This is a genomic window from Bradyrhizobium sp. LTSP857, from assembly GCF_000938285.1.
Taxonomy (GTDB): Bacteria; Pseudomonadota; Alphaproteobacteria; order Rhizobiales; family Xanthobacteraceae; genus Bradyrhizobium.
In genome coordinates this window covers 1-55631 of the sequence record NZ_JYMS01000019.1, presented here as the reverse complement: position 1 = coordinate 55631, position 55631 = coordinate 1, and the positions used below count along the sequence as shown (strand labels likewise).

Annotated in this window: 55 protein-coding genes and 2 tRNA genes (1 of these 57 running past the window's edge); 23 read left to right on the top strand and 34 right to left on the bottom strand. The window is 63.4% G+C overall.

From position 1 onward, the window contains the following. From UP06_RS10025 to UP06_RS10000, 6 genes are all read left to right on the top strand, one after another. Nucleotides 1-342 carry the 3' portion of a PaaI family thioesterase gene (locus tag UP06_RS10025; RefSeq protein WP_045002604.1) on the top strand. The gene continues 84 nt to the left of window position 1, outside the view, so the window shows 342 of its 426 coding nt (coding positions 85-426); its start codon lies off the left edge, out of view; its stop codon occupies nt 340-342. Nucleotides 343-647: 305 nt separating this feature from the next. Beyond that, a complete protein-coding gene (locus UP06_RS10020; protein ID WP_045002603.1) occupies nt 648-1670 on the top strand; it encodes an aldo/keto reductase in 1023 nt (340 codons plus the stop codon). Nucleotides 1671-1685: 15 nt separating this feature from the next. Then, entirely contained in the window at nt 1686-2999 is a 1314-nt protein-coding gene (locus UP06_RS10015) for a tetratricopeptide repeat protein (protein WP_045002386.1), read from the top strand. 201 nt (nt 3000-3200) lie between these two features. Further along, complete coding sequence (locus UP06_RS10010; protein ID WP_045002385.1) at nt 3201-3776, top strand: hypothetical protein; 576 nt, start codon at nt 3201-3203, stop codon at nt 3774-3776. 196 nt (nt 3777-3972) lie between these two features. Then, nucleotides 3973-4548: a cysteine hydrolase family protein gene (locus tag UP06_RS10005; protein ID WP_045002384.1), complete on the top strand. Its 576-nt coding sequence runs from the start codon at nt 3973-3975 to the stop codon at nt 4546-4548. A 110-nt stretch (nt 4549-4658) separates the two neighbouring features. Beyond that, the gene (locus UP06_RS10000) at nt 4659-4940 is read left to right on the top strand and encodes a hypothetical protein (RefSeq protein ID WP_045002383.1); all 282 of its coding nucleotides are present in this window, start codon (nt 4659-4661) and stop codon (nt 4938-4940) included. A gap of 48 nt (nt 4941-4988) precedes the next feature. Here the strand turns inward: UP06_RS10000 and UP06_RS09995 are convergent, their stop codons facing one another. The 4 genes from UP06_RS09995 to UP06_RS09980 form a co-directional block, all read right to left on the bottom strand. After that, nucleotides 4989-6251 (bottom strand): flavin monoamine oxidase family protein, encoded by a 1263-nt coding sequence (locus UP06_RS09995; protein WP_045002382.1) that lies wholly within the window; start codon nt 6249-6251, stop codon nt 4989-4991. 8 nt (nt 6252-6259) lie between these two features. After that, nucleotides 6260-6964, bottom strand: a complete 705-nt coding sequence (locus tag UP06_RS09990; RefSeq protein WP_045002381.1) for a RibD family protein — start codon at nt 6962-6964, stop codon at nt 6260-6262. 35 nt (nt 6965-6999) lie between these two features. Further along, a complete protein-coding gene (locus UP06_RS09985; protein ID WP_045002380.1) occupies nt 7000-7677 on the bottom strand; it encodes an FABP family protein in 678 nt (225 codons plus the stop codon). A gap of 163 nt (nt 7678-7840) precedes the next feature. Beyond that, nucleotides 7841-8551: a hypothetical protein gene (locus tag UP06_RS09980; RefSeq protein WP_245305447.1), complete on the bottom strand. Its 711-nt coding sequence runs from the start codon at nt 8549-8551 to the stop codon at nt 7841-7843. A 109-nt stretch (nt 8552-8660) separates the two neighbouring features. Here UP06_RS09980 and UP06_RS09975 point away from each other — a divergent pair, with 109 nt between their 5' ends. The 4 genes from UP06_RS09975 to UP06_RS41985 all read left to right on the top strand — a co-directional run bounded on the left by UP06_RS09975 (nt 8661) and on the right by UP06_RS41985 (nt 14526). Beyond that, entirely contained in the window at nt 8661-9866 is a 1206-nt protein-coding gene (locus tag UP06_RS09975; protein ID WP_245305446.1) for a LuxR C-terminal-related transcriptional regulator, read from the top strand. A gap of 429 nt (nt 9867-10295) precedes the next feature. Then, on the top strand, nt 10296-10889 hold the full coding sequence (locus UP06_RS09970) for a DUF6088 family protein (RefSeq protein WP_045002601.1): 594 nt from the start codon (nt 10296-10298) through the stop codon (nt 10887-10889). Further along, nucleotides 10882-11937, top strand: coding sequence for a nucleotidyl transferase AbiEii/AbiGii toxin family protein (locus UP06_RS09965; RefSeq protein WP_045002378.1), 1056 nt, complete (start codon nt 10882-10884; stop codon nt 11935-11937). The genes UP06_RS09970 and UP06_RS09965 overlap by 8 nt, the downstream gene beginning before the upstream one ends. A gap of 156 nt (nt 11938-12093) precedes the next feature. Then, on the top strand, nt 12094-14526 hold the full coding sequence (locus UP06_RS41985; RefSeq protein WP_045002377.1) for a TOTE conflict system archaeo-eukaryotic primase domain-containing protein: 2433 nt from the start codon (nt 12094-12096) through the stop codon (nt 14524-14526). A gap of 231 nt (nt 14527-14757) precedes the next feature. On the opposite strand, the gene UP06_RS42405 is transcribed toward UP06_RS41985, so the two are convergent. Continuing rightward, nucleotides 14758-14889 carry a hypothetical protein gene (locus UP06_RS42405; protein ID WP_283806020.1) on the bottom strand — a complete coding sequence of 44 codons (132 nt, stop codon included), beginning with the start codon at nt 14887-14889 and terminating at the stop codon, nt 14758-14760. A 297-nt stretch (nt 14890-15186) separates the two neighbouring features. On the opposite strand from UP06_RS42405, the gene UP06_RS09955 reads away from it, so the two are divergent. Then, entirely contained in the window at nt 15187-16254 is a 1068-nt protein-coding gene (locus UP06_RS09955) for a serine hydrolase (protein ID WP_045002376.1), read from the top strand. A gap of 72 nt (nt 16255-16326) precedes the next feature. Here the strand turns inward: UP06_RS09955 and UP06_RS09950 are convergent, their stop codons facing one another. From UP06_RS09950 to UP06_RS09905, 10 genes are all read right to left on the bottom strand, one after another. Further along, nucleotides 16327-17646, bottom strand: a complete 1320-nt coding sequence (locus UP06_RS09950) for an aminotransferase class V-fold PLP-dependent enzyme (RefSeq protein ID WP_045002375.1) — start codon at nt 17644-17646, stop codon at nt 16327-16329. 182 nt (nt 17647-17828) lie between these two features. Further along, nucleotides 17829-17904, bottom strand: a tRNA-Phe gene (locus UP06_RS09945). 196 nt (nt 17905-18100) lie between these two features. Beyond that, nucleotides 18101-18283, bottom strand: coding sequence for a DNA gyrase inhibitor YacG (gene yacG, locus UP06_RS09940; protein ID WP_045002374.1), 183 nt, complete (start codon nt 18281-18283; stop codon nt 18101-18103). 162 nt (nt 18284-18445) lie between these two features. Then, nucleotides 18446-19075, bottom strand: coding sequence for a Maf-like protein (locus UP06_RS09935; protein WP_018321268.1), 630 nt, complete (start codon nt 19073-19075; stop codon nt 18446-18448). 157 nt (nt 19076-19232) lie between these two features. Beyond that, complete coding sequence (locus tag UP06_RS09930; RefSeq protein WP_045002373.1) at nt 19233-19700, bottom strand: arsenate-mycothiol transferase ArsC; 468 nt, start codon at nt 19698-19700, stop codon at nt 19233-19235. Between the two features lie 71 nt (nt 19701-19771). Further along, the gene (locus UP06_RS09925; RefSeq protein ID WP_045002372.1) at nt 19772-20269 is read right to left on the bottom strand and encodes a UPF0262 family protein; all 498 of its coding nucleotides are present in this window, start codon (nt 20267-20269) and stop codon (nt 19772-19774) included. Then, nucleotides 20266-21561 carry a histidinol dehydrogenase gene (gene hisD / locus UP06_RS09920; protein ID WP_045002371.1) on the bottom strand — a complete coding sequence of 432 codons (1296 nt, stop codon included), beginning with the start codon at nt 21559-21561 and terminating at the stop codon, nt 20266-20268. Before hisD ends, UP06_RS09925 begins: the two co-directional genes overlap by 4 nt. A 250-nt stretch (nt 21562-21811) precedes the next feature. Beyond that, nucleotides 21812-22255, bottom strand: coding sequence for a DUF2948 family protein (locus UP06_RS09915; protein WP_045002370.1), 444 nt, complete (start codon nt 22253-22255; stop codon nt 21812-21814). An 82-nt stretch (nt 22256-22337) separates the two neighbouring features. Then, a complete protein-coding gene (locus UP06_RS09910) occupies nt 22338-22997 on the bottom strand; it encodes an NAD-dependent epimerase/dehydratase family protein (RefSeq protein ID WP_045002600.1) in 660 nt (219 codons plus the stop codon). Between the two features lie 26 nt (nt 22998-23023). Further along, complete coding sequence (locus tag UP06_RS09905; RefSeq protein ID WP_045002369.1) at nt 23024-23962, bottom strand: SDR family oxidoreductase; 939 nt, start codon at nt 23960-23962, stop codon at nt 23024-23026. Nucleotides 23963-24047: 85 nt separating this feature from the next. Between UP06_RS09905 and UP06_RS09900 the strand changes: the two genes are divergently transcribed. Further along, nucleotides 24048-24713: a TetR/AcrR family transcriptional regulator gene (locus UP06_RS09900; protein WP_045002368.1), complete on the top strand. Its 666-nt coding sequence runs from the start codon at nt 24048-24050 to the stop codon at nt 24711-24713. A 12-nt stretch (nt 24714-24725) separates the two neighbouring features. Here the strand turns inward: UP06_RS09900 and UP06_RS09895 are convergent, their stop codons facing one another. From UP06_RS09895 to UP06_RS09875, 5 genes are all read right to left on the bottom strand, one after another. Then, the gene (locus tag UP06_RS09895; RefSeq protein ID WP_045002367.1) at nt 24726-25550 is read right to left on the bottom strand and encodes an alpha/beta fold hydrolase; all 825 of its coding nucleotides are present in this window, start codon (nt 25548-25550) and stop codon (nt 24726-24728) included. Between the two features lie 24 nt (nt 25551-25574). Then, the gene (locus UP06_RS09890; protein ID WP_045002366.1) at nt 25575-26084 is read right to left on the bottom strand and encodes a hypothetical protein; all 510 of its coding nucleotides are present in this window, start codon (nt 26082-26084) and stop codon (nt 25575-25577) included. A gap of 267 nt (nt 26085-26351) precedes the next feature. Next, entirely contained in the window at nt 26352-26660 is a 309-nt protein-coding gene (locus UP06_RS09885) for an EthD family reductase (protein WP_045002365.1), read from the bottom strand. A 183-nt stretch (nt 26661-26843) separates the two neighbouring features. Next, nucleotides 26844-28508 (bottom strand): FAD-dependent oxidoreductase, encoded by a 1665-nt coding sequence (locus UP06_RS09880; RefSeq protein ID WP_245305445.1) that lies wholly within the window; start codon nt 28506-28508, stop codon nt 26844-26846. A 69-nt stretch (nt 28509-28577) separates the two neighbouring features. Continuing rightward, nucleotides 28578-28784, bottom strand: coding sequence for a hypothetical protein (locus UP06_RS09875; protein ID WP_045002364.1), 207 nt, complete (start codon nt 28782-28784; stop codon nt 28578-28580). Nucleotides 28785-29104: 320 nt separating this feature from the next. Between UP06_RS09875 and UP06_RS09870 the strand changes: the two genes are divergently transcribed. After that, nucleotides 29105-29179: transfer RNA gene (locus UP06_RS09870), tRNA-Thr, on the top strand. A 121-nt stretch (nt 29180-29300) separates the two neighbouring features. Here UP06_RS09870 and UP06_RS09865 read toward each other — a convergent pair. Then, nucleotides 29301-30320, bottom strand: a complete 1020-nt coding sequence (locus tag UP06_RS09865) for an outer membrane protein (RefSeq protein WP_245305444.1) — start codon at nt 30318-30320, stop codon at nt 29301-29303. Between the two features lie 1014 nt (nt 30321-31334). Between UP06_RS09865 and UP06_RS09860 the strand changes: the two genes are divergently transcribed. After that, the gene (locus tag UP06_RS09860; RefSeq protein ID WP_045002363.1) at nt 31335-32198 is read left to right on the top strand and encodes a transglutaminase family protein; all 864 of its coding nucleotides are present in this window, start codon (nt 31335-31337) and stop codon (nt 32196-32198) included. Between the two features lie 122 nt (nt 32199-32320). Continuing rightward, nucleotides 32321-34141, top strand: a complete 1821-nt coding sequence (locus UP06_RS09855; RefSeq protein WP_045002362.1) for an SLC13 family permease — start codon at nt 32321-32323, stop codon at nt 34139-34141. 94 nt (nt 34142-34235) lie between these two features. On the opposite strand, the gene UP06_RS09850 is transcribed toward UP06_RS09855, so the two are convergent. Both UP06_RS09850 and UP06_RS09845 read right to left on the bottom strand, forming a co-directional pair. Then, nucleotides 34236-34712 (bottom strand): Crp/Fnr family transcriptional regulator, encoded by a 477-nt coding sequence (locus tag UP06_RS09850; RefSeq protein WP_045002361.1) that lies wholly within the window; start codon nt 34710-34712, stop codon nt 34236-34238. Between the two features lie 159 nt (nt 34713-34871). Further along, nucleotides 34872-38231, bottom strand: a complete 3360-nt coding sequence (locus tag UP06_RS09845) for a CHAT domain-containing tetratricopeptide repeat protein (protein WP_197087161.1) — start codon at nt 38229-38231, stop codon at nt 34872-34874. Between the two features lie 343 nt (nt 38232-38574). On the opposite strand from UP06_RS09845, the gene UP06_RS09840 reads away from it, so the two are divergent. Both UP06_RS09840 and UP06_RS09835 read left to right on the top strand, forming a co-directional pair. After that, nucleotides 38575-39072 carry a peptidase associated/transthyretin-like domain-containing protein gene (locus UP06_RS09840; protein WP_045002360.1) on the top strand — a complete coding sequence of 166 codons (498 nt, stop codon included), beginning with the start codon at nt 38575-38577 and terminating at the stop codon, nt 39070-39072. An 11-nt stretch (nt 39073-39083) separates the two neighbouring features. After that, nucleotides 39084-39722 (top strand): ferric reductase-like transmembrane domain-containing protein, encoded by a 639-nt coding sequence (locus UP06_RS09835; RefSeq protein WP_045002359.1) that lies wholly within the window; start codon nt 39084-39086, stop codon nt 39720-39722. Nucleotides 39723-39817: 95 nt separating this feature from the next. Here UP06_RS09835 and UP06_RS09830 read toward each other — a convergent pair whose 3' ends face one another. Next, nucleotides 39818-40621, bottom strand: a complete 804-nt coding sequence (locus UP06_RS09830; RefSeq protein WP_245305443.1) for a dienelactone hydrolase family protein — start codon at nt 40619-40621, stop codon at nt 39818-39820. A gap of 154 nt (nt 40622-40775) precedes the next feature. Between UP06_RS09830 and UP06_RS09825 the strand changes: the two genes are divergently transcribed. Further along, nucleotides 40776-41780: an LLM class flavin-dependent oxidoreductase gene (locus tag UP06_RS09825; RefSeq protein WP_045002357.1), complete on the top strand. Its 1005-nt coding sequence runs from the start codon at nt 40776-40778 to the stop codon at nt 41778-41780. Between the two features lie 81 nt (nt 41781-41861). Next, nucleotides 41862-42173: a hypothetical protein gene (locus UP06_RS09820; protein ID WP_197087158.1), complete on the top strand. Its 312-nt coding sequence runs from the start codon at nt 41862-41864 to the stop codon at nt 42171-42173. Nucleotides 42174-42260: 87 nt separating this feature from the next. On the opposite strand, the gene UP06_RS09815 is transcribed toward UP06_RS09820, so the two are convergent. The 7 genes from UP06_RS09815 to UP06_RS09785 all read right to left on the bottom strand — a co-directional run bounded on the left by UP06_RS09815 (nt 42261) and on the right by UP06_RS09785 (nt 48843). Next, entirely contained in the window at nt 42261-43970 is a 1710-nt protein-coding gene (locus tag UP06_RS09815; RefSeq protein ID WP_045002356.1) for a methyl-accepting chemotaxis protein, read from the bottom strand. A gap of 265 nt (nt 43971-44235) precedes the next feature. After that, a complete protein-coding gene (locus tag UP06_RS09810; protein WP_045002355.1) occupies nt 44236-45111 on the bottom strand; it encodes an amidohydrolase family protein in 876 nt (291 codons plus the stop codon). A 13-nt stretch (nt 45112-45124) separates the two neighbouring features. Next, nucleotides 45125-45520, bottom strand: a complete 396-nt coding sequence (locus UP06_RS09805) for a RidA family protein (RefSeq protein WP_045002354.1) — start codon at nt 45518-45520, stop codon at nt 45125-45127. Between the two features lie 25 nt (nt 45521-45545). Then, complete coding sequence (gene hpaH, locus UP06_RS09800) at nt 45546-46349, bottom strand: 2-oxo-hept-4-ene-1,7-dioate hydratase (protein WP_045002353.1); 804 nt, start codon at nt 46347-46349, stop codon at nt 45546-45548. Nucleotides 46350-46352: 3 nt separating this feature from the next. Continuing rightward, complete coding sequence (locus UP06_RS09795; protein WP_045002352.1) at nt 46353-47213, bottom strand: fumarylacetoacetate hydrolase family protein; 861 nt, start codon at nt 47211-47213, stop codon at nt 46353-46355. A gap of 43 nt (nt 47214-47256) precedes the next feature. Beyond that, nucleotides 47257-47874 (bottom strand): flavin reductase family protein, encoded by a 618-nt coding sequence (locus tag UP06_RS09790; protein ID WP_045002351.1) that lies wholly within the window; start codon nt 47872-47874, stop codon nt 47257-47259. A gap of 3 nt (nt 47875-47877) precedes the next feature. Further along, on the bottom strand, nt 47878-48843 hold the full coding sequence (locus tag UP06_RS09785) for a Bug family tripartite tricarboxylate transporter substrate binding protein (protein ID WP_045002595.1): 966 nt from the start codon (nt 48841-48843) through the stop codon (nt 47878-47880). A gap of 136 nt (nt 48844-48979) precedes the next feature. Between UP06_RS09785 and UP06_RS09780 the strand changes: the two genes are divergently transcribed. The 3 genes from UP06_RS09780 to UP06_RS09770 all read left to right on the top strand — a co-directional run bounded on the left by UP06_RS09780 (nt 48980) and on the right by UP06_RS09770 (nt 51969). After that, nucleotides 48980-49789 (top strand): IclR family transcriptional regulator, encoded by an 810-nt coding sequence (locus tag UP06_RS09780; protein ID WP_045002350.1) that lies wholly within the window; start codon nt 48980-48982, stop codon nt 49787-49789. Between the two features lie 97 nt (nt 49790-49886). Next, nucleotides 49887-51182 carry an O-acetylhomoserine aminocarboxypropyltransferase gene (locus UP06_RS09775; RefSeq protein ID WP_045002349.1) on the top strand — a complete coding sequence of 432 codons (1296 nt, stop codon included), beginning with the start codon at nt 49887-49889 and terminating at the stop codon, nt 51180-51182. Nucleotides 51183-51186: 4 nt separating this feature from the next. After that, nucleotides 51187-51969 (top strand): alpha/beta fold hydrolase, encoded by a 783-nt coding sequence (locus UP06_RS09770; protein WP_045002348.1) that lies wholly within the window; start codon nt 51187-51189, stop codon nt 51967-51969. 15 nt (nt 51970-51984) lie between these two features. Here the strand turns inward: UP06_RS09770 and UP06_RS09765 are convergent, their stop codons facing one another. Next, entirely contained in the window at nt 51985-52938 is a 954-nt protein-coding gene (locus UP06_RS09765; protein WP_156162878.1) for an aliphatic sulfonate ABC transporter substrate-binding protein, read from the bottom strand. 22 nt (nt 52939-52960) lie between these two features. Beyond that, entirely contained in the window at nt 52961-53194 is a 234-nt protein-coding gene (locus UP06_RS09760; protein WP_045002347.1) for a hypothetical protein, read from the bottom strand. Nucleotides 53195-53582: 388 nt separating this feature from the next. Between UP06_RS09760 and UP06_RS09755 the strand changes: the two genes are divergently transcribed. Beyond that, on the top strand, nt 53583-54314 hold the full coding sequence (locus UP06_RS09755; protein WP_045002346.1) for an SDR family NAD(P)-dependent oxidoreductase: 732 nt from the start codon (nt 53583-53585) through the stop codon (nt 54312-54314). A 59-nt stretch (nt 54315-54373) separates the two neighbouring features. Here the strand turns inward: UP06_RS09755 and UP06_RS09750 are convergent, their stop codons facing one another. After that, on the bottom strand, nt 54374-55528 hold the full coding sequence (locus tag UP06_RS09750; protein WP_063778857.1) for an integrase core domain-containing protein: 1155 nt from the start codon (nt 55526-55528) through the stop codon (nt 54374-54376). Nucleotides 55529-55631: the final 103 nt, after the last annotated feature.

Here is a 55631-nt window from a genome sequence, read left to right as displayed (position 1 = left end):
CTCTGGGAGCGCAAGGTCGACGGCCACTACGAATTCGCGCTTGCCACCGAGGACAAGCACCACAACCGCCGCGGCATGGTCCAGGGCGGCGTGATGATGACATTTGCCGACCGCACCTGCGGCATGACCGCCCGCTATGTCTCGGGCAAGGAATTCATGGCCACCGTGCAGCTCGACACCCATTTCGTCGAGGCCGGCCAGATCGGCGACCTCCTGATCTCCCGCCCCCGCGTGGTGCGCGCGACGCGCAGCCTGATTTTCATGAGCACCGAGGTGACAGTGGACGGCCGTTGCTTGGTGATGGCGAATGGCGTGTTCAAGATCTTGAAGGGGCCGGGGTAGCGAGACGTAGTCAGGCTACCACCGCCGCCAACGACACCCACCGCTGTCATTCCCCGCGAAGGCGGGGAATCCAGTACGCCGTAGCTTCTCCGCTCAATCACTAGCGTCTCGGCGTACTGGATCGCCCGCCTTCGCGGGCGATGACACCGAGTGTGGGGTATGCGCGTCCCCCCAACCTCGTCATTGCGAGCGCAGCGAAGCAATCCAGACTGTTTCCGCGGACGCATTTCTGGATTGCTTCGCTGCGCTCGCAATGACGGAACTGGGTCGCTATGCTGCTGCCACAAGAAGCAAAGGACCCGCCCATGCAATACCGCCAACTCGGCCGCTCTGGCCTCAAGGTCTCGCCGATCTGTCTCGGCACCATGATGTTCGGCGGGCCGACGGATGAGGCCGCCTCACAGCGCATCATCGCGAAGGCACATGAGGCCGGTATCAATTTCATCGACACGGCGGACGCCTATTCGAAGGGCGGCTCCGAGGAGGTCGTCGGCCGCGCCATCGGCAACGACCGTCACGCCTGGGTGCTCGCGACGAAACTCGCCAACCCCATGGGCACTGGTATGGGCGACGATCCTAATCGTGTCGGGCTGTCGCGGCGCTGGGTGTTGCAGGCGGCTGACGAGAGCCTGAAGCGGCTCGGCACCGACCACATCGACATCTACTATCTGCACAAGGAAGACCATGCCACGCCGCTGGAGGAGACGGTGCGCGCGATGGGCGATTTGATCCGCGCCGGCAAGATCCGCTATTTCGGCGTTTCCAACTATCGCGCCTGGCGCGTCGCCGAGATCTGCAACATCTGCGATCGGCTCGGCATCGACCGCCCCGTGGCGAGCCAGCCTTATTACAACGCGATGAACCGTATGCCCGAGGTCGAGCACTTTCCGGCCTGCGGCTATTACGGCCTCGGCATCGTCGGCTATAGCCCGCTGGCGCGCGGCGTGCTCACCGGCAAATACAAGCCCGACGCTGCTCCGGACAAGGAGACGCGCGCGGGCCGCAACGACACCCGCATGATGCAGACCGAATGGCGGCCGGAATCGCTGAAGCTCGCGCAGGAGATCAAGAGCCACGCCGAGACGAAAGGCATCACCGCCGGCCAGCTCGCGGTCGCCTGGGTGCTGAACTCAGCCTTTGTCTCTTCGGTGATCGCCGGTCCCCGCACGGAAGAACAATGGGACGACTACATCCACGCGCTCGACTATCGCTTCACTGCCGAGGACGAGGCGCTGATCGACCGCCTGGTGACGCCGGGCCATCCGTCGACGCCGGGCTACAACGACCCGGCCTATCCGATCGAAGGACGCCGCGCGCGGACGGCGTGAGAGCGGGAGCCGACGATGGCGATTGAAGACCGCTGCGGACTGCCGCTCTCTACCAACTCGCCCGAGGCGGCATCTGCCTATCGCGAGGGCGTCGACCTCATCCTCGCGGGCTGGACTGGCGCTGCGGAGGCGCTGGAGCGTGCCACCGCGGCCGATCCGGATTTCGCGCTGGCCCATATCGCACGGGCGCGGCTGCATTCGTTCTATCAGCAGGGCGATCTCGCGCGCGCCAAGGCGGCGGTGGCGCGCGAACTTGTGGCGAAGCGCGGCGATGAACGCGAGCGCTCGCATGTCGAGACGCTGGCGCTCGCGATCGAGGGACGGCTGCCCGAGGCACTGTCAGCGACACTGAAACACATCGATACCTGGCCGCGCGATACGATCGTACTCTCGCTGCCGCTCGGCGCGTTCGGCCTGTACGCCTTCTCCGGCATGGCCGATCACGACCAGGCGCGGCAGGATCTGTGCGAGCGTGTCGCAAAGCATTACGGCGAGGACTGGTGGTTCCTCACGCTGTACGGCTGGGCGATGACCGAGAACGGTGACGTCGCGCGCGGCCGCGCCGTCACCGAGCGCGGCTTCGGCCTGCGGCGGCAGAACGCCCATGCCGCGCACGCGGTACTGCATGCGATGTTCGAGGACGGCTCGATCGACGAGGCCGACCGTCTCATCGACGACTGGATCCCCTCCTACGGCCGCGCCGGGATTCTGCACGGCCATATCCTCTGGCACCAGGCGCTCGGCGCGCTCGAACATGGCGATGCGGCGCGGGCGCTCGCGATCTACGCCGACGTGCTCCAGCCTTCCGCCACGCAGGCGCCGCCGCTCAACGTCATCACCGACGGCGCCTCGCTGCTGTGGCGGCTGTCGGCTTACGGCCATGCCGTACCGAAGCCGCTCTGGCTTGAGGCCGATGCCACCGCGCAAAAGCTGTTCCCGAAATCGAGCCTGCCTTTTGCGGACGTCCACATGGCGCTGTTTGCCGCTGCGACGCAAAATCGCGAGGCGCTCGCCGCGCGCCTGGCGGTGATCGAGCAGCGGCTCACTGAGGGCAAGCTGTCGGCCGGCCCCGTGGTGCCGGCGATCTGCCACGCGCTGGCGGCCTTTGCGGACGAGGATTATGCCGCTTGCGTGCGGGAGTTGGCGCCGGTCCTCACTGACGTCGTGCGCATCGGCGGCAGCCATGCCCAGCGCGAGTTGATCGAGGACACCTTCCTTGTCGCGCTGATGCGCGGCGGCGAGCTGCCGCGCGCCCGCGCCCTGCTCGACGCCCGCCTGCACCGCCGCCCGTCCATGCGCGATACCCGCTGGCAGGCGGCGATGGGCTAGCTCTGCCACGAAAAAAACACCGGCCTGGCGGCAAGTGCCTGCCGGGACGGGATGGGCGATTTGAGCAAATCGCCGATGGGTGGCGCAGTGGTATTCCAGACGGGTTTGGCAGCACAAACGGGATCGCAACCAATTTGCGGTTCGATGGTTATTGGACGGAACTTTCCCGCTTCCGTGGTCCCCTGGCATACGAGCCTCGCGATGCGCCTCTGCCGACCGGTCCTCGCCGCAACCCTCGTCGCCTTCGTAAGCCCTTGTTTTGCCGAGTCTTCCACCGCGCTTCCGGTCAACAACCCGCCGACGCAGAATTCCTTCGTCGACCTGCTGGCGCTGATGTCGGGCCATTGCAAGACTCTGAAGGTCGCCGGGCGCCCATTTGCCTGCAAGACCGTGGCCTACGCCCATGACGACAAGGGCCGGGTCAATTTCGCCGTCGCCGTCGACGACCCCAGCGACGAGAACCACGTGGTGTCGTTCTCCGGCGAGAACGGCAAGCGGGCCGACGACAATTCCTACGAGCTGCCGATCGACCGCATGCTGCTCAACTCCAAGGACCGGCCGAAGGTCGACGGCCTGCCGGTGCCGGCGGAGCAGACCTCCACCGGCACTTGCCGCCAGACCGGCAATTTCGCCGCCAAGAAGGTGAACGACGTCACCTGCTCCGCGACCGACAGCGAAGGCCGCAAATACGAGCTGCTGTTCGTCTCCGACGGTGCGCCGGTGAGCGTGCGCCGGATCAGGCAGTCAGCGCCGTCGATCCAGGATCCGTTCAAGTAGGCGATTGATCGCAGATTTGTAGCCTGGATGGAGCGAAGCGCAATCCGGGACAGCCGCGAGTCGGATGCAGCGGTCCCGGATTACGCTTCGCTCCATCCGGGCTACGGGACCCGTCCCGAAACGAGGGAAATTCGGCGTTGCCCGACTGGCCGGCGCCTCGCATACTCGGCTCGCCATAAGCCGGAATCCGTTCTCCATGTCCCACCCTCTCCCCGCTCTCATCGTCGTCGACGTCCAGCGCGCGTTCGACGAATGGGAGGCGGCAGGCAAGCGGCGCAACAATCCGGACGCGGTGGCGCGCATCGCCGATCTGTTGAAGGTATTCAGGGCGAGCGGTGCACCGATCTTCCACATCCGCCATGAGGGCACCAAGCCGAACTCGACGTTCCGCCCCGAAAACTCCGGCTACGCCGTCAAGGACGAAGCGCGCGAACAGGACGGCGAGCCCGTGATCGTGAAGCGCGTCAACAGCGCCTTCATCGGCACCGACCTCGAAAGGCGCTTGCGCGCAGGCGACATCTCAACGCTTGTCATCTGCGGGGCCACCACCAATCATTGCGTCGAGACGACGACGCGGATGGCCGGCAATCTCGGCTTCGACGCCCGCCTCGTGCGCGACGCGACATGGACGTTCGACCGCGTCGGGCCCGATGGCGATACGCATTCGGCCGAGGCGATCCACGCCATGACGCTGTCGAATCTCAACGGCGAATTCGCCCGCATTGTGACCACGCATGACGTGATCGCCTCGCTCGCAGCACTGCGACAATAAACCTCAACGCGCTTGAGCCATTTGCGTCTGCGTCGTTTCGACGCCCGCCATAGTCGGAACGCGGCGAACGCACATCTGTTGTCACTCGACTTATCAACTGGAGTGATGACATGAAGTATCTCTTTGTCGCGATGGCGATCGGCGCTGCGGCGCTGGCCGGCGGATCCGCGGCACACGCGGCCGGCAGCGGAAAGGCCAAGCCGAACGCGCAGACCCAATCGACCGACATCAGCGCGCAACACCGGCATCATCAGGGCCACCGCCAGCATCATCATTGGCGCCCTCATCACGGCCACTATCGTCCGTACTACCGGAGCTACGGCTATTATCCGCGGCCGCATCACGGCTATCATGGCGGCCGACCCTACGGCTACGGCGGCCATCGCTGGTAGTCGGGTTGTCGTTGATGAACGGAAGGCCCGCGAGCACGCGGGCCTTTTTCATGCGCGCAAGATCAATCCAGCCGTCTCCAGGCCGCTCGCGAGCGCGGCCTCGACCGTGCCCATGTCGCGGCCGCGATAGAGCGCTTCGCCGGAGAACAGCACCGGGCCATCGGCGCGCGCCAAAATCGTCTGCGCCTCGCGTGTCTGCGGCGTCGCCCAGGAATAGGCGCCGCGCGCAAAGGGATCGTGCGCCCAGTTGGTCGCCACGGCCGCCACGACATCGCGTGCGAGATCGTTGCGCGGCAAGCCGAACACGGCTGCAAGCGAGTCAATCCCGGCGTCGATCAGAGCGTGCGGATCGAGGCCGTCCAGCTCCGCCGTCCGCGGGCCGCCAAACCAGCCGGTCAGCACGGGATCATCGGACGGACGCTGCGTCCACCACACCGGGATTATCTCATCCGACAGCAGGAAGGTGAGATCCTCCGTCCGGTCAAGCCACCATGGCTTCGTAAAACGCAGCAGGATCTTGATGACATTGCCGAAGCCGATATCGGAAGCGAGCGCCGCCTTCTCCCGCGCAAGCTTCGGCAGCCCGATCTCAGGCAATAGCGGCAGCGGCACGGTGAGGATCACGCTGTCGCACGAGAGCGCCTCGCCACCATCGCAGCGGACGGTAACAGTGCCGCTGCTCTCCTCGATCGCCGACACCACACAACCGAGGCGAATCACAACGCCATGCTCGCGGCACTCCGCGACCAGAAATTCGATCAGCCCGCCATAGCCGCCGATGATGCGCCCCTGCGTGTGGAGCCCGCCATCCATCCATTCCTCGCGCAAGGCCAGCGTCGAAGCGCGCTCGGGTTCGGCGGCGTCGTAGCCCTCGACCATTCGCTCGATGGAATGCCGCATCCGCGCGTACGCGTCGCCCGCGAAATGGCGGCGCAGGAACTCGGCGACGGTGAGGTCGTCCTTCAAATCCCTCAGGGCGGCACTAAGTTCTGCTTCATGCGGTTCATGACGGCTTTCGCGCGAGAGCTCTGTGCCGTCAAAGCTCCATTGCGAGCCTGCGATGGCCTGCATCGACAGCCCCGCCTCGCGCAGCAGGCCGCGCGTGACCGGCGCTTCGCCATGAACGAACTCGGCGCCGCCATCGGCGGGATAGCCGAACTGCGGGGCCGGCAACGGCTGGATGCGCCCGCCGCATCGGTCGCGCGCCTCGAGGATCGAGACTCGTTTCCCGGCGCGCGCAAGCTCGCGGGCTGCCATCAGGCCGGCGGCGCCGGCGCCGACAATGACGATGTGCTCTGACTTGCCCGACATGCCGCTGCTTACGTGCCCACAGCGTCGTTCTGGATCAGATAGCGCAGCAGCAAGACACCGCCGCCGAGCTGCCGCGTGCTCTCCAGCGTCATCGCGGTCAGCGGCGCGCGCTGGTCGCTGTCGGCGTCCGTCGAGTCGAACACGAAGGGAGCGCCTCGGGCGCCATCCACCGCGGGACTGAGGATCAGATTGAATTCGTCGATGAGGCCGGCGCGCAGGAACGCGCCATTGGCGACGCCGCCGCCCTCCACCAGCAGGCGCTTCACGCCGAGCTCGCGATTGAGGATGTCGAGCGCAAGCGCCAGGTTGATTTCCGATTGGCCGGCGAAGATATAGGACACGCCCTCGCCGCGCAGGCCGGCAAGATGCGAATCCGGCACGCTCTCGGTCAGCACCACGACGATCGGATCGCCGCCGATGTCGGATCGACCCCAGCCGATCTTGCCGTGCGCGTCGAGCACGACGCCGTAGGTCTTGGCATCGCGCCGCGCGAACCAGTTTTCGCGTGGAAGTTTTTCGCTCGACGTTGCGGGATAGGCCTTGCCCTTGGCGAACTCCGAGCCGGTGACGCGGCCGATCACCCAGGCATCGCCGCCGAGCTCGTCGTGGATCTTCTCGAACCAATCGGCGCCCGCGCCCTTCGGACGCCAGCGGCTGGGATGCGTGCGGCCGTCCAGGCTGGAGTGCATCAGACAGATGACGTAGGGCTTCATGCAAATTCTCCGGGGCAAATTCTCCGGGGCAGGTCTCAGGCCGCCGGCCCGTTACCCTTGTTACGATCGTCCTTGGCGCGATCGTTCACGATCACCGCGAGCGGATTGAGCTTTGGCGGCGCGACGAGCTTGAGCGTGTTGCTGTCGTGATGATTGAACGGGGCGCCTCTCACGAAAAGCTCGGTCTGGATCAGATAGCTCCAGCTGCCATCATCATTGAAGGTGATGTCGCAGCGATAAGTGTCGGTGCGGAAGGCTTGTTCCAGAAAATCGGTCGAGCAGATGCCGTAAGTCGTGTCGCCACGCTTCGCTGTGACAGAAATTTTCTTGTCATCCGGCTTGGCCTTGCCCGACGCCAGCAGCACCTGCCCGCGCGGGATCGCCAGCGTCTGCATGATCAGCCCGGTCGCGGGCTCCCAAAGCCAGTAGCCGACCTGGTCGTGGAAAGTGATGTCCTCCTCGGGCGTGTTGATGTGAATGTGATAACGCAGCCCATAAAGTAGCTGCGGCCCGTTGGCCTGCGGATCGATCGGGTCCATCCGGATATGCTCGATGAACACCCGCCGCTCCGGCCCCTCGGCCTTCGGATTGATGTCGATGCCCTTGTCCGCCTGCCAGACGCCGGCAAGACGGCGGAGCGGGCCGAGATTGGCAAGGCCGTCCGGCGAGACGTCCTCGGGCTCGGTGAAGATGTCGGCGGGAATGGGAAGCATGGCGGCCTCGTGGGGTTACTGAGGCCAGCCATATCACGAAGACCATTCCCCCGCATGAGCGAAGCGACATGCGGGATGGGCGCTGACCGCAACACCCGGATGTCGCCTTCGCTGATCCGGGCTTCGCTGGCTACGCGCGCCACACCAACAAGGCGGCCCTAAGTCAACGCCATCCCGCGGCCAACGCCACGCTGCTGCAATACGCCATGGTTTCGCCGGATCGCCAGCCGGTGACCCGCCCGGCCTCCTTGCACTCGTCGTAGCTTTTGTAATTGCCGACGTTGCGGCACGTGGCCGAGTACACGCCGCCCGTCGCGTTGCAGCCGACCCAGGGCTGATTGGCCGTCTTGAAACTCGATTGGCAACCGCCGACGCAGCTGCCGGTTTCGCGTTCGAGCTTGGCGAGCTTCACGGTATCCGACATCGGCGCGGTCGCCGTCGAAATAGATGGCGACGTGCGGGAGCCTGTGCTGCGGGCTGCCAAATGATGCGCCGGCCTGGGAGGCCTCACCACTTGCTTCGGCGCATCGACCGTAACGCCGGGAAGGGTATCGGCACCGGCCAAGGGTGTCGGTTGAGACATTGCCGTGCCGTTCAGGCAGCACAACATCAGTGCAATCGACGGGAGTGCGACAGCGGGACGCGCAACGAAGCGAAAAGACAACGTCATGGCCATGTCCTTCCAGATGCGGGGACGGTCAATTCCATCCCGGAGTCGAATTCTATCACGCGTCGATTGAAGCTGCATCGTCGAATCATGCAACTCATTGCAGCTCTGCCGCTGCGCCAATGGCGGCGCGTCTGCCGCAGTTTTAATCAGCCCCCGGGTCGACCGAAAGTCGGATTTCCAGCAAAGGCGCGAACGGCTCGCCATGCGCGAAATCATCGCAGCCGCCCAAGACATCGTGTTCGGCGTTCCCGTTTGCGCTGCGGAATCGAGATGCTAAAGACCAAGGCTGCCAGGCGGCGACACCCACCATCGGATGGTGCTGCTGCCACGGCGACGTTCAAGTGAAGCGAGTGACTACCAAGCGAGCAAATTCGGAATGCAGCAGGCTTCGGTCGAGAAGTTCTCAGATCTCATTGGCGCCATTTACGATTGTGTGATTACGCCTGAACGCTGGACCGCGGTTTTGGATGAGATTTGCGCCGAGTTCGGCTTTGCCACCGGCGCGCTCTCGGTAACCAGCCTCACAAACATGAGCGCCCGCGTAAATGCGGTCTCCAGGAGCGACCTGGCCCAGATGGCTCACAACGGGATCGCGTATGGGCCTGACATCATCGAACTCTGGGGCGGCGTCGAGCGCATTCAGCAATACCCGCTCGGAGAACCGATCGTTCAATCCCAGGCCGTCCGGCAGGACATCATTTCCAACAATCGCTATTATCGCGAGTGGGCGATGCCCAAGGGCTTGTTCGACGCCGTCGCCGTCGGCCTCGTTCGCGACAGGATGATGGTTGGAAACGCGATATTCAGTCAGCATCAGTCGGCCGGCCCGATCGGCGATGCGCAGCTCGACGGATTGCGCATTCTGGCACCTCACATCCGCCGCGCCGTGACGATCAGCAATCTGTTCGACATGAAGACGGTGGAAGCCGCGACATTCGCAGCGACCGTGGAGGCGCTGACGGTCGGAGTCGTTCTGACGGACGAGGATTCCAAGATCGTTCACGCCAACGCCGCAGCCACAGCCATGCTCGGAGCCGGTGATCCCATTGTGGATCGACAGGGCCGGATCGCCGTTCAATCCGCGGCGACCACCAGCACATTGCAATCGGCCATCGCACAGGCCGCGAAGGACGAGGCAACGCTCGGCCAAAAAGGCATCGGCATCCCGATCCCCAGCGTCAGCGGTGACCCTCTCGTCATCCACGTTCTGCCGTTGCGACGCAGCCACATGCGATCCGGTCTGAACCAGAGAGCCGCCGCCGCATTGTTCGTGGCGTCAGCCTCCGGGCCGCCGCGCTTGCCTCACGATGCGCTCATCCAGTTGTATGATCTGACGCCGGCCGAGATTCGTATCTTCGAGTTGATTTGCGACGGCGAGACGCGAGACGCGATCTCGTCGTTGCTCGGCGTTTCCCTCAGCACCGTGAAGAGCCACCTGTTTCATGTGTTCGAGAAGACGGGCTGTCGGCGCCAGGTCGATCTGGTGAGGCTGGCGAAGTCGCTGACGTTTCCGGTGTAAGTCGAGGACGGCCACGGTGCACTCAGTTCGGCGATTTTGCGGTCGATCAAGGTGACCTATTGGTTCGAGCGTGCATCGCGTGCGCTGTCACCGCAGTGACAAAACCCGGATGTCGCTACGCCCGCTCCGGCCATCGCTGTCTCGCGCAATTTTCTGGAAGAGGCCGCCGGGTGGCTGGAATGGCGCACCATTCAAAGTCGTATTGCGAACTTATATCATTGAAATATCGCTGTAATTTCTACTCCCAACTTGAGTGACCCTACGAGTCCCTTGGTAGATTTATTGAAGGTCTGCTCACCGGCAATGGTTTATTGCGCCATCGCGAAGTGAGCAGGCACCGCAGAATGTGATCGGCTCTTGTATGTCAGAAAAATATATAGTATTTTCTGACATATGAAACGCCCGCTCGCATCGGTCTCCGCCCGGATCATGAATCGTGCCCGCGCGGGCGGCCGCGGAGGCGTATTTACCCCCAACGACTTCCTGGACGTAGCCGGACGCGCCGCGGTCGATCAGGCGCTCTCCCGTCTGGTTAAGGGCAGCCAGCTGCGCCGCTTGACGCGTGGCCTGTACGATTTCCCCAAGGTACACCCGAAGCTCGGCGCGCTGTCGCCCACTCCCGACGACGTTGCGCAGGCGCTCGCCCGCGAGACCGGTTCGCGGGTGCAAATCGCCGGAGCCCGTGCGGTGAATGCCCTTGGCTTGTCCACCCAAGTTCCGGCCCAGAGCATCTATCTGACCGATGGTCCATCCCGGCGTGTCGTGCTGGGCAGGCGGGTCGTCGACCTGCGCCATGCTTCGCCCAAGCACCTGATCGCTCCGGGCAGCCCGGCTGGGACCGTTGTTCAGGCATTGCGGCATCTAGGTCCTGCACGAGCCACTGATGTCGTTCATGTCGCCGCTCGCCAATTGTCCGCCCGCGATAAGAAGACGCTCGCCACGAGTGTCTTCCAGGCGCCCGCGTGGATGCGGCCGACGCTGGTATCCATCGCAAACGCCATCTCCGGTGCAGTTGATGGATAAGGTCGCCCTGCTCGACGAGCCCGATCGCTCGGCCTTATTCGGCGAGACAGGTGCAGCACGCGGTGTTGCCAACACCATCATCGAGAAAGACTTTTGGGTCTGCTGGACCCTGAAACGTCTCTTCGAGCTGCAGAAGGAGGATACGCCAACCCTGATCTTCAAGGGCGGGACGTCCCTATCCAAGGCGTTTGGCGTGATCCGCCGCTTCTCCGAGGACATCGACCTGTCCTTTGACCGCGCTGGTCTCGGTTATACCGGCGAGCGAAATCCGGAAAGGGAAGGGATCAGCAAGAAGCAGGCAAGCAGGCTCATCGAGGAGCTCGTCAGCGACGTCGAAAAGCACATCGCAGAGAAACTGATGCCGGCCCTCCAGTCGGCGATACTTCAGCATCTTGGCGGGCCGACGCAGGGCGAGTGGTCACTGGAGATCGATGCGAATGATCCGCAGACAGTGAACTTTCACTACCCGACAGCGCTGTCCGAGGAGGAGTACGAAGGCATGGCCTACATCACTCCGCGGGTGAAGCTGGAGTTCGGTGCGCGTGGTGACCCGTGGCCGAGCGAGGAGAAGATCATCCGTCCCTATGCAGCGGATGAATACCCGGACTTCTTCGAGGACCCGGATTGCACCGTGACTGTACTATCCGCGCGGCGCACGTTTTGGGAGAAGGCTACGGCCCTACACGCAGAAGCCCACCGACCGAACGACTTGCCAACGCCGCAACATTTCTCACGGCACTACTACGACATCGCCATGCTCATCGACACCGAATACGGGAAGGCGGCAGCAGCCGACTTCAAGCTTCTCGAGCAGGTCGCTAAGCACAAGGCCGTATTTTTTCGCTCAGCCTGGGCGAACTATGACACGGCGAGGCCGGGGACGTTGCGGCTGATGCCGTCTGAGGCGCGCCTGAGGGATTTGCGCGCAGACTATCGCGACATGGCGCCGATGATGTTTGAAGATAAGCCATTGTCGTTCGACGATATCATCGCTCGCGTCCAAGAGCTGCAAGACACCATCAACGCGTCGCCATGGAGCGCTCCATGATGTCGCGTGCAGTTATGGACGAGCTGAAATTCTGCGTCGCAGAGTTCGAGCGCTTCACCCCTGAAGGCATTCGACTATAATCTCGATCTCGTGTCAGGAGACAGGAAGCGGAAATGCTCCGCTTATTTGCCCTAGAAATTGTACAGGGTAGCCACCGTGGACAGAGATGCGATCGAACAGGAACTCGTACGCATTCGGCAGCGTGTCACTGACCTCAAAGCCGAGCAAGCGGGTCTTGAAGCGAGGCTAGCCTCGCTGGAACAACTCTCGGCGATTGACCAGGTCGGGCGGCGTTCGTCCTTCGAGGGCGCGCCGGTCACCAATAATTCGCCAGCTTCCGACAAAATTACCCTGTTTCGTCGTCTATTCGCCGGTCGACCAGATATTGTTCCTGTGCGGTGGGAAAACCGCAAGACGGGTCGCGCGGGATATTCGCCGGCTTGCTCGAACGAATGGGCAAGGGGCATTTGCGGCAAGCCAAAGGTCAAATGCGGAGAATGCCCCCATCAGGCATTCATTCCTCCGTCGGACGAGATCATCGAAAGGCACCTTCGCGGCGGCGATGCGCGATCCAGTGATTTTATTGCCGGAGTGTACCCCTTGCTTTCCGATGAGACGTGCTGGTTCCTTGCCGCCGATTTTGACAAAGAGGCGTGGGCCGAGGATGCCAGAGCATTCTTGGAAACGTGCCGCGACAAGGGCATCGCTGCCGCTCTCGAACGATCTCGGTCGGGAAATGGTGGTCATGTCTGGGTATTCTTCTGCGAGCCGATCTCGGCGCGGACCGCGCGCCAGATGGGAGCAGCACTGATCACTGAGACTATGGAGAGGCGCCCAGAGATCGGCTTCTCCTCTTGCGATCGATTCTTTCCCAACCAGGATACGATGCCGCTCGGCGGCTTCGGGAACCTGATCGCGTTGCCGTTGCAGAGACGAGCACGCGAAGTTGGCAACAGCGTCTTCGTCGACGAAGACCTAAATCCCTACGAAGATCAGTGGGCTTTTCTATCAACGCTCCCTCGAAATTCGGCAGACGCAGTTTTCGGGATCGTCGACGAGGCGGAGCGTTCGGGCCGCATCCTCGGCGTCCGGATGCCTGTAGAAGACGAGTTTGCCGACGAGCCATGGAAAATGCTCCCATCGCGCCGCACCGGGCCAGCGCAGATCGAGGCCCCCCTTCCGAAGACGATGAACATCGTGATTGCCGATCAGATTTACCTCGAAAAAGCAGAGCTTCCCCCAGCATTGGTCGCGCAGTTCGTCCGGCTGGCGGCATTCCAGAACCCGGAGTTCTATCGGGCTCAGGCCATGCGCTTGCCGACATTCGGGAGGCCCCGCGTCGTCTCGTGCGCCGAGTTTCATCCCCGGCACGTGGCTTTGCCGCGCGGCTGTCTCGACGAGATGACCGCGCTCGCCCGGAACCATGGGATCGAGTTGGTCCTGGAAGATCGTCGCGAACTCGGTCAGCCGCTGCCGACGCGACTATCGTTCCGCGGAGAACTGCTGCCGCCCCAACAGAGAGCCTTCGCGGATCTCGCTCTCCATGATCATGGTGTCCTCGCGGCCACGACAGCATTCGGCAAGACGGTCGTCGCCGCCGCGCTAATCGCACAGCGTGAGCGGAATACCCTTGTGCTGGTCCATCGCCGCGAGCTTCTCGATCAGTGGATGGAGCGTCTGCGCTCTTTTCTGGACATCGACTCGAAGCAAATCGGGATGATCGGTGCCGGTAAGCGCAAGCCGACCGGCGTCATCGATGTGGCGATCATCCAGAGTTTGGTCAGGAACGGCGAAGTGGACGATGTCGTTGCCGCATATGGACATCTGGTCGTCGATGAGTGCCATCACCTGTCCGCCGCTAGCTTCGAATTGGTTGCCAGGCGTACCAAGGCCCGCTTCGTTCTCGGGCTGTCCGCCACGGTTGCTCGGAAGGACGGGCATCATCCAATCATCTTCATGCAGTGCGGTCCGGTCCGGCACAAGGTCGACGCGCGAACCCAAGCGTCTGAGCGCGGCATCCGCCATCGGGTTCGCGACCGGACGACGAGGTTCGAGTTACCCCTGTCTCTGTCGTCGATGGAAAGACCTCCGATGCCGGAGGTCTACGCCGCCCTCGCTGCGGACGATGAACGCAATGATCTCATCTTCGACGATGTTCTAGAAGCTCTCGAAAAAAAGCGATCGCCCATCGTTTTGACCGAACGGAAGGACCATCTCCTCTATCTGGAGAAACGCTTTTCCTCCTTCGTCAAGAATATCGCGGTCTTGCGCGGAGGACTATCGGCGGCTGAGCGAAAAAGCGCCGACGTGGCATTAGGCGTTCCCGAAGAGGAAGAACGCCTCATCCTGGCGACTGGCCGCTACATCGGAGAAGGCTTCGATGATGCACGGCTCGATACGCTGTTCCTGACGATGCCTATCTCCTGGAAGGGGACGTTGGCCCAGTATGTGGGACGGCTTCACCGACGATATGCTGGCAACGCCGACGTTCTCGTCGTCGACTACGTGGATTCGGCAGTACCGGTTCTGGCTCGGATGGCTGCTAGGCGGCGGGCCGGATACCGCACGCTCGGCTACACGATCGATTAGCGATCCATTGAGGTCGATCGACGGACGCCGACCAGCCAGCACTCCACCGCGCGTTTCTCATTAAACCGGCGAGCATATACCCACTACGGTGACACTCAATTGAGCGATTTTGCGGCCTATCAAATCGGCCTATCGGTTCAAATGTGCATTGAGTGCACTGCACGGTAATGCTGATTGCCAGCGTGTGCGATTTGGCCGCCTTGAAACCAATCACACTCCGCCTCGCGCGCGTCACCCCGCCCTCGTACCCGTGATGGCAGCAAGCGCCTCGACGAGCCGGTCGAGATCAGCCTCCTCGGTGTAGAGCGCCGGCGTCACGCGGATGCATTGGCCCTTGGCGACGCCCGCCCGGCGAACCGTCAAGACCTTGTGGGTGTCCCACCACGGTGGCGTCGTTGTCGGCCTTGCTCGTCTTGCCGGCGAAGCGGAACGACGTGATCGCACCATACAGGCCGGCCTCATCCGGCGTCAGGATCTCGATGTCCTTGAAGCTGCGAACGCGACTGACCCGGTAGTCGCGCCAATAGCGCTGGCGGACCTGCCGATCGCCGCCGTTGCGCTTGCCGCGATTCCCGTAAAGCGTGTGAGATCGCTCACAGACAATTCAGTGGCGTGCTGTGCAAGATCGTGTGCGCAAAATATTTGCGAGGGAGAGCTATCATGACCGATCTAGGCGCTGTCTTCAGCAACCTCGATGGCAAACTGAGCTTCACCGAGGGCCACTCAATCGCGATCCATCAGGGATTGAACCTCAAGAACAATGCGGGCGCGGGCAAGGCCCGCATCAATCCAGACGTGACGATGACGTCCTTGATCCGTATGGACGTGCTGAGCATGAGCAAGACCATCACGGCAGCCGGGGTCGTACGCCAATTGCTCGCCAGCGGCCTCACGCCCGCGCACGGGATCAGACCCTTCTTGCCAGCATCATGGAATGTGAACGCGCAAATCGCGCAACTGACGTTCGCGCACGTTATGACGCATTCCGGCGGCTTGCTCGGCGATCAATCCGACTTCGGCCAGCTAAAGGCGTTGTGTGAGTCACCACCAGGAGGCACCCTCGGTGTGGTTCACTACCAAAACATCAACTACTCCCTGCTTCGTGTCCTGCTGGCCTATCTGAGCTGTCCTCTTTCCCTGGGGTGGCTGGAGGCGCGGGCTCAGACTCTTCTACCAACCGTGCTGGCTCAAACTGTGCTGCCGACGGTCACCGCCACCATGTATGCCGACAACATCCAGAGAAACATCATGGCTCCCGCGGGAATCGGTCACGCATCGATTGGCCCGGAATCGCCGACTAACCTTCAAGCGGAGTGGTTCGCAGATGCCCACGATCATCTCGGCGACCAACATGTTTCGACGAACCCGATACTCACTTGCGGCGCCGACCGCTGGAACATGGACGTTCGCGACTACGGCCGTTTCATCGCGCATTTGATCAACGGTTCATTCAGCCCAGACCCGTGGCCGACCATGCGTGACACGCGCGCACCGGGCGCAACCAGCGCTCTGCCGGCCTATCCAACAGGGGATGCACGCCTTGGCGTTTGGCGGTTCCAGGCACCCGACGGCACGGGTAATTTCTATGGTCACAACGGTGATTGGAGCGATGCGTTCACGGGTTGGATGGCTTTTAACGGCGGGATAAACGTCACCTTCTTCGCAAACTCGACACTAGGTCCGACCGAACAGGAAAGAATGATACTGGACTCGTGGCTCGCCGCCTGAGGCCACGCGATACAAACGCGCGTGCCTTTGCGATTTGGCCGCCTTGAAACCGATCGCACTCCGCCGCGCGCGTCACCCCGCCTTCGACCCCGTGATGGCAGCAAGCGCCTCGACGAGCCGGTCGAGATCGGCCTCCTCGGTGTAGAGCGCCGGCGTCACGCGGATGCATTGGCCCTTGGCGACGCCCGCCCGGCGAACCGTCAGGACCTTGTAGGTGTCCCTGAGCTTCGCCACGGTGGCGTCGTTGTCGGCCTTGCTCGTCTTGCCGGCGAGGCGGAACGACGTGATCGCACCATACAGGCCGGCCTCATCCGGCGTCAGGATCTCGATGTCCTTGAAGCTGCGAACGCGACTGACCCAGTAGTCGCGCAAATAGCGCAGGCGGGCCTGTTTCGCCACAGCACCGATCTGCTGATGGAGTTCGACGGCCGCGGGCACCGTCAGCACCGTCGCGAAATTGACCGTGCCGGTGTGGACCCGCGAGCGGATGTCGGTGTCCGGAAAATCCTCGTCGCCCATGTCGCGATCGATATCGGCGAGGCGGTCCTTCTTGATGTAGAGGAAGCCCACGCCGACCGGCGCGCCGATCCATTTGTGCAGGTTGAAGCCGACAAAATCGACCTCGAGCTCACCCACCCGAAAATCCATCTGCCCCCAGGAATGGGCGGCGTCAAGGATGGTGTCGATGCCCTTGGCCCTGGCGATGCGGGCGATCTCGGCGACCGGCATGATCAGGCCGGTGCGATGGCTGACATGGGTGAGGAGGAGAAGCCTTGTCTTCGGATTTGCCTCCAGCGCGCGGGCATAGGCGTCGAGCACGGCCTGGCGGGTGGCCGGCTCCGGCACATCGAACTTGACCACGTCGACACCGCGGCGCGCCTTCAGCGCGTTCATGGCATACTGCATCGAATCGTAATCGAGGTCGGCGTAGAGCACGCTGTCGCCGGGCTTCAGTCTGTTGTAGCCGCTGATCAGCAGTTGCAGCGCTTCGGTCGCGCCGCGGGTGAGCGCGATCTCCTCGGGCGCCGCGCCGACCGCCGCCGCCACCTTGGCCCGCACGGAATCGAAATCCGCACCCGCGCGCTGCCGCGCGTAGTAGGTGTTCTGATAGTTGACCATGTCGGACAGGCGGATGAACTCGCGCCGCACGGGCTCGGCCATGATGCCCCAAAAGCCGTTCTCCAGATTGGCGACATCCGGCGTCACGGCATAGAGCCCCTTCACGGCCGTCCAATAGGCCTTGTCGGTGGCGATGGCGGCCGCCGATCCGGTCAGCTGCGCCGGCAGGCCCTCGGCCGCCATGGCTGGTCCCGCCAGCGGCGCGACGGCCGTGGCCGCGAGGCCCTTCAGGATCGACCGGCGGTCGGAAGAAATCGTCTTGATCAGATCCATGTCCACCCTCTGCGATGCGCGGCGAAAGGAGCAACGATCAATGGAACGCCAATGACAGGGCGATGACGGTCTGATGATGGCGGGCGCGCTCGTTTTACGATTCGACTAGGGACCCTCGGCGGCTACCTGCCGTCGTGACCGAGGGCGCGAGCCGGCTGATTGAACTGGGCGCTGAAATGGAATGGTGCCCAGGGGCGGAATCGAACCACCGACACTGCGATTTTCAGTCGCATGCTCTACCAACTGAGCTACCTGGGCGTGCTGAGGGAAGACCCAAAGAGAAGGTCAAGGCCCATCGAGCGGGCGGTTTATAGTGGGCTGGAAGCGGCCTGTCCACCCGGCTTCGCCAAGAGGCTTCGCCGGGCGCGGCCCGGCTGTGCACAAGGTCGGGCGGCCCCGCCGCGGCTGGCGCGCGGCACGTCAGAAATTCAATTAAAATATTGATATTGCTTAATTATTCTTCGCCATCCGCCTCATCGTCGCGGCCGGGGATGACGTAGGAGCCTTTCAGCCAGCGGTTCAGGTCGACGTCGCGGCAGCGCGACGAGCAGAACGGGCGGGTTGCCTCCGACTGCGGCTTGCCGCAGATCGAGCAGGTTTTGACGGGGCCGGTGGGCTTTTTGACGTGGTCGTCCATGATCTCGGCAGCGCGTAGGAGGTGAAGGCGTTCAAGAACCTGTCAACAAACAGGTTCCTCAGGCGTCGGCGCATGCGTTCCACGCAAGGTCGCGCCGGGCCATTCTACTGTGCATGGGGTTGTTTTCGAGATTTTTGTTAGGCCGCGAGGCCAGCACCGCGCTCACACGGCGGTGGCGTTGAGCCAGCCGAAGCGGATCGGAAAACCCTCGCCGCCGAGCAGGGTCGTGGTCTCGTAGAGCGGCAGGCCGACGACGTTGCTGTAGGAGCCGACCATCTTCACGACGAAGGAGCCGGCGATGCCCTGCACGGCGTAGCCGCCGGCCTTGCCGCGCCATTCGCCGGAGCCGATATAGGCTTGGATGTCGTCTTCCGAGAGGCGCTTGAATCGGACGCGGGTCTCGACCAGGCGCTGCCGGAAGGCCTCGCGCGGCGTCACGAGCGTAATCGCCGTGTAGACGCGGTGGTTGCGGCCCGACAAGAGCCGCAGGCACTGCGCGGCTTCATCGACGAGGTTGGCCTTGGGCAGGATGCGGCGACCGACCGCCACCACCGTATCGGCGGAGAGTATGAAGGCGCCGCGCAGCTCGTCGTCGAGCTGGACTGATTTCAGCGCCGCATCGGCCTTGGCGCGGGCGAGGCGGTTGGCGCAGGCGCGCGGCAGCTCGCCCCGCTTCGGCGTCTCGTCGACGTCGGCGGGCCGGAGCGCATCCGGCTCGATGCCGGCCTGGTTGAGCAGCGACAGGCGCCGCGGCGAACCGGAGGCAAGAACGAATTTGGGGCGGCCGAGCATCAGGTGATTTTTGGGGATGAAGCAGGGGGTGAATTGCGCGCGGAACCTATCGGAAGGGGGCTGATTTCACAACCCGGGAACCCGGACTTAAGCGATTCGAGGGTCGCCACATGCCTGTGCCCGCAGTCTGTGACGCCGTTGTTACGGGCGGCGAATGCTACCCGCTCGCCGCGCCGACCTTGGCAAACCGCCGGCGGATGCGCATCAGGAGCTGGTCGCAGACCTCGCGATAGGCGGCGAGCTTCTGGTCGCGGCTGCCTTCGATGGTGGTGGGATCATGCGTCGGCCAATATTCGACGTCGGCGGCAAGCGTCCGGGTCAGCTCCAGCGCCTTGTGGTGCGCCTCCGGCGACAGCGTGATGATGAGGTCGAAATTCAGCCCCTCCCAGTCCTCCAGCTCCTCGAAGGTCTGCGGCTTGTGGGTGGAGATGTCTTGCCCCAGTTCGTCCATCACCGCGACCGCGAAGGGATCGAGCTCGCCTTTTCTCGCGCCGGCCGATTTCACGTAGAGGCCTTGCGGAAACATGTGCCGCAGCAGGCTCTCGGCCATCGGCGAGCGCACGCTGTTCATCGCGCAGGCGAACAGCACCGATTGCGGATCGCGTGCGCGTGGCGGACCCGCCATCGCGCCTAGCCTCTCTTGATAGAGGGCATGGCCTTGTCGGAAAACCGCTGCGCACTTTTCCGGGCCATGCCCTAGCCTTTCCAGTGCAGAACAGTGATGAGCGTGAACAGTCGGCGCGAGGTCTCGAAATCGATCCGCACCTTGCCCTTCAGCCGCTCCTGGAGCGTGCGCGAGCCCTCGTCATGGATGCCGCGGCGGCCCATGTCGATGGCCTCGATCTTGTCCGGCGTCGCCGTCCGGATCGCCTGGTAGTAGCTGTCGCAGATCATGAAATAGTCCTTCACGATCCGCCGGAACGGGGTCAGCGACAACAGATGCGCGACCACGGGCGTGCCGTCCTCGCGGCGGATGTCGAACATCAACCGGCTGCCGGTGATGCCGATATGCAGCGTGAACGGCCCTTTCCCATCGGCGCCGTCGGGCGCGAACAGGTTCTGCTCGATCAAATCGTAGATCGCGATCGCGCGCTCATGCTCGATGTCCGGCCCGGAACGGCCGATCGAATCCTCATCGAGGGTCACCGCGACGATGCGATTGGTCGAGTCGTCCTGTTCGGGCGGCTTTGTCATGACAAATTGAGGCGCAATCCAATCGAGCGCGAATGGGCATCTAACCCCTCCGCCTTGCCGAGCGTCATCGCGGCTGGACCGAGCGCACGGAGCTGATCCGGGCCGCATTTCAGGATCGAGGTACGCTTGATGAAGTCGTGCACCGACAGGCCTGAGGAGAATCGCGCCGAACGCGCCGTCGGCAGCACATGGTTGGAGCCGCCGACATAATCGCCGATCGCCTCCGGCGTATGCGCACCGAGGAAGACAGCGCCGGCATTGCGGATTTTCGCGGCGAGTGCATCCGGATCGGTCGTCATGATCTCGAGATGCTCGGCAGCGATGGCATCCGCAAGCGGGATCGCCTCAGCCAGATTCTTCACCATGATGATGGCGCCGAAATCGGCCCAGGAGGCGCCGGCAATCGCGGCGCGCGGCAGCGTCTTCAGCTGCGCCGCGACGGCCTTTTCGACCTCGGCGGCAAGGCGCGCGGAATCCGTGATCAGGATCGATTGCGCGCTGGCATCGTGCTCGGCCTGCGCCAAGAGATCAGCGGCGATCCAGTCGGCATTGCCGGTGTCGTCGGCGATCACCAGCACCTCGGAGGGGCCCGCGATCATGTCGATGCCGACCTTGCCGAACACCAGCCGTTTTGCGGCGGCGACATAGGCATTGCCGGGGCCGACGATTTTTGCGACCGGCGCGATCGTCGCGGTGCCGTGCGCAAGGGCTGCCACAGCCTGCGCGCCACCGACGCGGTAGATCTCGCTGACACCGCCGAGTTTTGCGGCCGCGAGCACCAGCGGATTGAGCTTGCCGTCGGGCGACGGCACCACCATGACGAGACGCGAAACGCCGGCGACTTTCGCGGGCACCGCATTCATCAGCACCGAGGACGGATAGGCCGCAGTGCCCCCGGGCACGTAGAGGCCGGCGGATTCGATCGCGGTGTAACGCCAGCCGAGCTCGACGCCGAGCGGGTCGGTGAAGCGCTCGTCCTTCGGCAGCTGGCGCCGATGATAGGTCTCGATCCGATCGCGTGCGAGCTTGAGCGCATCCAGCGTTGCGGCATCGCAGGCCTTCACGGCTGCCTCGATCTCGGCGGCGGTGACGCGCAGGCCAGATGCATCCAGCGTCAGCCGGTCGAACTTTGCCGTGGCCTCGAGCAGAGCCGCGTCGCCGCGTTTGGCCACGTCATCAACGATGGCGCGCGCGGCGGCCTCGACGTCAGCCGAGACCTCGCGCTTGGCGGCGAGGAAGGCCGAAAATCGCTGGTCAAAATCGGCGCTGCTGCGGTCGAGGCGAACGGGCATTTTTCGATGGTCTTTTGGCTGGTCTTTGGGGGCGGATCGGCGTCACAAGGCCCCCTGCTCAATGGCGCGGCGGGGAAGCGGCGTCAACCCTTGGGAGATGTCGTCCCGGCGAAGACCGGGACCCATAACCACCGAAGCTAATTGTTGAGCAAAATGGGGCCACATCTCGTTTTAACAACTATGCCCTGGGGCTATGGGTCTCGGCCTTCGCCGGGACGACACTGGATATGTGGCATGCGGTATCCGTCCCTCATCCCTCGACCCCCAGCCCTGTCCCCAGCTCGTCCGCCCCCAGATCGGTCAGCTCGCATTCCAGGCATTCGACGTCGAGGCGGATGGCGCCGCCCTGGGCGAACAGCAGCAGCGCGCTGCCGCCGGGCTCCTCGTCGCGGCCGTCCCGGGGGTGAAACTCGATACCGACGAGGTCCAGAACCGTCTCCGACGCCGCAAGATCGATGTCGCGCGACTTGCAGGCGAGCACCCGGTCGAAACGGAGCGCCGAAACCAGCCGGCGCGGCTCGGTTTCGCCGTCCAGCGTCTGCTCCCAGTCCAGCCGGCTCATGCCGACCACCAGGCGCTTCTCGCCCTGCCGCCAGATGATGTCGGAGGCTTGCACCAGAGCATCCTGCACATGGGTCGAGATCACCGCGAGATCATCGGCGTCGAGCGCGATCAGTTTAAGCTGGGGAGACATTCGCCGGCCCTTCTCCTGCGATGCAGATGCGGCACAACGCGCGGAGGTGCCAAAATATCCGCAAAACTAACCAGAGGGCGGATTAGAGCCCATTGATATGCTCCATCTCCAGCACTTTCCGCGGATAGCCCTCTCGCGCAACCCGGATCATGCCGCGGCCGATCTGCTCGGTCGAGGTGACCAGGCGAGGCGCAAGGCGGCGCAGCACCGACCATAACGGCCAGGTCACATCGTAGACGGCCTGCACCCAGGCGGTCTTGGAGCGTACGCCGTGCAACGGCTGGATCACGCCGGGCCGGAACATGAAGGCCGCCTTGAACGGCAGCTTGAGGAGGTCGTTCTCGGTCTTGCCCTTGATCCGCGCCCACATCCGCGAGCCCTGCTCGGTGGAATCGGTGCCGGCACCGGTGACATAGGTGAAGGTCATCTGCGGATTGAGCCGCGCAAGCGTCGTCGCCGCAGCGAGCGTGATGTCGTAGGTGAGATGGCGGTAACGGTCCTCGCTCATGCCGATCGAGGAGACGCCGAGACAGAAGAAGCAGGCATCGAAGCCGGTGAGCTGCGCCTCGATCGCCGAATAGTTGGTGAAATCGTCGTGGATGATCTCGGTGAGCTTGGCGCTGCGCACGCCGGTCGGACTGCGCCCAACCACCAGCACGCGTTCGATGCCGGGATCGATCAGGCACTCGCGCAAAACACCCTGCCCGACCATGCCGGTCGCGCCGAAGACAATGACTCGCATCGGGACGTCCCCCACGATGTCGCGGCTCATGCGGCGGCCGCGATCTCGTCGAAGGATACACCGGTCAGCGTTGCCGAGACATCCCACAGCATGGCCGCCGCGGCGAAATCCTTCGCCTGCGGCACAACCCTCGCCGGCACCGGCGGCCCCTTCAATTCGTAGAACCAGTTCGGACCGTAGTAACCGCCGGGCTCCGCGGCCGGAGAGGTCGCCGCGAACAGGGTAGGCAGCGCGCCTTCAGCCGCGGACTGGCTGATGAAGGGCTGTAGCCAACGGCTCACGCGCGACTGGAAGGTGTTGGCGCCCGGGCCGTTCGGAATGAGATCGGTGCGTGCATAGCCTGGATGGGCCGCGACGCTTCGCACGCCCCAGCCGGCCGCGTCGCTGCGGCGCTGCAATTCGAGCGAGAACATCAACATCGCGAGCTTGGACTGGCAGTAAGCACGCCACGGACGATAGGACCGCCGGCTCTGGAGATCGTCGAAATTGATCGCGCCGGAGCGGTGCGCAAGGCTCGAGAGATCGACGACGCGCGCGGCCTTTGCGCGGCGCAGCTGCGGCAGCAAGCGCGCCGTCAGCGCGTAATGGCCGAGATAGTTGGTGCCGAGCTGCATCTCGAAGCCATCCTCGGTCTGCTGCCGCTTCGGCAGCGCCATCACGCCGGCATTGTTGACCAGGAGGTCGAGCTGATCATTGCTGGAGGCAAAGCGCCTGGCAAAATCGGCGACGGAGGCGAGGCTCGCGAGATCCAGGCGCTCATAGGCGATCAGCGCGTTGGGAAACTGCTCGCAAATGCGCTCGATCGCCCGCAGGCCCTTTGCGTCGTTGCGCCCCGTGAGTATGACGATGGCTCCGGCGCCCGCTAGCGCCAACGCCGTCTCGTAGCCGAGGCCGCCCGTGGCCCCGGTGACGACGGCCGTCTTGCCGCTGAGGGAGGGAATGTCTGCCGTACTCCAGTCGGTCATGCCTTAATCTCCTGTCAGGGGTTGGAAGAGCCCCACGACCGGTCTAAATGTGCACTTAGTGCAATTTTGCAAGAGGTGAAGGAATTTGAAGGTTTCGAAGCACGCCGGGAAACAGGCCAAGAAACAGGCGAAGCAACGCGCCAAGCCCTTGTCCTCAGGAGGAAAATCGCCGGCGGTGCCGGGCCTGAGGCAGCGCAAGCGCGAAGCGACCCGCGAGCGGCTGACCCGCGCGGCGATGGCGCTGTTCCTGGAGCGCGGCTTCGAGGCCACGACCATCGACGACATCGCCGCCGCCGCCGACGTGTCGCGCCGGAGCTTCTTCCATTACTTCGCCTCGAAAGAGGACGTGGTTGCCGCCTGGCAGGAAGATGCTGCAACCGCCCTCGTCGCCGCGATCATCGCCAGGCCCGCAGACGAATCCTTGCTGACCGCCGCGGAAAGCGCGATTGCGGCGACGGTCAAACGGCTCGATCCGACTGAGGCGGCGGCGATGGCACGGCTCAAGCGTGACAATCCCGCGCTTCAGGCGCGCGACCAGCTCAAATACGAGAAGCTCGAACGCGCGCTGGCGGAAGGGCTTGCGCAACGCTCCGGCCGCAAGTCGGACCAGTTGAAGGCGCGGCTCGTCGCCATGATCGCCACCGGCGCGATGCGCGTCGGCGGCGAGAGCTGGCTCTGCGAAGGTACCCGCGACAAGCCGGAGGCTTTCGTGAAGCGGACGTTCGACGCGATCAGGGAGATATTGAAGTGAGGTACTTCAGCCTTACTCCTTGAAAAACGCCAGCAGGTCCGCGTTGATGGTCTCGGCATGCGTCGTCGGCATGCCGTGCGGAAAGCCCTTGTAGGTTTTCAGCGTGCCCTTCTTGAGCAGCTTCGCCGACAGCGGCGCGGAATCGGCGTAAGGCACGATCTGGTCGTCGTCGCCGTGCATCACCAGCACGGGCACGGTGATCTTCTTCAAATCCTCGGTGAAATCGGTCTGCGAGAACGCGACGATACCGTCGTAATGCGCCTTCGCGCCGCCCATCATGCCCTGCCGCCACCAGTTCTGGATCACCGCTTCCGACGGCTTTGCGCCGGGGCGGTTGTAGCCGTAGAACGGGCCGGCGGCGATATCGCGATAGAAACTCGAGCGGCCGGCGGCGAGCTGAACCTGGAAGTCATCGAACACGCTCTTTGGCAGGCCGCCGGGATTGGCCTCCGTCTTAACCATCAGCGGCGGCACTGCGGAGAGGATCGCAGCCTTGGCCACCCGGCTTTCGCCGTGGCGGGCGATGTAGTGCACGACTTCGCCGCCACCGGTGGAATGGCCGACGTGAATGGCGTTCTTCAGATCGAGATGCGCGGTCACCGCCGCAAGGTCGTCGGCGTAGTGATCCATGTCATGGCCGTCAGCGACCTGCGACGAGCGGCCATGGCCGCGGCGGTCATGAGCGATGACGCGATAGCCGCGGGTGACGAAGAACATCATCTGCGCGTCCCAGTCGTCCGCTGACAGCGGCCAGCCATGGCTGAACACGATCGGCTGGCCCGAACCCCAATCCTTGTAAAAGATCTCGACGCCGTCCTTGGTGGTAATGGTGGGCATTGGATGGGCTCCTTCAGTGAGAGATCAGGCGAACGCCATCGGCCTGTAGCGGCGCCAGGCGCCGATGGTCACCAGCACGAAGAACAGCAGCACGAGACCCTGCACCACGGCGAAGACCGGACCCGACGGCGGCGCCGGCGGCACGGCCGGTGCGAGCGCGGCCAGCGCCGGCACCTTCAGGAACGACTGGATGATCAGCACGAAGACGTTGAAGTAGAGCGAGATCATCGCGGTCACGACATAGACCGGGCGCCAGGCGCCCTTGAGCTTCATGCCGTAGAGCGCGATGCAGGCGATCGCGAGCAGCACCAGCGAGATGGCGGCGATGATGTACGAGGGCAGCAGCTCCTTGAACGGAAACAGGAAGCCCGTCGCATTGGTCAGGATGGTGAAGAGGAGGAACATCGCGGTGAGGCCCGGCAACCGCTTCGAACCGAGCAGGCCGAACATCACGATGAGGCCGGCGGCGATGGCGATCAGGCTGATGATGACATGGACTAGCGTGAAGGCGGGCAGGCTCAACCCAAGAACCATGGCATCTCTCCTACTCTCAATATTGAGATCAGCAGGATGGTATTACGCGCCTCATCGGATTGCTACATGCGCCGGCATCACACATGCGTACGAAGCCATGCGTCATCGTGCGAATCGACAAACGCATGGCTGAATTTTTTGCATCACTGTCGCAATGGACAGCAGTTTGTAGCCCGGATGGAGCGCAGCGAAATCCGGGGTTCTCGCGCCTGGATAATGCTGTCCCGGATTACGCTTCGCTCCATCCGGGCTACGAGCTTGCAGGTTTCAAACTTCCTTGGTGTCGAAGATCAGCAGATCGGCGCCGCCACTGGCGAATTTCGGCACGTCGCCTGCTGCCGCCTTGCCTGCTTCGCTGCCAAATGCCGCCTGGATGTCGGCCACACTGTTGAAGGAGAGAATGGCGACGAGATGGACTCCGGAGGGACCGGCGGGGGAGCCGACCGGTCCCGTGCTGACCGCGTATTTCTTCAGGCCGGGAAGTTTCTTGGCGAGCGGAATGTGGGTCTCGGCATAATGCTTGTCGAAAGCCGCAGCATCCTTGGGCGTCTTGTAGAGCACGACGAGTTCAGCCATTTAGTCCTCCCGTTGAAGCTTTTGTTCGTTTCGCGGGCGATGCGCCTCGCGACGAGGCGATAGTCCGCGGGACACGGCAAAATCGCAAGTCACATTCGACTTGCCATTCCCTTGTCTTCTCCTTGACTTATTATTTGAGCACGATCTTTCGGAAAACCGCTGCACACTTTTCCGGATCGAGCTCTAAAGCGCCGGTTTTGCGGCGTCGCCGAGATAGCCGTGCAGGGAGGCCACCACCTGCGCGCCCTCGCCAATGGCGCCGCCGACGCGCTTGACCGAGCCGGAGCGGACGTCGCCGACGGCATAGACGCCGGGGACCGAAGTCTCGAGCGGGGCCACGAGCCGGCCCTGGTTCTGCTCGGACTGCGCGCCGGTGACGACGAAGCCGCCGCGATCGAGCGTCACACCGCAGCCATCGAGCCAGCCGGTGGCAGGATCGGCACCGACGAACAGAAACAGATTCTTGATGTCGGCGGAATCCTCGTCCGCAGACAGCCGGCTGCGCAAGCGGATGCGCCGCAGCAGCGAAGCCTCGTCGCCCTCGAGCGCCGATATCTCGGTGTTGAACATCAATTCGATGTTCGGCGTCGCTTCGATGCGCTCGATGAGATAGCGCGACATGCTGGCGCCCAGACCACCGCCGCGGATGATCATCAGCACCTTCTTGGCATGACCCGACAGGAACACCGCTGCCTGGCCTGCCGAATTGCCCGCGCCGACCAGGGCCACCTCTTCGCCGGAGCAGAGCCGCGCCTCCACGGGGGACGCCCAGTACCAGACGCCGCGGCCCTCGAATCTGTCGAGGTTCTCGATCTCCGGCCGGCGATAGCGCGCGCCGCTTGCGACCACCACCGCGCGCGAGCGCAGGGGATCGCCGCCGTCGATCGCCACTGAAAATGCGCCGTCGGTGCGCGTGCAGTCAAGCGACTTCACCGTCATCGGGATCATGATGTCGGCGCCGAATTTTTGCGCCTGGTTGAAGGCGCGCGCCGTCAGCGCCTGGCCGGAAATGCCGGTCGGAAAACCGAGATAGTTTTCGATGCGCGCGCTGGCGCCGGCCTGGCCGCCGAAGGCGCGGGTGTCGAGCACGGCGACCGAGAGTCCTTCGGAGGCGGCGTAGACCGCGGTGGCGAGTCCCGCCGGCCCGGAGCCGACGATCGCGACGTCGTAGATGCGGTCGTTACGCGGGCCGCCGATCATGCCGATCGCGCGCGCAAGCTCTGTCTCGCCGGGATTGCGCAGCACGGTGCCACCAGTCGTGACGACCAGCGGCCAGTCCTCACGTTTGGGCGAATAACGCGCGATCACCTCAGCGGCGTCGCGATCACGCTCGGGACAGAGCAGGTGATGTGGCTGGCCGTTGCGGGTGAGAAAGCCCTGCAAGCGCACCACGCCGGCCGAATGCGACGGCCCGATCAGCACCACACCGCCGACGCCGCCCTGGAGCAGATTGACCCGGCGCAGGATCAGCGCGCGCATAATGCGCTCGCCGAGCTCGGCCTCGGCGACCAGCAGCGCGCGCAGCCGCTCCGGCGGCAGCAGCAGCGTCTCGACATCACCTTCGGCGCGGCCGTCAACCAGCGCCGGCCGGCCGGAGAGCTGGCTGAGCTCGGCCAAAAATTGCCCCGGCCCCTGGTCGATCAGCGGGGTGACATGACCGAGCCCGTCGCGCTGGGTGAGGGCGACATGGCCCTTCAGCACGACGAACATGCCCGGCCCCGGCTTGCCGGTCTCGAACAAGAGCTCGCCATGCGAATAGCTGCGCAGCTCGCCGAAATGCCGCATACGCGCGATCTCGGCGGATGTCAGCGCCGGAAACGTCTGTTCGGGGCGAGAGAACCGCGACATCTGCGCATCTCCGTCGGTTCGTTTCGTTCCGTCCTGCCCGATGGCCACGTCCACGCACTCCAAAAAATTCTAGTCACCGGCCTTGTCGAAGGTCTTGTCAGAGGTCTTGCCGGCGATCCCCTCATCTAGGGAAGCATCGTCGTTCTGCGAGGGGTCGGCGCTTGCGGCGCGTTCGCGCGCCTGCACCTTCCGCCGCTTCAGATTTTCGCGCAGCGCCGATTTCAGCCGGTCCTGCCGGGCGCCAGCCGCCGGCTTCTTCTCGTTCTCGTCGGTCATTTTGAACCCGTCACATGGCCGGCCGCAGGATGCCATCGAATAGCGACATCTCAAGAGGGTGCGGGACGGCCGCGACAACGAAGCCGGCAGATTTGGTCGAATTCGCGGATACCGCCAACTGCCCGATTGGCTGGGGATTTTGCGGGAACCAAATCGAGCCAAAACCGGTCATTTCGGAGCAAAACCGCTGATTTCGGCGCGCAACAGGGTCGATTTTGTCGATTTCGCCGGGCCGGCAAGCTTGCACAGAGGGGAGGCCTGTGGCAGATATCGGCCCGCTTGGTAGGCCCCTCTGGCGGCCGATTCTTACCCCAGCACATGCTGCCGTAGCTCAGTGGTAGAGCACTCCATTGGTAATGGAGAGGTCGACAGTTCAATCCTGTCTGGCAGCACCATTCCCTGGGTCACCTCACGCACAGATCAACTTTCTCGCGGCACGAGGCGCCCGAGTTTTGCTCTTTTCCCGCGCCCTCTTCGACGAAGAGGACGCAGGATAAACCACCCGCTCAAACTCGGCTAAAAGCCGAAGCCGACGCCGCCGGCTGCCAGATGGTGGGACGTCCCGCCGAAGCTGGCCGTCCACGAACTGGTCGCAGCATGAGTGGGATCCACGGTGGAGCCAAAAACCTGATTCGCGGCGCCGACATACAAATAGCGATACTCGCCGAACAGGTAAGCGCCGCTGTTGCCGAGGGCGAAGCGCGCACCGGCCTTTGCCTGTGCCGCAAAGGTCCAGGCTGAGGAGTCCGGCCTCGCGTTGAAGTGGTTGATGCCAAGCTCGGCCGGGTCGGTCTGGGTGGACGTAGCGCCGTTGATGGAGACGTTGGCAGCCCCGATGCCACCGCCGATATAGGGCGTGATGCCTTGATAAGGCGTGTTGAAGCCGACCACCATGTTCGCCAGAAGCACCGTGGTGCGGGTCGGGAAAGTATCATCGAAGGTGCGTTCAGCAAGCCGGTCAGTAGGATTCACCAGCGTCGCGCGCGGCTGATTGCCTGCCAGATAGAAACCTTCGATCTCCAGAGCGGGCCGGACATACGCGCCATACGACCATTCATAACCGAGATGCGCGCCGCCGAACCCGACGCCGCCGCTGCTGCTCCGCCCCGTGGCATCGACGGCCAAGGGACCTCCGAGGGCCTCGGCGAAAAAGACGGTGCCGAATTGGCTGATGTCGGTGCCGCCGCGACTGCCGCCGCCGCCGAAAACGCCGACATAGGCACCGCCACCGGACGCCGGCGACACCGCGGGCGCCTTGGCGTACATCGCATAGGCCTGCGTGGGCGGGGTTGCCGGCACCGTCTCCGTCGCGGCGTCGCGTCCGGCCGGCCTCGCTGCCGGTGCAGCCGCCTCTCTCGGAGTGGCCGTGCGCCGCTCCTGTTTCGCCTGCTTCAATTCAGCGCGCAGCTCGGAGATGGTCTGCTGCTGCGCTTTCAGCATGTGAAACAGTTCGGCGTTGGATGGAATGTCCTCGGCATGGGCGGCGCTCGCCGTCATCAAGCCCGCGGCCACGATGAAACACTTACGCGCTGTCATTGGATACCCCGCCCCCGGTTGCGTATCATCGACTGGCACTATGGAACTTGGTCGAGGGAGCGCAAAGACATCGCGTCCGCGGGCGCGACCGTTTGAGGCACGAAAGCTGGAGATTTTGAACGCGGTGTGGATTTTGGGCGACAGGCGTCCGCGTCTCCATCAATCCCGTCGGACAGCACCATTCTCAATTCACGCATGAAGCCGCATTCTCACGGCTCGAAACGCCCGAGTTTTGTTCTCCTCTTTCGCCTTCTCTTATGAAGAGGGCGCAGGGAAGACCGGGTGCCGGCTGGCACCCGCGGTCCACTGTGCGCAGGTAGCGCAGAGGAAACCGCACAGCAGCATACAGGTGTAGCCAATCACTCGGCCTTCCCTGCGCAGTGGGTTGACGGCTTATGCGCGCTCTCCCCGGCGACGAGTTCCCTTTTGTCACCGTCACCTTGCGAATTGGCGATGGCTCGCGGCCCGGTTGAGCCCCGATCCATCTCCGCAAGGCTTGACCGTAGCAACGACGGCCAGGACCACACGTTTTTGCCGTACGCAGCTCATCCGGCTTCGCCCAGAGGCTTCGCCAGACTTAAGGCGCCGTTCGTCCGCACGCAGAAGGACCTCACGAGGTTCATCTCGCCCTGGTCCCGCCTTCGCGTGCCCGACGCTGCCGCGTCCACCGCACCCCGACCCACGTTCGTTACGACGGACGATCGTCCCTCTCCTTGGGTCGGGATAGAAAACGGGTACCGTAATTCCGAATTTCGGTAAAGTGGAATATTTTTGTGGCGGAGGGTTGACGGGTTTTCGCGCAAGGCGGGTGTTTTGCCCGACGGATCACACCTCACATGTGGTACACTGCCTATCCGACTGCGACGGCCGTCTGCGATCGGCTCTCGCAACCATCGGTTCCTCACGCCATGACGTGAGGAAGTGGCATTTCGAATCGGCTTGCGCGCTCGCGATCTACATCCAACGGTAACGGGCGCCGCAACATTCATCGCTGCTACGTGGCAGGAGCTACTCATGAGGCAAATCCGGATCATTCATAAGACTGAATATTTCTACAATCAGTCCGTCACCTTCGGTACTCATCGAGCCATGATGCGACCTCGCGAGGGACATGACGTCCACATCGTGAGAGGGTCGGTGGATATCGAGCCCAACGCGGAGGTGCGCTGGTTGCGCGACAACTACGACAATGCCATCGCAGTCCTGACCTTTTTGGAATCATCCGACAAGCTCAAGATCGCAAGCGAAGTCGACGTCGACCTCTACTACGACGATCCCATCGAATGGCGGATTGCGCCATTCGCCAGTTCATTCCCCTTCCAATATCCCCCGGAAGAGCAAATTGAGCTGATGGTGTATCGTCTCCCGAGCTATCTCTACGACGCGACCGCCCTTCTCGGATGGTTGCACGACCTCTACAAACCCGGCCAGTTGATCGGCACGCTGGACCTTCTGAACAATCTGAATACTCACATCTACCAATCGTTCAAATACATTTCGCGCGAGACTCTCGGGGTTCAATCACCCAACGAAACACTGCGGCTCGGCAGCGGGACCTGTCGTGACTATGCGGTGTTCATGATGGAAGCTGCCCGCTACTGGGGATTTGGTGCGCGCTTTGTCACCGGCTACATCCAGATGGCCGAAGGACAACACGGTGCCACGCACGCATGGACCGAGATCTATATCCCCGGAGCCGGATGGCGCGGCTATGATCCTACCAACAACAAGATCGTCGGCAGTGAACACATCCCCGTCGCCGTGACGCGCGAACAGGAAAAGGCGTCTCCGCTTTCCGGCACGTGGGATGGTCCGGCGGATGCATTCAGCCGGATGAACGTCTCGGTGCAAGTCATGTCAATCCCCACATCACCATGAATGTCGTTGAAGCGACCGTCGATCACTGAAATTGTCGGCCAGTCGATGTGTCCTTACTCCTTCGTCCGTCTTGTCATCATCATCATTCGAATTGAAGTCGGTGGCTTCCATGGCAGGCACCCATGTTTGATCTGACGATTGTCCTGGTCCTTCTTGCGGCTGCGATCCTGATGTTCGCGATCAACAAGCCGCGCCTGGATGTGGTCGCACTGATCATGCTCCTTGCGCTCCCCTTCACCGGTGTCCTCACCATGGGTGAAGCATTGGCGGGTTTCAGCGATCCAAACATAGTTCTGATAGCCGCTCTCTTCGTGCTCGGCGACGGCTTGGTCCGAACGGGTGTCGCGCAACTGCTGGGCGACTGGCTGATCACGAAGGCCGGAGACAGCAAGATCACGCTGATTGTCCTTCTGATGATGATCGTCAGCGGCCTGGGCGCGACGATGAGTTCGACGGCCGTTACCGCCATCTTCATTCCAGTCGCGTTGCGAATTGCAAACAGCACGGGTGTCGGACCGGGCCAACTGATGATGCCTCTCAGTTTCGCTGCGCTCATAAGCGGAATGCTGACGCTCGTCGCGACGGCACCAAACCTGGTCGTCAACGGTGAACTCGAGCGTCACGGAATTGAAGGGTTTCGCTTCTTCAGCTTCACGCCGTTCGGCTTGCCGATACTCGCCCTGGGCATCCTGTACATGTGCTTCGCGCATCGCTGGCTGCCTGACAAAGTGAAGGCGAAGAACGCCGGCAACCCGAACTTCTCTGTCTGGATCGATGAATACAAACTCGCCGACCGCGAATACCGGCTTCGCGTGACAGAGCAATCATCTCTCGCCGGCATGACCATCGAAGACCTGAACCTTCGCGGCTCGTCCGGAGCAAGCATTTTGGCCGTGGAACGCCGCCGCAGATTTTCCACGGAGGTTCTGCGTCCGACCGCCAAGTTGGAGCTCGCGGTCAATGATGTCCTGCTTATCGATCTGTTTGCAAACCACAGCAATATAGGTGAGCTTCGTGATAGATTTGCGTTGGAAGAGCTTCCGTTGAGCGGAAGCTATTTCACCGATCGATCGCAGGATATCGGCATGGCGGAGGTTCTGCTGATGCCGACTTCGGATCTGATCGGCAAGACGATCCTCCAGGCAAAGTTTCGCAGCCGGTTCGGATCGACCGTGATCGGCCTGCGGCGCGGCGTGGTTGCGCATCAAGACGACCTTCTGAACGATGCGCTGGCGGTCGGCGATACGCTGTTGCTGATTGGTCCCTGGGGTGACATCGAAGAGCTCCGGTCTGCCAATACGGATTTGGTCATCATCAGGCTGCCTGCCGAGGCCGGGCAGGTTCTCCAGGTCCCGGGCAAGGCGCCGCAGGCGGTGATCTGCCTGGCGCTCGTCGTTGGATTGATGGTCAGCGGCCTCATCCCGAATGTGCAGGCCGCCCTGATCGGATGCATGCTGATGGGCGCGCTGGGCTGTATCGACATTGCCAGCGCCTACCGGTCGGTCGACTGGAAGACCATTGTCCTTATTGTCGGAATGTTGCCGTTTTCGATCGCCCTCGAGAGAACCGGCGGGGTCGAACTGGCGGCTGATGGGCTAAGAGCTATCACCAGCGGCGCCGGCCATCACATCATGCTCGCCACGCTTTTTGCCATGACGGCGCTGCTTGGGATGTTTATCTCGAATACCGCGACGGCGGTATTGATGGCCCCCGTCGCCATCGCTGTCGCGAAGGAAATGCATGCCTCGCCGTATCCGTTTGCAATGACCGTGGCCCTGGCTGCTTCGACTGCCTTCATGACGCCGGTGTCGTCGCCGGTTAACACGTTGGTGGTCGCCCCCGGACATTACACGTTCGGTGACTTTGTACGCGTCGGCGTACCGTTTTCCCTGGTTGCTTTGATAGTCTGCGTCTTGCTCGTGCCCTGGCTGTTGCCGCTCTGAACCGGGCAACTCTTTGACGCAAGGGAAAGGCAAAGGAAGGGCTCAGATAGCCCGTAGGATGGGTAGAGCGAAGCGAAACCCATCCTACGCATTATCACTTGTCCTCACCCACCTGATGTCCGGCGAAGCGATCGTCGGAACGGCGCAGCCGTCGGCAAAGCTCGCGATTGATGTTCTGCAGAACGATCACATAGGCGTGGATATCGGCCTTGTAGCAAGCGTAGAGCTTCTGGGCCGTGAGCTCATACAACACCGTCGGCGCCTCCGCGACCACCGTGGCGGAGCGGTTTTGCATTTCAATCAGCGTCATTTCACCGAAGAAGTCGCCGGGCTCCAGAACGGAAATCGGGATGACGCTCCCCACATTCGCCCGCTTGCTCACCACGAGCCGACCGGATTTGACGATGAACATCGAGCGTCCCGGATCGCCTTCCGCCACGACGATTGCGCCGGCATCGAAGCGGCACTCGACCAGCATCGAAATCAGGAGATCGAGACCTGGGTCCGGCAGACCGCCGAAGAACGGCGTCGCGAGCAGGAACGCTTTCATATCGGGGGCATTGGCAACCATCGCGCGAGGATAAGCTTCATCGCCATCTGCGGCAAGAATTGGGTGGTGTCCCGTGGATCAAACGCGCGATCAGATCGTGCCGAACCGTCATCGCTCTTCAGGGGTTGATTGAGCATGATCTTCCCGGAAAGCCGTTTTCGCACCTTTCCGGATCATGCTCTAGTTTCGCTCCCCCTCGCCGACGACGACGAATGGTCCCCAAAGCGCGGGATAAGCATTCATCGGATCGGACTCGTCGTCCATGTAGGACAGCATCGCCTGCCGCAAGGCGTCGGACCGTCCAAGCTTCGGATTGGCCTTCATCGCCTCGAAGGTCGACGTGGCCAGCTTGGTCGCCGCATCGGATGCGACCGCCCAGTGCGAGACCAACAGCGCCCGCGCACCGGCGTAGAAGAAAGCCCGCGCCAGACCGGACAGAGCCTCGGCGCCCGGCTTGCCGCCAGCCGCAGTGTTGCAGGCAGACAGCACGACCCAATCCGCGTTCAGCTTGAGCTGGGCGATTTCGCTGGCGGTCAGCAGTCCGTCGTCTTGATCGGTCGCCTGTTTGGGAAGCGAGAGCGCCAGCGACGGTTCTCCCAGCCCCTGCACGTCGCCGGCGACAAGGCCATGGGTCGCGAAGTAGACGATGCGGTAGTCGGCCAGCGAGGCGGTCTTGACAGTCGTCTCGCTGGCATCGGCCCGCAGATGCAGATCGCTGCTCGGCACGCCCATCCGCTTCGCGATTCCGGAGAGCTCCTCGGCGGTGTCTTCAAGGCGCGGCAGCGCCCGGCTGAGGAGTGAACGATCGACCGAAGCGCCATGCCAGTAATCCGAGTAGGCCCCCACGGCATCGATCGACCTTGCCTTTCCGCTCTTCTTGCTGGGCGGCGGCTGCGCCGGTTTTGCGTTTTCAACCCGCTTCGCGGGCACCGGTTCAGGCGCGGGAGGCGGCGGTTCCGATCCGAAAATCGGATCACCAAAGCCGATCAGCTGTTTGGAGCTGGTGCTCTGACGCGCGAAGCTGCGCAGCACCCGGATGCTCGAGACCGACGGCTGCACCGAGATGCTGTAGCTGCGCAGCAGCCACGCTGCCTTGCGATACGTCGCGGCGTCGTTGAGGCTCGAAGGCCGCTCGGCCGGCTTCTGCGTCACGAGAAGGTGGAACGGCACCGCCGTCAGATTTCCGGTCGGCACCAGGATGAGTTTCTTCTTGCCTTTGATGATATCTGCGACCGGACCAAACAGCGTCGTGTACAGCGCGTAAGATCCGTCGAGATCAAACAGCTCGGGCTTGGCCCCAGCCGGCATCGTCTCCAGCTTGTCCAGGTCCAGCCCGGTTCGAAAGGCCGCGACCTTCTGCGTCAGCGCGGTTTTGCTGACCGCAATTCTGGACCAGCCGAACTGCGAAGGCCCGACGGCAAAGACGTAGGTGTTGTCGTTCTCGACCAGCCAGAAAACCATGGCCTCGTCCGGTCCAAGCAGTTTTTGCGTTTCTTCCAATGTCGTCGGCCGCGGCCGCGACAGTGCTGCATATTCCGGATATTGCGTATCGAGCCTGCCGCGAACGTCGGCGAGCTTGCGTTCGATATCGCTCATCTGCTTGCGCAGCGTTTCGCTGTTGTCCGCTCCGGCATCGTCCTTGACCCCGGTGGCGGTGCTGAGCGCCTTGTTCTTGTCGCTCCAGGCATGCAGGAGGTCCTGGTTCTGCCGCACGAGATCGGCGATGGCGCCGTTGCCCGCGGCAAAGCGGTTGCCCATCCTCTGAATCGCGGCAGCCGCGGAAGACTGCGAGCTCCATTGCGCGGAGCGAAACGCCTCGCTTCCCAGCGCGGCCGCAGATTTCGAATCCTTGTCGGCAAGGCCCGACAGATTGGCGACATTCAACTGGAAAACAGCCGCTTGCATGTCCGCCAGCCTCCCGTTGTCCTCCGTCGCCTGCAACGTGGTATCGTCCTGCTGCGCGAGATAGTCGGACGCGACAGCGACCGCCCTGCGCGAATACTGCGTGGCCTTGTCGAGATCGCCGAGCGAGACCTCGGCGTCCGAGGCGGATCTGAGATCGCTCACCACCATGAAGTTTGATGGTCCGAGCATCTTTTCGTGGAGGCTGATCCTGCGTTCGGCAAGCGCAAGTGCAGCCGGGTAGTCCTTCTGCCGCTGCTTCACGATCGTCAATCGATCGAGAGGCCAGGCGGCAAGCAGTGGATTGCTGCTTTTGGCATCGTAGATCGCCAGCGCGCGCTCCAGGACAGCGGCAGACGGTCCGTAGTTCTGTTCGAACAGATACAGATTTCCGATCCGGGTGAGCACGCTTGCGACCGCAGGACTATCCTTGCCCACAGAGTTTTCGTAGATGTCCAACGCCTGATCCATCGGCGCGTGAGCGTCCTTGGTGCGGCCGGTCATGGAATAGATCATTCCGAGGTCCGAGAGCGCATTGACCAATGCAACGGAGTTTGGGCCGGATGCCTGCTGACGGATCGCGAGTGCGCGTTCGGCGACCCCCACAGCTTCACGCCAGCGCTGCGTCGCCATATACTCCATGAGCAGCCCCGACAGGATATCCGCAACCTTCGGGCTGTCCGGCCCGGCGGATTTTTCGGCGATCGACAGGGCTTGCTGGTAGAGCGCTTCAGCCTGAGCGTTCTTGCCTTGAGTGCGATAGTTTCCGGCCAATCGGAACAGCCCGTCGGACAGCTCGAGGCCATCGGCGCCGCCCATTTCCCGATCGGCCGCGATGGCCTTGAGTAGGAGCTTCTCGGCTGAAGCATATTTGCCCTGGTCGGTATACAGCCCGGCAAAGCGCATCGACGTTCGCGCGACATTCCGCGGATCGGATGCTTTCTCGTAGATCGCCAGCGTCTGCTGGTACAGGTCCTCCGCCTCCTTGTATCTCTTCTGGGCCTGATACAGCGACGCCAGGTTGCTGGTAGTACTCGCAACCGCGACGTCGTCAGGCCCGAGCACCTGCATGCGGATGGACAACGCTTTCTGAAAGCTGTTCTCGGCGAGGTCGAATTTCTTTTGATTGCGATAGACAACGCCGAGATTGTTCAGATTGAGCGCAACCAGGGCGTCGCCTGGTCCGAGCGCCTTTTCGTTGATGGCAAGGGCGCGCTGCAGATAGCTTTCCGCCTTGGCGAGGTCGCCGTTGGCTCTCTGGGAGTTGCCGATATTGTTGAGCGACTTCGCGAACTCGACGGGATCGCGGTCGGGATCCTTTTCCTGGATCGCGACTGCGCGCGTCAGCAGATCGAGCGCGTCCTGGAACTTCCCTTGAGCCGTATAGACGTTGGCGATTTTGACCAGAGCGACACCATAGTAGAAGTCGTCGACGCCGTATCTCTCCTTGATCGCAGCCTCGTATTTCCGGGCTTCGGCCAGCGCTTCATCATACTTTCGCTCGAGGCGCAGCTTGTCGGTATTGGCGCGCATCGCGTTGAGATCGTCCTGCTGTGCGAATGCCGGAGCAGCCGTCAGGCCGAGGACGACCGCGAGCAAGGCCAGCGCGTAACGGTGTTTTTGCGAATATCCTCGCATTCCAGCGTCCCCGTGCGCCCGAGCCAAAAGACCACCGGCATTCATCGCTCCAGGCGACGCACAAGGCCGGCAGTTAATAGACATCCGGAATGGCCTTCAGGTTCAATTCGATTTCGCTTTGAAGGACCGCTCTACGCCGCCGCTATCGTCCCTCCTCCGTGGCAGCTCCAGCTCATCGCTGACGGCCATCATTTGATCGACCGATCCCTGCGGTTTGGCAGCCGACACATCCGTTCACAACACTGTTATTGCGACCTGTCGCGCGCCTTGCCGCCACTGGGCGGCTCGCGCCCGTTGTTGTATCCTTGGCGGAGCAACTGCACGGTCGCCAGGAGGAATTGACATGACCACGGTCGTCTTCAACCGCCGCACCCTCCTCGCCGGCTCCGTCTTCGCAACCGGGGTTTTGGCAGCCGGCGTTTCCGGGCTCCTGTTGCCCGCGCGCGCGGAAGGTGTCGCGCCGACCGATTCGATGTCGGGCGGGGCCAACAACTACCGCAAGGGCGCGCCGATCGTGGACCGGATCGGCAAGGGCGGCTTCTGGATGAGCGGGTCCGTGCGCCGTGCGGGCGACGGGGCTCCGCTGGCCGGCCAACGCATCCAGATCTGGGCGCACACCGTCGAAGGGCAAGAGCACGAGCCGCAGAGCCATGGCGCCACGCTCACCGACAAGGACGGCGCGTTCCGGCTCGAGATGCCACAGATCATTCCCATCTTCGGCCAGCCGCATGGCCACCTCGCCTATGACAGCGGTGAATTCAAAACCGTCTTTCTGCGGCCGGTGATGCGCAGCGCAAAGGAAACGAGCCTGGAGGCACACTTCGTCCTTCAGGCGGCCTGACCGCGTTGCAAATGAAGGAATGGAGATCGGCCCGGGTGGCCCTGATCTGGGTTGCCCTTGCGGCAGCCGTTGGCGTTCCGATCGCCGCCGCAGCGATGAGCCCGCTGCTCGCATGGCGCGGTCCGGTCTACATCCTGGCCGGATTCGCAGGGATGATCGCGCTGGGTCTCGTGCTGGTCCAGCCTCTTCTGATCGGCGGATACTTGACCCCGCTGTCGGCTTATCGGGGACGGCGCGCGCATCACTGGATCGGGGGCGCGCTGGTGGTGGCGGTGGTGATCCATGTCGCCGGCCTCTGGATCACCAGTCCGCCTGACATGATCGACGCCCTGCTGTTCTCATCGCCGACGCCGTTCTCCCCCTTTGGCGTGATCGCGATGTGGGCCATTTTTACTGTCGCGCTTCTGGCTGCGCTGCGCCGGCGATTGGGACTGCGGCTGCGGACGTGGCGCATGGTGCATATCCCCCTCGCGATCGTCATCGTCGCAGGCAGCGTGGTCCATTGCCTGCTGATCGAAGGGACGATGGAGACGGTGTCGAAGGCGGCGCTTTGCGCGCTGGTCCTGGCTGCGGCCATCAAAGTCATGGCCGACCTATGGATGCGGCGAAAGCGCGCGACGTTGCCCGGAGAGAGCATTGCGCGACAGTGACCAGCTCGCAGGACGGGTCGAGCGAAGCGAAACCGATCCTACGCGAGCTAAACCAGCACCGGATAGAAAAGGCCACCATGTCGGTGGCCTTCCTTTCATTTCTTCAGGGTTGCGGCGAAGAGCTTGGCTGCTTCGGCCTTTGATTCCTGATCGGCCTTCGCGTCGTATCTGAGCGGCAGGTTGAACTTCTTGCCGAGCTCGGTGGCCTCGGGGTTCGTGAAGGCGTGCACGGCGTCGGGATATTCGATGATGCGATAATCGGCCTTCGCCGCGTCGAAATCCTTCTTGAGCGCATCGTACTGCTCGCGCTTCACGAACGGGTCGTCCGCGCCGTTGAGAATGAGGATTTTCGCCTTGACGGTTCCCGGCTCAGGCGCCGGCGTGTTGAGACCAAGGGAAGCGTGAAAGCCCGCAACGGCGGCGAGATCAGCCCCGCTGCGCGCCATGTTCAGCACCACCGCGCCGCCGAAACAGTAACCGACGGCGCCGATCGCTTGCGGATTGACCGAGGCCTGCTTGGCGAGTTCTGCGCGCGCTGCGTTGAAGCGGGACTCCATCGCTTTCGGGTTCTTCATCACCGATCCAGAGAGCGCGCCCGCGTCCTTCGGGTTGTCGGCGCTCTTGGCGTCGCCGTACATGTCGGCAATGAAGGCTGTGTAGCCCTGCTCCGCGAACTTGCGCGCCTCACTATGAATATGCGGGGTGATGCCCCACCATTCATGCACCATGACGATGCCGGGCCGCTTGGCTTGGGTCGCGTCGTCGTAGACAACGAAGCCCTTCATCGTGGTCTCGCCGTCGGTGTAGGTGACGGACTCTTCTTTGACTGCTGCGTGTGCGCTCGCGACCATTGCGATGGCGCAAAGTGCTCCCACTATGTTCGTGATGTTCGTTCGCATGCTGACCTCCGGCGGGTTTGGCACGACACTACATTGGCATACCAGCAATGCCCGCGCTAGGCGTCGAAAGCGGCGTCGGCGCCCTCACAGGCCGGGCTGAGGTCCCTATATGTGAGGCTCCGGCGCATGCCGCGCCCCATCCGGTATCCATCGCATGATCCCCTTCTCCGTGCTCGACCTCGCTCCCATCCGAAGGGGTGGCGATGCGGCGCAGGCGTTTCGCAATTCGCTTGATCTCGCCCAGCATGCCGAAGCCTGGGGCTTCAAGCGGTTCTGGCTGGCCGAGCATCACAACATGACGGGGATCGCGAGTGCTGCGACGTCGGTCGTGATCGGGCATGTCGCCGGCGGTACCAAGACGATCCGCGTCGGCTCGGGCGGCGTGATGCTGCCGAACCATTCGCCGCTGATCATCGCCGAGCAGTTCGGCACGCTGGAATCGCTCTATCCCGGACGGATCGACCTCGGGCTCGGACGGGCGCCGGGCACCGACCAGCTCACCGCGCGGGCGCTGCGGCGCGATCTCGCCACCACGTCCGAGAATTTTCCGCATGACGTGCTGGAATTGCAGGCGCTGTTCGGCGACGTACAGCCGAACCAGGCGATCCGCGCCGTGCCCGGCATGGGGCTGAAGGTACCGCTGTGGATCCTCGGCTCCAGCATGTTCGGCGCACAGCTCGCGGCCATGCTCGGCCTGCCCTTCGCATTCGCCTCGCATTTCGTACCAGCGATGATGATGCCCGCGCTGCGCGAGTACCGGGCGCGCTTCGAGCCCTCAGTGCAGCTCGACAAGCCCTACGCGATGGTCGGCGTCAACGTGTTCGCCGCGGACAGCGATGTCGAGGCGCAGCGCATGTTCACCTCGCTCCAGCAGCAGTTCATCAATCTGCGCCGCGGCACGCCCGGCCCCTTGCCGCCGCCGGTCGACGACATGGAGGCGCTGTGGTCGCCGGCGGAGAAGGCCATGGTCGGCCAGTCGCTGTCCTGCTCCGTGGTCGGCACGCCCGACTTCATCGAGCGCGGACTGAAGGCGCTGATCGCCGACACCGCCGCGGACGAGCTGATGACGACAGGACAGATCTACGATCACGCCGCGCGGCTGCGCTCGTTCGAGATCGCGGCCGAAGTGCGTGACAGGCTGTGGACTACTACCGCATGATCCCCGCGTGATAACTGGGGAGTCAGAACACGCAACGACGGGATTTCGCGAATGACCTTACCGTTCATTTTCTGCGCATTGGTGACGCTGATCAGCGCGATCATAAGCCTCGGATTTTCGCTGGCGGCAGCCTTGGGCGCAATCGGCAATGCTCGCACCATGGCGCTCTACGCCTGCGCCCGCAGCATAGCCCTCGCGATCGCAAGCGTGATCCCTCTTCTAACCGGATCGGCGCAATGGCTCCTGGCCATGGCCTGGAGCATGATCATCGTTCAAGGATGCGACGCCCTCGTCGGACTGACGATCCATGATCGCATGAAAACCTTCGGCCCCGCCGGAACCGCACTCCTGAACCTGGTCGCGGTGATCTGGCTCATGCGCGGCTTGTCATAGACGCCGGCGGACGGGCGCGACGCCAGCGCCTTATTGTTTGAGCATGATCTTTTCGGAAAACCGCTGCACACTTTTCCGGATCATGCTCTACGCCGCCCTGATCGAGTTCATGAAGTTGGCGACGCCGCGCTTCAGGCGGGTGCTTTCATTGGCGAGCGACTGCGCGGCCGACTGCACCTGGGCCGAGGCACCGCCGGTTTCCGCTGCGCCGCGCTGAACGTCGGCGATGCTGGTCCCGACCTGCGAGGTGCCTTCGGCGGCGCGCTGCACGTTGCGGGAGATCTCCTGCGTGGCGGAGCCCTGCTGCCCGACCGAGGTCGAGATCGCGGCCGCGATCTCTGAGATCCGCCCGATCGTCGCGCCGATCTCCTTGATCGACGCAACCGAATCCTTGGTTGCCGACTGGATGTCGGAGATCTGCTGGCTGATCTCGTCGGTCGCCTTGGCGGTCTGTTCCGCGAGCGTCTTCACCTCGGACGCCACCACGGCAAAGCCGCGGCCCGCCTCGCCGGCGCGCGCAGCCTCGATGGTCGCGTTCAGAGCCAATAGGTTGGTCTGGCCGGCGATGGTCTGGATGAGATCGACGACATCGCCGATCCGGCTGGCGGCCTGCGACAGCTGGCTCATGCGCGAATCGGTCTTCTGTGCCTGGCTGACAGCCTCGCCCGCAATCCGCGCCGAGGTCTCGACCTGGCGGCTGATCTCGCCAATTGAGGATGCGAGTTCCTCGCTCGCGGCCGCCACCGAATGCACGTTCGCCGACGCCTCGTTCGACGCCGTGGAGGCGCGGCCAGAGACCTGCGCGACGGTGTCGGCCGTCTTCGACAGCGTTGTCGACGATGTTTCGAGCTGGCCGGCGGCAACCGACACCAGCTCGATGATCTCGCCGACCTCGTGCTCGAACTGATCGGCAAGCCGGTTCATGTCAACCTTGCGCGTTTCGACCTGGCGCAGTTCGGTGATCGCCTGCTGCTCGCGCATGCGGTTGGTCTCTAACATGGCGTCGCGGAACACCTGGACGGTGCGCGCCATCTCGCCGATCTCGTCGCGTCGATCAGCATGGGCGACGGGCGCATCAAGTTGGCCAGCGCTGAGCGAGGCCATGCGCTCCTTCAGGCCCATGAGCGGCTTCACCACGCTACGGCCAACGGCCCAGGCAATCATGATCGAAATCAGCATCAGCACGGCGATGACGACGGAGGCGGTCTGCACCATCGACCAGAAGGAGTTGTCGACCTCCGCCATGTATTCGGCCGAGCCGATCATCAGGTTCCACGGCGCAAAGCCGCGCGTGAAGGCAACCTTGTCGAGCGGAGTGGGATCCGAGCCGCTGCGGCGGAAAGCGTAGCGCAGCGTGCCCTGCCCCTTCTTCGCCATGTCCATCAGCGCGACCGCGAACAGCATGCCGTTGGCATCCTTGTTCGGACGCATGTCCTTGCCGACGAATTGCGGAATGCCGGGGTTGGAAACGCACAGCCCGGTCTCGTAATCGTAGATATAGGCGTAGTTGCTGTGGTCTTCGTACCAGACGTAATTATTGGCTTCGAGGAAGCGCTGCTTGGCCTCCTCCTCCGTCATCTGGCCGGCCTTGTAGGCCTTGTAATAGCCATCGGCCAAATTCCAGACGATATCGACGGCGGCATGCGCCTTCTCGATCCGCTCGGTGACGAGCTGGTTGCGTGCGATCCACAGCACGGTGGAGGCGACCAGCGCCATGCAGATCGCACCGACCAATGTCATGATCGCGAGCTTGGCGCCGATCGAGCGAAGGGAAACCAGGTTCTTGAGAGCCGGCATTCTGCCTCTTCGATGTTGCTGGGCGCCGCGCGCCCGCAGAATCGGGCAGCAGGCCATCACGAGGTGGGAATGCGCAAACTAGAGGCAATTCGTTAAGAACTCAGTTACGCCACGAATGCGCCGCGCGGCGCCTCCGGTGTTACCGAGAGGTTAATGCGGCACGTGCTCGTCATTGCGAGGCAGCGAAGCAATCCAGACTATCTCCGAGGAAGCAGTCTGGATTGCTTCGTCGCAAGAGCTCCTCGCAATGACGCCGGAGACGGTTCTAATCCGGAAACCCGAACAGTTTCGCCGGATTGTGCACGAGGATCTTCTCCAGCTCAGCCTGGTCCGGCGCGTAGCGGAACATCAGCTCGAGCAAATCGGCATCGTTGGGCGGCTGCTTGACAGAGACCGGATGCGGCCAGTCGCTGGCCCAGACGCAGCGGTCGATTGCGGCCTCGATATAGGTCCGCGCGATCGGGATCACGTCGTCATAGGGCGGGCCGGACTGCGAAGTCTTCTCGCCGAGCGACAGCATCACCCAGAAATTGCCCTTGGCGAGCAGCTCGAGCATTTTTCGCGGGTTCGGATCATCCTTGCCGCGCGAGGGTTCGGGTCGCGCCATATGGTCGATCAGCACGGGCACGTCGAGATTCTCGTACTTTGCGACGCTGGAGACGATGCCGTCCTTCTCGGGCTGGATTTTTGCGTACCAGCCGAGCTCGCGAATCCGCGCAATCGCGCGGGCGAAATCCTGATCCGACAGCACGGCGCCGAGCTCCTGACGGAAGCTGAAGCGGGCGCCGCGGACGCCGGCATCATGCAGCTTGGCAAGATAAGCGTCGTTCGCTTCCGCGAACACCAGCGCGTTGGCGCAGCCGCGATAGTTGGGGCCCATCGCCGCAAGAGCATCGAGCACGACGGTATGGTCGGCGCCGTAGGTCGTGGTCTGCACGATGATGCCGCGCTCGATGCCAAGCGTCTTGTGCACGCGGAGCGCCGCTTCCCAGGTCGCGCTCGGCATCTGGTAGGCCGCGCCGGGGCGGATCGGATATTTGTCCAGCGGTCCCAGCACATGAAACTGGCTGTCGACGGTCTTCGGCGGCGGCGCCTTGATTGGACGGCGCGGGTTGGGGTCGAACGGCAGATAGGTCGGCATGCAAAATGCTCCTTCAGTCGATCACAGCGGTGAAATCGCACTGCACCAGCGCTCCGCCATCCATGTTGTCCATCGGCAGCGCATGGCGCGCCGGGCGCGAATGCTCGTCCGGAAACATCTTGAGCCATTCGACATTCACCGGTCCGCGCTGCGCACGATCCTTCAGCCACACCGTCATCTTGATGATGTCATCGGTCGAGCCGCCGGCGGCCTCCACCGTCGCCTTCATATGCGCGAACATGTTGGCGCATTGGGCGTCAAGGCTCTCCGGCATCGCGCCGGTCGCGCCATCGCGGCCGAGGATGACGCCGGACATCACGAGATTGCCGATGCGGCAGGCGTTCGGAATCGGATTGGCGTGCTTGAAGCCGCCGATATGAATGCTCTTGCGCCGCGCTTGATCCGTCATGGTGCGCTCCCTCTCTCTTATTGGTTCAGACGAACTGGCACGACACCGAGCCGAACGTGCCATAGTCGGCATGAAACGTGTCGCCGCGGCGGATGTCGACCGGACGCGTGAACGATCCGGCCAGCACGACCTCGCCAGCGGTAAGATATTCGTCATGCGGCGCCAGCCGATTGGCGAGCCAGGCGATACCATTGGCGGGGTGATTGAGCACGCCGGCGGCAAGCCCGGTCTCCTCGACCTCGCCGTTGCGGAACAAGAGCGCACCGATCCAGCGCATGTCCGCGTCCATAGGGCGGAACGGGCGACCGCCGAGCACCAGCGCGGCATTGGCCGCGTTGTCCGAGATCGTGTCCATCACCTTGCGCGTCCTGCCAGTCTCCGGATCGACGCGATGCATCCGCGTCTCCAGAATTTCGAGCGCGGGCGTCACGTAGTCAGTGGCATTGAGCACGTCGAAGATGGTGCAATCGGGCCCGCGCAGCGGCGCCTTCAGCACGAAGGCGAGCTCGACCTCGATCCGCGGCGCGTGGAAACGGTCGAACGGAATGGGCGTGGCGTCAGCGTAGAACATGTCGGCGAACAGCACGCCGTAATCGGGCTCGGAGATGCCGACTGCGTTCTGCATCGCCTTCGAGGTCAAGCCGATCTTGTGGCCCTTGATGACGCGGCCGCGGCCGAGCTGGAGCTTGGTCCAGGCGCGCTGGATCGCGTAGGCATCCTCGATGGCGAAATCGGGGTACTCTTTCGAGAACATCGGGATCAACGTCTTGGTGCGCTCGGCTTCGTCCAGCCGCGCGGCAAGGCGTTCGATCGTGGCAGCATCCAGCATGGCCTATTGCTCCGCAGCCACGGTGTTGCTGAGCACGCCGATGCGGCTCGATTCGACCTCGACGACGTCGCCGACCTTAAGCCAGCGCGGCGGGTCGAAGCGCGCGCCTGCCCCCGTCGGCGTGCCCGTCACGATCATGTCGCCGGGCTTCAAAGTGGCGAATGTGGAGAGATACGAGATCAGAAAGTCGAACGGGAACATCAGCCGTTCGGTGGTGTCCTGCTGCCGCACCTCGCCGTTGACGCGCGTGATGATGTCGTGCGGACCGCGCGGGTCCAGCTCGTCCGCGGTGACGATCCAGGGACCGATGCTGCCGGAGCGGTCGAAATTCTTGCCCTGCGTGACGTTGAACTTGCCGTGGCGCAGCCAGTCGCGGATCGTGCCCTCGTTGCACAGCGTCATGCCGAAGATGTGCGCGAAGGCCTTGTCGCGCGGAATGTGGCGGCCGCCCTGGCCGATCACGATGACGAGCTCACCCTCGTAATCGAGCTGCTCCGACACTTTCGGCTTCTCGAGCGGCTGGCCGGAGCCTGTTATCGACGACATGCTGCGCACGAACAGGCTCGGATATTTGGGCAGGTCCGAGCTGTCCTTATATTCGGCGTTACGCTCGGCGTAGTTGACGCCGATGCACCAGAGCTTTTCCGGCGCCAGCACCGGCGGAAGCAGGACGAGATCCCTGAGCGCGTAGTCCGGCTTTTGGCCGGCCACCGCTTGCTGCGCGTCGGCGAGCGCGTTGGCCGCGATCAGCGCCTTCACGTCGGAAAAATCGTGGCCGATCCGCTTTGTCAGATCGACGACACCGCCGTCGATCGTCGCGCCGTAACGCGGTTCTCCGTCCAAGAGATAGCTCAGCAAGCGCATTGTCGTTCACTCCAATGGTCGTCAGGCGGCGCGGCCGGTGCGCTCAGTCGGTCGATTTCGGGGTCTGGAACACGGCGCCAAGCGTCACGATCTCGCCGAGGCGGGCGTAACGCGGGCCTCCGATGCGCGCGATCGGGTCGAGCGCCGAGGTCTCGACCTTGCCGTTGGTCACGAGACCGTCGCGGATGTGGAACATCACGACCTCACCGACGATGAGCCGGCTGCGGGCGTCGCCAAACTCGAGGCACTGCCGGAAGCGGCACTCCATCGCGACGGGTGCGGCCGCAAGCCGGCGCACCTTGATGCGCTCGCTGGCGAGCGTCTCGAGGCCGAGCTCCGCGACCTCACTGATTTCGGGCGGATGCTCCACGGAGCTGTCATGCACCGCAGACATCAGCGGGGTATCGGCGATGTGAATCACATATTCCTCGGTATCGAGGATGTTGTGCGCGGTGTCCTTGTAATCGGCGCCCTTACGGCCGACGCTGATGGCGAGCATTGGCGGCTTCTGCGAGACGAAGGTGAAGGCGCTGAAGGGGGCGAGGTTGAGCACGCCGCTCCGCGACAGGCTCGTCACCCAGGCAATCGGACGCGGCACCACGATGCCGGTCATCAATCGGTAGATGCGCTCCGCGCCGAGCTCGGTGGGGTCGATCTGCATCGCTCAGTCAGCCCTGATGTTGGCCTTGCGCACAATCGGAATCCATTTGGCGTCCTCACGCTCGAGATAGGCCGTGAACTCGGCCGGCGTCATCGGCACTGCTTCGGCGCCGAGCTTGTCGAACTTGTCAACCACGGCGGGGTCTTTCAGGATCGCCACCAGCGTCTCGTGCAGTCTGTCGACGATCGGCGCCGGCGTGCCCGCGGGCGCGAACAGGCCGGTAAAGGTCTGGGCGTCGAAATCCTTGTAACCAAGCTCGACGAAGGTCGGTACGTCCGGCAGCGCGTTCAGCCGATGCGGGCTGGTCACGGCCAGCGCGCGGAACAGGCCGCTCTTGATGTATTGTAGGCTGACCGAGAGCTGGTCGAATGCGAACTGCACCTGCCCGCCGAGCAGATCGTTGGTCGCGGGCGCATTGCCGCGGTAATGCGCGGTGACCCATTGCAGGCCGAGCGTCGACTGCATCAATTCGCTGAGCAGATGATTGGTGGTGCCGGGGCCGGGCGAAGCCATAGTCAGCTTGCCGGGCTCGCGCTTGGCGAGATCCAAAAATTCCTTCAGCGTCGTGGCCTGCACCGAGGGATGGACCTCAAGCACCAGCGGCGTCATCGAAATGGTCGAGATCGGCAGAAAATCCTTCTTCCAGCTATAGGCGTCGCGCTTGTTGATTTCGGTCGCGAACAGCACCGGACCGTTGGCACCGACGAACAGGGTGTAGCCGTCGGCGGGCGATTTCGCGAAGGCCTCGCCCGCGATCATGCCGCCGGCGCCGGCCTTGTTCTCGATGATGAAGGGCTGGCCAAGCTTTTCCTGGAGCTTGTCGGCGATGATGCGCGCCGCGCTGTCGACATTGCCGCCGGCCGGATAGGGCACGAGCAGCTTGACGCTGCGCGCCGGCCATTGCTGGCCCGCCGCCGGCCCGGCCAGCATTGCAGCAACAGCAGCCAGAACTATCCAGAGCGATCTCATCTCAACCTCCCGCAGGCGGATCCGGCCCGCCCTGTTCTTGTTGCTCACCGGCGCCGCCCGCGGCGCTCCGATCGGGCCGCAATCTTCGGATGCGCGCTTTACCTGTCGAGCGAATTGTGGCGTTCTTGTCCATATTATGGACAAGAGACCATCCTCGATAACCGCCCGCGGCATGACAGAACCGCGACAGGGCGCGCAGGCAATCCGGCGCGCCCTGTCGGTGCTGCGTATTCTTGCCGCAGGCCGCGAAGACGGCGTGCCGCTGGCCGAGGTCGTGCAGGCGACCGGCCTCACCCGCCCGACGGTACATCGCATCGTTCACGTGCTGATCGAGGAAGGCATCGTCGAACGGCACGATAAAACTGGCCGGTACGCAATCGGCAACCAGGTGCCGGAGCTGGCACTCGCGCGCCCGCGGCCCTCGCCGCTGCTGGTCGCCGCAGGTCCTTCGCTGCGGCGCGCCTCCGCCGAGATCGGCGACACGCTGTTTTTGACGGTGCGGACCGGCAACGACACGTTGTGCGTCGACCGCAGGATCGGCGCTTTTCCGATCCAGGTGCTGTCGATCGAGGTCGGTGCACGCCGCCCGCTCGGCGTCAGCAGCGCAGGCGTCGCCATCCTGGCCGCGATGCCGGCGCCTGACGCGCGAAAAATCGTCGCAGCCAATGAGAAGCGGTTCGAGGCCTACCGGACCGATACTGCGACCGTGCTCGGCCAGGTCACCGCGGCGCGGCGGCGCGGGTACGGCATGCGGGAGATCGGCCTCGTGCAGGGCACGAAATCGATCTCGACCTGGATCAAGACGCCGGACGGACACCCCGCGGCGGCGATGACAGTGTCGTCCGTTCGGACGAGGCTCGGCCCGCGCCGCGAGCAGGAGGTCGCGGAGATTTTGCTGCGGGAAGCGCGGACCATTGAGCAGGCGATCCACGACCGTCCTGCCTAGCGCTGCGACCTGTCACACAGCGCTGTCAATGGGCTGACTTGGCGCGTCGTTTTGTGGCAAAAGGGCCGCCATCGCCGACCGACCAACGAGGCCAAGCATGCCCGCACCCAAACCGCCTGCTTTCGAGACCCTGAGCCTGCATGCGGGCCAGCATCCGGATCCCGCGACCGGCGCCCGCGCGGTGCCTATCTACCAGACCACGTCCTACGTGTTCCAGGATTCCGATCACGCGGCTGCGCTGTTCAATCTGGAGCGCGCCGGACACATCTACACGCGCATCTCCAATCCGACCACCGGCGTGCTTGAGGAGCGGCTCGCGGCGCTGGAAGGCGGCGTCGGTGCGATCTGCACCGCGAGCGGCATGGCCGCGCTGCATCTCGCCATCGCAACGCTCTTGAATGCCGGCGACCACATCGTGGCGTCGAGTTCGCTTTATGGCGGCACCATCAATTTGCTGGTGCACACGCTGCCGCGGTTCGGCATCACCACGACGTTTGTGAAGCCGCGCGATATCGATGCGTTCCGCGCGGCGATCAAGCCGAACACGCGGCTGGTGATCGGCGAGACCATCGGCAATCCCGGCCTCGAAGTGCTCGATATCCCGAAGGTCGCGGCGATCGCGCATGACGCAAAAATTCCGCTGCTGATCGACAACACTTTTGCCACGCCCTATCTCAGCCGACCGATCGAGCTGGGGGCCGATATCATCATGCATTCGGCGACCAAATGGATCGGCGGCCATGGCATCGCCATCGGCGGCGCCATCATCGATGGCGGCCGCTTCGACTGGCGCGCATCCGGAAAATTCGGCGTGCTGACCGAACCCTATGGCGGCTATCACGGCATCGTCTTCGACGAGCAGTTCGGCACCGCGGCCTTCATCATGCGCGCGCGCACCGAAGGCCTGCGCGATTTCGGCGCCTGCCTGTCGCCGACCAACGCGTTTCAGCTCTTGCAGGGTGTTGAGACGCTGGGTGTGCGCATGGACCGTCACATGCAGAACACGCACCTCGTGCTGGAGGCGCTCAAGGCCAACAAGGCCGTCGACTGGGTTCTGCATCCCTCGCTGGAGGACCACCCCGACTATCAGCTCGCCAAGACATTGCTGCCGCGCGGCGCCGGCTCGATCGTCTCCTTCGGCATCAAGGGCGGACGGCCTGCGGGGCGCAAGTTCATCGAATCGCTACGCATGATCAGCCATCTCGCCAATGTCGGCGACGCCAAGACGCTGGTGATCCATCCCGCCTCGACCACGCATCAGCAGATGGACGCCGAGCAGCTCAAAACCGCCGGCATCGGCGAGGAGCTGGTGCGGCTGTCGGTCGGCATCGAGTCCGCAAGCGACATCATCGACGATCTCGCGCAGGCGCTGCGCATCTCGCAGAAGGTTTGACACGATGAAGCTCTCCGTCAACGGCGCCGAGGTATTTGTCGCAACCGGCGGCCGCGAACTCGACAAATCCCTGCCCGCGGTGGTGTTCATCCATGGCGCCGGCTTCGATCATTCGAGCTGGGCGCTGCACACGCGCTGGTTCGCCCATCACAGCTTTTCGGTGCTGGCGCCCGACATGCCCGGTCATGGTCGTTCAGCCGGGCCTTCGCTCTCGAGCATCGCGGAGATGGCTGACTGGACGGCCGCGCTGATCGATGCGGCCGGTGTAGCGAAGGCGCATCTGATCGGCCATTCCATGGGATCGCTGATCTCGCTGGAGACGGCGGCGCGTCATCCAGACAAGGTCTTCGCGCTGAGCCTGATCGGCACGGCTGCGACCATGACGGTCGGCCCCGATCTGCTCAAGGCCGCCGAGGCCAACTCGCAGGATGCAAACGACATGGTCTCGATCTGGGGCCTCGGCTTCAACGCCGAGCTCGGCGGCAGCCTCGCGCCGGGGCTATGGATGCACGGCGGCGCGCAGGCTGTGCTGAAGCATTGTCAGCCGGGCGTGCTGTTCAAGGATTTGTCAGCCTGCAATGCTTACGCGAATGCGCTCACCGCTGCCGCAAGCGTGAAGGTGCCGACCACGCTCATTCTCGGAGAGCGGGACATGATGACGCCGGCCAAGGCGGGCAAGGCACTCGCGGCCGCGATCCCGCACGCAAAGACTGTCGTGGTGCCGGGCGCCGGCCACATGATCATGGCCGAGCGCCCGGACGAGTTGCTGGCAGCGCTGAGAGGTTGAGGGGTTGAGGCCTGCTCAGGAGCCCGGAGTCCACTTCCAGACGATGTCGGAAACGTTGACCGGCTTCGGGATCAGGCCGAGTTTTGCAAAGCGGTCGGCGACGGCCTGCTGGCTTTTGATCACGTCCGCATCGACCGGCACCGTGCGATAGTTGGAGCGATCGACGAAGCGTCTGATCGCTTCGATGTCGACGCCGGTGGCGGCGGCCTGCGCTTTTGACACCTCCTCGTGATGCGCCTCCGCCCACACGCCTTCGGAGGCGAAGGTCGCATTGAGTTTCGCGACCAGGGACGGATATTTGTCCACGAAGTCAGTGCCGGCGATGTAGAAGGCGTTCGGCTGATGGACGTCCTTGTCGAGGACGATCACCCGCGCATTTTCCTTCAGTTCGGCGAGCGCAAAATAGGGATCCCAGATCGACCAAGCATCGACCGAACCCTTGACGAAGGCGGCCGTCGCATCGGCTGGCGCAAGCGGCGCCGGCGTGATGTCGGACCAGGCGAGGCCGGCCTTCTCAAGGGCCGCGACCAGGAGATTGTGCGCGCTCGATCCCTTGCCGAAGGCGACGCGCTTGCCCTTGAGGTCGGCAAGCGTCTTGATGGCTGAGTCCTTCGGCACGATGATCGCCTGGCTCTTGCCGTCCGACTTCACCGCCGCCACATAGCGGATCCTGGCGCCGCCGGCCTGCGCGAAGACCGGCGGGGCGTCGCCGACATAGCCGAAATCAACGCTGCCCACATTGATGGCCTCCAGCAGTGGCGGACCGAACTGGAAGTCGATCCACTTGATCTCGATGCCGAGCGGCTTGAACGCGTTCTCGAGCGTCTGGCGCTGACGCACGGCCGGGAAGAAACCGCCCTTCTGCGTTCCGATACGGATTTCCGTCGGCTTGTCCTCGGCGTGCGCGGGCGCGGCCAGGGCAGTTGCGAGCAGGAGTGTCGTTGCGAGGATGTATCGTCTCGTAATCATGACGTGGTCCTTTCGGTTAAGATCAGTGGGCGGCGAGTTGAGAATTCGCGCGCCGGCTCCGCTCGGAGTACACGGCGCGGGCGGCACGCTCGGCCTCGCGTGCCGAGCGGAACTGCCGGCCTTCGAGGCTGTCGAACAGGCGCTCTGAGGAGAAGAAGCGGAAGCCGCGCGCATCCCTCGTGACGATGCCGGCGGCGCGGTCGTGGATTTCGATGATGTAGGCGTTTGACTGGGCTCGAAATTGGCCTTGAGACATGACTGCTCGCTCGCCGGGAGTTCGGCGTTCCTGTCTTAAGATTTGCGGTGTGAGATGTTGCTAGAGAGTGATCAGCAACAACAGGCGCCGGTGGCCGCCGAAAAACAGCGTCGCGTCATGCATTCGTGCATGTCGTTCGGGCTACGCTGGTGATCGGTTCTCATATGGCGGCTTCGGCTCAAGGAGCAGTTTCGATGCCGCAAATATCGAGTGTTCGGGCCGATTGGTCAATGAAATGGCTATCCATAATTGGCGCCGGCGCGCATCGGCACTTCTCCGGCTGGAAGCAGCGGCAAACGAATTCATCTCGCGATGAGTTCAACGCAGCCGCGCGGCCGGCCGTGCTACTGTCGGGCCAACATGGAACAAATGGCAGGGAGGCCCGGCGATGGCGAATGATCTGAAGGGGCGCACGGCGCTCGTCACCGGCGGTTCGCGTGGGATTGGCGCAGCCGTCTGCCGCATGCTGGCGGAAGCCGGCGCGGCGGTGGCCATCAACTGCCGTGAGCGGATCGGGCAGGCGGAACAGCTGGCGGGTGAAATCAACAAAAGCGGTGGCCGCGCCGTCGCCATTGCCGCCGACGTGTCACAGCGTGAAGCTGTCACCGCGATGGTCGAACGAGTCACGGCGCAGTTTGGGCCAATCGACATTCTCGTCAACAATGCCGGCATTGCGATTACGCGCGGCATCGACGATCTCACCGAAGACGATTTCGACCGGACGATTTTGGTCAACCTGAAATCCGTCTTCCTGTGCACGCAGGCGGTGCTGCCGGCGATGCGCGCCAAGAAATGGGGCCGCATCGTCAACATTTCCTCCGGCGCCGCGCGCGGCGCGGGCTCGATCGGGCCGCACTACAATGCATCCAAGGCTGGCATGGAAGGATTGACGCGCGGCTATGCGGCGCGGCTGGTCAAGGAAGGCATCACCGTCAACGCGGTGGCGCCGTCGCTGATCGAAACCGACATGATGAGCGGGCAGCCGCAACTCATCAGCCGCATCCCGCTCGGCCGCTTCGGCACGGCGGAGGAGGTGGCGAAAGCCGTGATGCTGCTGGTCGACAATGCGTATATGACCGGGCAGACGGTCGCACTGAGCGGCGGGATGGCGTTTAATTAGTGCGCTGTCCAGCGGATGGATGGGTAACAGAACAGACCGGATGGATGGGTGACACTGGTTCATGATTTGGTCGGCTGCGGCGCTGCGCTAGCGCAGCGCCGCAGCTTGCGTGTTTTCTGGTCGATGATGCCGATCGGCACGTCGAAGAAGCGCACTTGCCAGGATCCGTCCTCGGTTTCCTCGACGGCAACCGCTTCACCGTCGAGAGCGCTGCAGATGTGGATGAGGTCACCACGCCATTTGATCTCGCCGTTGGAGCGGACCTGGCGCACCGCGGCTTCGGCTGGATAATCCGGCTCGGGAAGCCGCCTTGGCATCGCACGAGCCGAAGGCTGATAGACGCTCGCAGGTGGGTGCTGGCCAAGCGACTCGTGCGGCCGTTCTTCGTTGTAATCGCGCACAAATGCCGCGAAGCGACGGGCCTGCGCGGCCTGGGTTGGCGGCGGTGGCCGCATGGCTTCCAGAAGCGTGAGGTGAAAACGCTCGTGTCGGCCGTTCTGCTGCGGATAGCCAGGATCAATCCGTTCATGGCGGATGCCAAGCTTGATCCACCATACCGACAGCGCCGTCAGACCCGTGGTCCCAGTCGAGGCGAACGGCGAGCCGTTGTCGGAGCGGATGATCTGCGGCAAGCCGTACTCGCGAAACGCCCGCTCCAGCGGCGGTTGGCACTCGGCATATTGCGTGCTGCCCGTCGCTGCCAAACTAATCAAATAACGGCTGAAGCCATCGGTCACCGTGAAGGGTTCAACGCGAGAGCCGTCGCCCAGACGAATCCAGCCCTTGTGATCGAGGGCCCATACATGGTTGGCATGCTGAGGCACCGTCAGTTGACCCACACGCGGTGGCGCACGTCGCCGAGCCCGACGGCTACTAACCAGTCCCGCTCGTTTGAGAATCTGGCCTGCCGTCGAGGCCGACGGCCAATCGATATCCCCTTGGTGAGCCTCAAGCTTGCTTACGATCTTGCGCGGTCCCCAGCTCGGCCGCTCAAGCCGGAGTCCCACAATCGCATCCACGATGTGCTGCGGCGTCGCTCGCCCATGCACCCGCACGGCGTGCGAGCGATCCGCAAGCCCTCCAGCCCCTTCCAACCGGTAGCGGTCCAACCATTTGTAACCGGTCTTGCGACTAATCTCGTAGCGGTCGCACAGCTCCGTCATCGTCCACAATCCGCTTCGCTGATCCGCGATGAAGTTAACCCGCTGGTCCATTGCGCAGCTCTCTCGCCAAGGCATCGGCTGATCCTCCCAGCCGACAGAGAACTGTCACCTATCCATCCGGTCTACTGTGTTACCTATCTATCCGGTCTGGACA

What these genes read in the sequence shown, in the direction of transcription:
- UP06_RS10020 (WP_045002603.1), top strand. Translation starts at nt 648, where the DNA reads ATGCAATACCGCCAACTCGGCCGCTCTGGCCTCAAGGTCTCGCCGATC.
- UP06_RS10015 (WP_045002386.1), top strand. Translation starts at nt 1,686, where the DNA reads ATGGCGATTGAAGACCGCTGCGGACTGCCGCTCTCTACCAACTCGCCC.
- UP06_RS10010 (WP_045002385.1), top strand. Translation starts at nt 3,201, where the DNA reads ATGCGCCTCTGCCGACCGGTCCTCGCCGCAACCCTCGTCGCCTTCGTA.
- UP06_RS10005 (WP_045002384.1), top strand. Translation starts at nt 3,973, where the DNA reads ATGTCCCACCCTCTCCCCGCTCTCATCGTCGTCGACGTCCAGCGCGCG.
- UP06_RS10000 (WP_045002383.1), top strand. Translation starts at nt 4,659, where the DNA reads ATGAAGTATCTCTTTGTCGCGATGGCGATCGGCGCTGCGGCGCTGGCC.
- UP06_RS09995 (WP_045002382.1), bottom strand. Translation starts at nt 6,251, where the DNA reads ATGTCGGGCAAGTCAGAGCACATCGTCATTGTCGGCGCCGGCGCCGCC.
- UP06_RS09990 (WP_045002381.1), bottom strand. Translation starts at nt 6,964, where the DNA reads ATGAAGCCCTACGTCATCTGTCTGATGCACTCCAGCCTGGACGGCCGC.
- UP06_RS09985 (WP_045002380.1), bottom strand. Translation starts at nt 7,677, where the DNA reads ATGCTTCCCATTCCCGCCGACATCTTCACCGAGCCCGAGGACGTCTCG.
- UP06_RS09980 (WP_245305447.1), bottom strand. Translation starts at nt 8,551, where the DNA reads ATGGCGAGCCGTTCGCGCCTTTGCTGGAAATCCGACTTTCGGTCGACC.
- UP06_RS09975 (WP_245305446.1), top strand. Translation starts at nt 8,661, where the DNA reads ATGGTGCTGCTGCCACGGCGACGTTCAAGTGAAGCGAGTGACTACCAA.
- UP06_RS09970 (WP_045002601.1), top strand. Translation starts at nt 10,296, where the DNA reads ATGAATCGTGCCCGCGCGGGCGGCCGCGGAGGCGTATTTACCCCCAAC.
- UP06_RS09965 (WP_045002378.1), top strand. Translation starts at nt 10,882, where the DNA reads ATGGATAAGGTCGCCCTGCTCGACGAGCCCGATCGCTCGGCCTTATTC.
- UP06_RS09955 (WP_045002376.1), top strand. Translation starts at nt 15,187, where the DNA reads ATGACCGATCTAGGCGCTGTCTTCAGCAACCTCGATGGCAAACTGAGC.
- UP06_RS09950 (WP_045002375.1), bottom strand. Translation starts at nt 17,646, where the DNA reads ATGGATCTGATCAAGACGATTTCTTCCGACCGCCGGTCGATCCTGAAG.
- yacG (WP_045002374.1), bottom strand. Translation starts at nt 18,283, where the DNA reads ATGGACGACCACGTCAAAAAGCCCACCGGCCCCGTCAAAACCTGCTCG.
- UP06_RS09935 (WP_018321268.1), bottom strand. Translation starts at nt 19,075, where the DNA reads ATGCTCGGCCGCCCCAAATTCGTTCTTGCCTCCGGTTCGCCGCGGCGC.
- UP06_RS09930 (WP_045002373.1), bottom strand. Translation starts at nt 19,700, where the DNA reads ATGGCGGGTCCGCCACGCGCACGCGATCCGCAATCGGTGCTGTTCGCC.
- UP06_RS09925 (WP_045002372.1), bottom strand. Translation starts at nt 20,269, where the DNA reads ATGACAAAGCCGCCCGAACAGGACGACTCGACCAATCGCATCGTCGCG.
- hisD (WP_045002371.1), bottom strand. Translation starts at nt 21,561, where the DNA reads ATGCCCGTTCGCCTCGACCGCAGCAGCGCCGATTTTGACCAGCGATTT.
- UP06_RS09915 (WP_045002370.1), bottom strand. Translation starts at nt 22,255, where the DNA reads ATGTCTCCCCAGCTTAAACTGATCGCGCTCGACGCCGATGATCTCGCG.
- UP06_RS09910 (WP_045002600.1), bottom strand. Translation starts at nt 22,997, where the DNA reads ATGCGAGTCATTGTCTTCGGCGCGACCGGCATGGTCGGGCAGGGTGTT.
- UP06_RS09905 (WP_045002369.1), bottom strand. Translation starts at nt 23,962, where the DNA reads ATGACCGACTGGAGTACGGCAGACATTCCCTCCCTCAGCGGCAAGACG.
- UP06_RS09895 (WP_045002367.1), bottom strand. Translation starts at nt 25,550, where the DNA reads ATGCCCACCATTACCACCAAGGACGGCGTCGAGATCTTTTACAAGGAT.
- UP06_RS09890 (WP_045002366.1), bottom strand. Translation starts at nt 26,084, where the DNA reads ATGGTTCTTGGGTTGAGCCTGCCCGCCTTCACGCTAGTCCATGTCATC.
- UP06_RS09885 (WP_045002365.1), bottom strand. Translation starts at nt 26,660, where the DNA reads ATGGCTGAACTCGTCGTGCTCTACAAGACGCCCAAGGATGCTGCGGCT.
- UP06_RS09880 (WP_245305445.1), bottom strand. Translation starts at nt 28,508, where the DNA reads ATGTCGCGGTTCTCTCGCCCCGAACAGACGTTTCCGGCGCTGACATCC.
- UP06_RS09875 (WP_045002364.1), bottom strand. Translation starts at nt 28,784, where the DNA reads ATGACCGACGAGAACGAGAAGAAGCCGGCGGCTGGCGCCCGGCAGGAC.
- UP06_RS09865 (WP_245305444.1), bottom strand. Translation starts at nt 30,320, where the DNA reads ATGACAGCGCGTAAGTGTTTCATCGTGGCCGCGGGCTTGATGACGGCG.
- UP06_RS09860 (WP_045002363.1), top strand. Translation starts at nt 31,335, where the DNA reads ATGAGGCAAATCCGGATCATTCATAAGACTGAATATTTCTACAATCAG.
- UP06_RS09855 (WP_045002362.1), top strand. Translation starts at nt 32,321, where the DNA reads ATGTTTGATCTGACGATTGTCCTGGTCCTTCTTGCGGCTGCGATCCTG.
- UP06_RS09850 (WP_045002361.1), bottom strand. Translation starts at nt 34,712, where the DNA reads ATGGTTGCCAATGCCCCCGATATGAAAGCGTTCCTGCTCGCGACGCCG.
- UP06_RS09845 (WP_197087161.1), bottom strand. Translation starts at nt 38,231, where the DNA reads ATGCGAGGATATTCGCAAAAACACCGTTACGCGCTGGCCTTGCTCGCG.
- UP06_RS09840 (WP_045002360.1), top strand. Translation starts at nt 38,575, where the DNA reads ATGACCACGGTCGTCTTCAACCGCCGCACCCTCCTCGCCGGCTCCGTC.
- UP06_RS09835 (WP_045002359.1), top strand. Translation starts at nt 39,084, where the DNA reads ATGAAGGAATGGAGATCGGCCCGGGTGGCCCTGATCTGGGTTGCCCTT.
- UP06_RS09830 (WP_245305443.1), bottom strand. Translation starts at nt 40,621, where the DNA reads ATGCGAACGAACATCACGAACATAGTGGGAGCACTTTGCGCCATCGCA.
- UP06_RS09825 (WP_045002357.1), top strand. Translation starts at nt 40,776, where the DNA reads ATGATCCCCTTCTCCGTGCTCGACCTCGCTCCCATCCGAAGGGGTGGC.
- UP06_RS09815 (WP_045002356.1), bottom strand. Translation starts at nt 43,970, where the DNA reads ATGCCGGCTCTCAAGAACCTGGTTTCCCTTCGCTCGATCGGCGCCAAG.
- UP06_RS09810 (WP_045002355.1), bottom strand. Translation starts at nt 45,111, where the DNA reads ATGCCGACCTATCTGCCGTTCGACCCCAACCCGCGCCGTCCAATCAAG.
- UP06_RS09805 (WP_045002354.1), bottom strand. Translation starts at nt 45,520, where the DNA reads ATGACGGATCAAGCGCGGCGCAAGAGCATTCATATCGGCGGCTTCAAG.
- hpaH (WP_045002353.1), bottom strand. Translation starts at nt 46,349, where the DNA reads ATGCTGGATGCTGCCACGATCGAACGCCTTGCCGCGCGGCTGGACGAA.
- UP06_RS09795 (WP_045002352.1), bottom strand. Translation starts at nt 47,213, where the DNA reads ATGCGCTTGCTGAGCTATCTCTTGGACGGAGAACCGCGTTACGGCGCG.
- UP06_RS09790 (WP_045002351.1), bottom strand. Translation starts at nt 47,874, where the DNA reads ATGCAGATCGACCCCACCGAGCTCGGCGCGGAGCGCATCTACCGATTG.
- UP06_RS09785 (WP_045002595.1), bottom strand. Translation starts at nt 48,843, where the DNA reads ATGAGATCGCTCTGGATAGTTCTGGCTGCTGTTGCTGCAATGCTGGCC.
- UP06_RS09780 (WP_045002350.1), top strand. Translation starts at nt 48,980, where the DNA reads ATGGACAAGAGACCATCCTCGATAACCGCCCGCGGCATGACAGAACCG.
- UP06_RS09775 (WP_045002349.1), top strand. Translation starts at nt 49,887, where the DNA reads ATGCCCGCACCCAAACCGCCTGCTTTCGAGACCCTGAGCCTGCATGCG.
- UP06_RS09770 (WP_045002348.1), top strand. Translation starts at nt 51,187, where the DNA reads ATGAAGCTCTCCGTCAACGGCGCCGAGGTATTTGTCGCAACCGGCGGC.
- UP06_RS09765 (WP_156162878.1), bottom strand. Translation starts at nt 52,938, where the DNA reads ATGATTACGAGACGATACATCCTCGCAACGACACTCCTGCTCGCAACT.
- UP06_RS09760 (WP_045002347.1), bottom strand. Translation starts at nt 53,194, where the DNA reads ATGTCTCAAGGCCAATTTCGAGCCCAGTCAAACGCCTACATCATCGAA.
- UP06_RS09755 (WP_045002346.1), top strand. Translation starts at nt 53,583, where the DNA reads ATGGCGAATGATCTGAAGGGGCGCACGGCGCTCGTCACCGGCGGTTCG.
- UP06_RS09750 (WP_063778857.1), bottom strand. Translation starts at nt 55,528, where the DNA reads ATGGACCAGCGGGTTAACTTCATCGCGGATCAGCGAAGCGGATTGTGG.